Raw genomic sequence first — 57,671 nt, 5'->3', positions numbered from 1 at the left:
CTATGAATTTCATGACTACAAGAAGGCTGGTATTGATGAGAAGATGCTGAAGTCATGGATTCAATCACTCGGTTGGGAGGCCCTGCTGAACAAGCGAAGCACAAGCTGGCGTCAATTGGATGACGGGATAAAGTCCAATCTAGATGAGACTAAGGCGATGGAGATCATGTTGCAGAACCCCACGATAATTAAGCGTCCGCTGCTGGATGATGGGGAAAAACTCTACCTGGGATTTAAAGCAGATCACTATTCTCAAATATTCAGCTAGCAGGTTTGTCCACTTGTCGGAGTCAAAACATCACAGCAACAAGTTACCCGCTGATTGTAGATTGGATACTCAACCAGCCTCCCATCTGTTTAATCTTTCGAAAGCCACCACCCAAGCATGAAGACCTCTAAATAAATAGCATATAAATCAATTAGTTAAATATCCACTTTCTGGGCCTCTCCTACTCTGCAGCAATCCCTGTATAATGGCCCGTTTTTCGGTTTCCTGAGGTGTAGCATGATCAAAATCAATGAGAACTATAAGAAACTCCAGGCTTCCTACCTGTTCTCTGACATTGCAAAACGGGTCTCAGCCTTCCAGGAGGCGAACCCGGATAAAGAGATCATTCGACTGGGTATTGGTGACGTCACTCGAGCCTTGCCTGATGCTTGTGTAAAAGCCTTCCATGCAGCCGTCGATGAAATGGCAAGCGATGCCACTTTTCACGGCTATGGACCGGAACAGGGTTATGACTTCTTGCGTGAGGCAATTGCCAAAGGGGACTATCAGTCTCGTGGGTGTGACATTGTAGCTGACGAGGTATTCGTCAGTGATGGTGCAAAATGTGACTCAGGCAATTTTCAGGAGATCTTTGCCAACGACATCAATGTTGCTATTCCTGATCCTGTTTACCCTGTCTATGTCGACACCAATGTGATGGCTGGGCGGACTGGTGAAGCTGAAGATGGCCGCTATAGCGGACTTACCTATCTTGATGGTAACAAAGGCAACGGATTTATCCCTGAATTGCCAAGCCAACCAGTCGATCTGATCTATCTCTGCTTCCCCAACAATCCGACTGGGGCAACGGCTACCAAAGCGCAACTCAAGCAGTGGGTTGATTATGCCAAGCAGAATAAAGCCCTGATTCTATTCGATGCAGCCTATGAAGCCTTCGTTCAGGATCCCAGCCTGCCACGCTCTATTTTTGAAATCGAAGGCGCTCGGGAAGTCGCTGTGGAATTCCGTAGTTTCTCAAAGACTGCCGGCTTTACAGGTACACGGTGCGCTTACACCGTTGTTCCAAAGGATTGCACTGCCTATACGAACGATGGTGATCCAGTATCAATCCATGAGCTTTGGAACCGTCGTCATACAACCAAATTTAATAGCGTATCCTACCCTGTGCAGAAAGCTGCCGAAGCAGTTTACAGCGCCGAGGGCCAGGCACAAGTGCAGGAACTGGTCACCTACTACTTAAAAAATGCAAAATATATCCGTGAACAGATAGAAGCTTTGGGTTATGACTGCATTGGTGGTGAAAACTCCCCCTACATCTGGATCGATGCCAAAGGCGACTCCTGGGACCTTTTCGATACCCTGCTGAACAACGCTGGCGTGGTTTGCACTCCTGGCGCCGGATTTGGAAAATGCGGTGAAGGCTATATCCGTATCAGTGCCTTCAACAGCTTTGAAAATGTGCAGCAGGCCATGGAGAGAGTTAAAACATCTCTCTAGGGTCGATTGATTTGACTGAGGCTGATAGCGATGATCATCTTTTACTCCATCGCTATTAGCCTGAAGAACGTTCCGATTTGTATTAAGAGGTGCTCGGGTGCCAATATCAAAAGATTTTTCTGATCGTCTTGCGCAGAATTTAGAAAAGATTGTCGAACACTACGGCACCCCATTTCATCTCTATGATGAAAAAGGTATTCGTGAGACAGGCCGTGAGCTGATCGAAGCTTTTAAAAGCGTTGATCTGTTTCGCGAGTATTTTGCGGTCAAGGCACTACCCAATCCAACCATTCTGAATATCATGGGTGATATTGGATTTGGTTTTGATTGCAGCTCTATCGCTGAGCTTGTATTAAGCCGCCAGGCTGGGGGGCATGGTGAACAGATCATGTTCACCTCAAATAACACCAGTGAGAATGAGTTTAACGTTGCAGATACCGACGGGGGCTGCATCCTGAATCTGGATGATATCTCCCTCCTCGATAAGTTACCGCAGGTTCCTGAATTAATCTGTTTTCGATACAACCCGGGAGAGCGGAGAACCGGAAACAGCATCATTGGTAATCCTATAGAAGCGAAATATGGTGTAGCCCACGATCAACTGATTGATGCTTACCGTAAGGCTAAAGAACTTGGCGTAAAACGCTTTGGATTGCACACCATGCTGGCATCCAACGAGCTTAACCACGCCTATATGGTTGAAACGGCAAGAATGCTTCTGGATCGCATTAATTGGATTTCAAAAGAACTCGATATCAAATTCGATTTTATTAACATTGGCGGCGGACTCGGTATTCCTTATCGTCCTGAAGAGAAACCTTTGGATATTCGCAGCATGGGCCAGGAGATTGGTGAGCTGTTCAGCGTATTCAAAAACAACCATGGTTATGTGCCCAAACTCTATTTGGAGAGCGGTCGCTATATCACTGGCCCCCACGGTATTCTGGTAACCACTGCCATCAACCGCAAAGAGATTTACAGAACATACGTTGGCGTGGACTCATGCATGTCTGCCTTGATGCGCCCGGGGATGTATGGTGCTTATCACCATATATCGGTACTTAACAAAGAGGGTGAAGATGAGGTTGTGGACGTAGTCGGCTCTCTTTGTGAGAACAATGACAAATTTGCGATTCAACGTTCGCTACCGAAAATCGAGGATGGGGATATTATCTGCATTCACGATACTGGCGCTCATGGACAGGCTATGGGATTCAACTACAACGGAAAACTGAGGCCCAAAGAGTTACTGTTGCGCGAAGATGGCAGTGTTGAACTGATTCGTCGGGAAGAGACTTTGGATGATCTATTTGCGACTTTGGATTTCAGTGCTGATCAACTTTCATTGTAGCTTTTTTGGGTGTAACAACTTAGAGCACGAAAAAACTTGACCTAATTACCCCCCCTCACGCTGCTCTTAAAGCAGGGATGAAGAAGGGAATCTCAGGTTACTTATCTGGCAGGCAAGCCGATATCTACAATCTGCGTTTCTCCACCTGGGATATATAAGGTGGGGTTTAACCCCTCCCTGCGCGGTTTATTAGACATCTCGTGATGCAATGTAGATCACCGTCGGATCAACGGTGGTATACGGAAAACGCCTTACAAACTCGTATCTGGTGGTCTTGTTTTGATTGAGCTTGGTGCGGCAGGGCCGCACCCTACATTTGATGGTCTTGTTTTGGTTGAGTTTTGTGCGGTAGGACTGCACACCCTACACAACTTGGATTTATTCTGAATATTTCAAGCCATAGCCGAAAGAGGTGTTCAATCCAATCTGCCAGGGAACTCTTTGGGCGATACGGATTGTATCAAAGGCCCTTTTCACATAGTCCCAAATCCATCACCGGGTGGTATAAGGGTTGGGCGTAGATAATGCTCATCACTGTAGAACTCTCTAAGAGAGGCAAACTCTGTAATATTGTTGAGCAATAAATCCGTCAGCTTCGGATCAAAGTGACCGCCACGCTGCTGTTGAAAATATTCAATAATCTTTTCCTGCGACCAGGCCTCTTTATAGACCCTGGAATTCCCCAAAGCATCAAAAACATCAGCAATCGCAACTATCCGACCATATAGGTGGATATTTTCGCCGCTCAAACCTTGAGGATACCCTGTGCCATCCCATCTTTCATGATGCTGGTGAGCAATAATAGCAGCAAGTTTTAATAGTGGACGTTTTGCCCTGCTGAGTAGCTTATAACCAAATTGACAATGATCCTGCACAGTCAGCCACTCTTCATCAGAAAGTGGACCAGGCTTCTCTAAAATCTCAGATGATATCGCTATCTTACCGATATCATGCATCGCAGCGGCAAGTTGAAGTAAATCGCATTCCTCTTTATCCAGTCCAAGCTTCTCTCCTATTAAAGCAGTCAATTTACTCACACGGGCAACATGTCGACTAACCTCTTTTGAGCGACACTCTGCAAACTCACCTAGTGTATAGAGAACCTCCCTTTGGGTCAGCTCGATCTCCTGATTGAGAAATAGATTACCTAGGGCAATTGCTGCATTACTTACAAAGACTTCTATTAGGTTATGATCAACTTCATCAAATCCACCTAGACAACCTTCAATATATAACAAGCCATCTCGTCCCTCGGCGTTATTAAGCTCTATAAGACAGGCGTCTGAGTAAAAGAAACTCCCTTTTTCCGCAAATGCTATTTTGATACGCTCAAGTACCTGTTCGTCAACAACATCACACAAACTTTGATTGACCATTGAAGCATAATCACCGGTCCCTGCAATAATTCTTTGCTGCTCAATGCTAGAACCAGCGTCTTCTTTTAAAACACCGAAAGCGCGACTATAAAAGGTCTGGTCACCCAGATTCAGCAAGGCCTCTAATTGGGTAAGTACACCACTTACGAATGTCTCAAGAGAGTCGATGTTATACAAAGATCCAGAAGAACGGATAATTTTTTCCAATCCTCGTTTATTCTTCTCAATAACCTGTAAATCACGGTAATTTCGCAGTGCTGAAACTACCGATGAAAACAGTTTTAATGATGTAAGATCGGTCTTCTCACGGTAATCATTGATATCGTAGCGCAGAATCACTTCTCTTTCTGGAGCTTGCCCTGGCTGGCCTGTACGTAGAATGATCCGAATCAGTGAGTTCTTATACTGGTTTCGTATAACATCCACCAATTCCAACCCGGCAAGATCACTTTCCATCACCACATCTAGTAATACCAGCGCAGTATCCGGATAGTTTTTTAAATAAGCCTTAGCCTCCTGAGCTGAATAAGCATGGCCAAATTCTATACTTCGATCATCAAATACCAAATCCTCTAATGCCAATTCAGTTACTGCGTGTACATCTGGTTCATCATCGACAATCAGAACCCGCCAAGCAGCTCGTTCCTTTGAATGCTCCTCCCTCTCTTGCGCGAACACTATCTGTTTAGACTGACTACTCATCCTTGCTTTTGTCCTCCTGATGATCAAAAACCTTGGGGAATTCGATTATGAACCACACACCCTTGCCTGGCTTCGATTCAACACGAATAGTGCCTCCCAAGTGAGTTGTAACTGCATTGTACACTAAGTTCAACCCCAAACCTGACCCCCCTCCTTCTCTATTGGTGGTATAGAATGGTTCGAATATATAAGGCAGGTGATCTTCTGAAATTCCTGCTCCATCATCACTATATTTAATCCTGACCGTTGAATTTTCTATTGATGAAACCTCAATTCGCATTACGCCTGGTCGACCTTGATGTTCACTGAACCCGTGGATCAAGCTATTCATAACAAGATTGGTAATTATTTGAGATAGCACCCCAGGGCAGGTATTGAGATCAATGGGTGACTGGCACTCTATGACAAGCTGATGTTGCACATATTTCAAGCGTGGCTGCAGACTTTGCCTGATCTCTTGCAGATAATCACACAGATCAAAATGGCGCCGCTTTAAACTACTCTGATCTACCGCCACTTGCTTAAAACTTTTTACAAGATCGCCTGATCTTTGAAGGTTTGAGAGTAAAATATGACAGGCCATTTCCGCACGATTTAAAAAGTTTTCCAGGCCACTTTTTGTCATTTCACCTTTGTTGAATTGTCCTTGAATATCTCTAATACGATCGGCCAAGTGTGAAGCAGCGGTGATACTTGTCCCTACTGGCGTATTTATCTCATGAGCAACACCTGCAACCAATCCGGCAAGCGACGCCATTTTCTTAGATTCGATCAACTGTGCCTGGGTAGCCTTTAGATCGTGTAAAGAGTGATTTAACGCTGTGTTGCGGTGGGCAAGTTGTAAATTACTTTCTGACAACTTTCCAGTTTGCTCCTTCACTTCCACTTCCAGTTGGCGAGTCACTCTACGTATACCCAGATAGATTATTATTTCTAGAAGAATAAAAACTGCCAGCGCAAAAAGTATATTATTCTTCAAACCCGCCTTAAAACCTTCAATAATAGCTGCCGCCTCTCTCCACATCAGAATGTAGCCCACATGCGGTTTTTCAGGGTCTCGCCAACCTTGATAGTCATGAAAAGGAACTGCAATCATGGCCATTGGTTGCGCTTGATCTTTTACGAATATTCTATTTTGATCGAATAGTACCTGTTGCAATTTTTCATCAGCTAATAGACTCCTTGTCATTTTATCATCACTGCTAGCCTCAATATAATATCCAAACGCTGGTGCTCTCTTTCTATAAAGCTGCTCCAATGACTCTGTCCAGACCCTTCGTTGCAGATCCTCCTGCTTTATCAATACGGCATACTTAACCTGGGTATGACGTTCTAATAAGTTCAGCATCTGCGGGAAAGACATACCTGCTTCAACTGCGCCAATGTGAAGGCGCTTTCCTGATTCACGATCAATACCATATACAGGAGTTACCCCACGAATACCGGCATAAGGGCGACCTATTTCAAAGCCTCGAGTAGATTGCTGAAATTTGTTGGCATCAATGACTGTATGGCGAATACCATCCAAACGATCTCCATATTTTTGCCGCCGATGAACACGCAAAAAAGAGACTGCTCCCGGAGCAAGATGAAAATGTAACTGACGAACATTAAATTGCTTTGTCATTTCACTCCAACCCGGTTCAAGCAATTCATAGAGTTGTTGTCGTATTTGCTCTGATCCTACACCACCCGCGCCTCCACCTTCCATTTCAACCACTTGTTTGCCGGCCAGAAACAACTCTTGTACACGTTTGTCACTGGCAACAAAAAGAGCTATCTGTTGCAACATATCCATATTGCTGTCCAAAGCTATTTTGAATGCGCCACCAGCTTCTAATAATTCATCCTGTAGGCTCTCATACATAACATCCCGTGCGGATACATAGTTCAACCATACGAAGAAACTATCAGTCGCCAGTATGAACAGAGAGATTAAAAGAAAGAGTCGATTCGATTTCGTCATCATCTCTAAAAATGCATCCCGCCAGGAATTTTCTTCATGACACTAATTTCCAAATATCTAATATTACTTTTATTCCTTAACATCCACTTCCTCTGCAAAGGGCTGGGATAATCAGGTCCGTAGTGATCTGAAACACCACAAAATAAGAATCAAGTCACATTCCTTCATAACCAAGTCAAAAAACAGCTAAAGTTTTCAGCTAATCATTTCATTCGCCTATTGACAATTACCCTACATTATGTGTGTCAGTTCTCACATTAGTAGCAGGCTATCTGCTTATACTCAACCCTTAATAATTGATAACAAAGGGAGCTCCCCATGGAAATAGCCAGTTTTCTTACCGTATTGTTGTTCTGCGGTCTATTGTTTATGTTTAAAAAAGTACAATTCAATAGCACTGACAATTCTAGTAGCAATATTAAATTTGATGAATTAGAAGAACAGATTGAAACAGCATTAAGCTTGCCTCGCGAATCAGATGAAGCCTGGCAAAATGAGCCTGCAACTGAAGCAATACTCAACGAGCTAGCTGAAAAAGGAGTTCGTTTGAATCGCCCCCTCACAAAAGGTCAGGCGATGAATATCCTGGGTCTATTCTCTCCCCCTGATGGCCGGCAGGTGGATATCCTGAAACACTTTAATATCCCTTATACCTTCAAGATGAATCAGACTATGGCTCACTATGTGATTCGTGAAATATTCAGCGACCCTCTAAAGGTAGAGGAGTGGAATAATCGTCCACCCACCACAACAGTACGTCAAGCTCTTCTCTTCATGGAAGGTAAATTAGTCAATGATCTAAACCATATGCAGTGCCAATCCCGTTTAGATCAACTTGGTATGGAGTACCCAAAACTCTACCAGGAGTGGAAACAGATTGACCGTCTTTTCCTCGAGACCAACAGTCCGGAGATACGCTCAAAATTTCAAGTTCGCAAAATCACCTGGAAGCGTTTTTTCGAGAGCTATGAAGTCATGAAAGAGACAGGTATCAATCCTCGCGTGATGCAAGGGGAGCATATCATCGAACTCATCCTGCGCAATGATGATAAAATCTTAGCGCACAGCAATATCCGTGAGGCGATGCAACCCGCCTCAACCTGAAAACTTTTTTTGCATAAAATGAATGACAGGGAGGTCATTCAAAAAACTATCTAGTGAGAGTGCCTTTTTGGCCCACTAGGCGTAGACATCGATCCCCAATACTTCACTCACATAATCTCTCTCATGAGCCGCTTGTACTGATTGATAGCTCGTCACTGCCCGCTGACTGCGGGGATCGTCTCTGACTTGAGTCAATTGCCGTTCGGATTGTTGTCTCTGCAGATATTTCTCAGCCTGTTTAACATTTTCCACACTACGCAGTGTCGACTCACTGCCACTGACCTGGGAAGCCAACGGCAAAGCCTGAACAAGATGTGAGGCAGCATTTCTCTGCTGCTCAAGCGAGGCCGCGAGGTTGGGGATTGTTACTAGTGCGTGGGAAACTTGCATCAGCTTGATTCACCCAGCAGGTAAAGATGCGTACGAGTAAAAATCTGTGTCATATCAATATCTTGCTTATAGGATAGTGCGGTCAACTGAGGAATCCAGGTTCAACAACCTCAGGAAGCTGCCTCCACAGAGTAACCGGCATCAACCACAGCTTGAATCAGCACCGCTTGATCCGCAGCACCAGTCACCACTGCTCTCCCCTCTTCGAGCATCACCTGAGCCTCTTCAACCCCGTCCACAGCCTGCAGGGCTTTACTGACATTGCTCACACAATGGGGACAGGTCATACCTGAAACCTTCAGTGTTGTGGTCAATATAATCTCCTGTCTGAAACAAAAACTCTAATCAGCTCTCGGCCTGAAAAATCTCAGCCGATTGGCATTGGCGACCACTGTTACGGACGACATAGCCATAGCGGCACTGGCAAACATGGGGGGCAGCAGCCAGCCCGTGAGAGGATAGAGCAGCCCGGCAGCCATAGGGATGCCAATAATATTATAGACAAAAGCGCCGAAAAGATTCTGCTTGATATTCCTTAGAGTGGCCCTGGAAATAGTAATTGCAGTTGAGACGTTGAAGAGAGAGTCACCCACCAGGGTAATATCGGCATGTTCGATGGCCACATCTGTTCCGCTACCAATCGCAAATCCAGTATCAGCCTGGGCCAAAGCCGGTGCATCATTCACCCCATCTCCGACCATACCCACACGGTTTCCTTGCTGTTGCAGAGACCTCACTACATCCAGTTTCTGTTTCGGCAGTAACTCGCTATATACCTGCTCTATACCCAGTCGATCGGCTACAACCTGGGCGGTGCGGGCGTTGTCTCCAGTACATATAATAACTTCAACCCCATGATTACGAAGTGCTTTTATCGCCTGAGGGGTATCTTCCCGTAAAGGATCTCTGAGTATTATCAGCCCTTTTAACAACCCATCAACCACCACCCAGACGAGACTTCCTGCTTTCATTGCCTGCTCTTCTGCGGATTGCTGTAGTGACTGTGAGGGTGCGATCCCCAGTGATTGGAGATATTGCCCACCACCCAACTGCACTAAAGATTCAGCAACCTTTCCTTCAACACCCAGGCCTTCAAGATTCCGGAAATCCTCTACAGATGAGAGATCGATAGCTTCAGTTTTGGCATGATCGACGATCGCCTCTGCCAGCGGATGAGAGGAGACCGCCTCCACACTCGCAGCAAATACCAGTAACTCACGCTCAGTGAGTCCATCAACATAGACATGGGTGACCTTCGGAGAACCCTGGGTCAGGGTACCGGTTTTATCCACCACCAGATGAGTCAGCCTGCTGGCGGATTGTAATCCATCACTGTTTCTGATCAGCACATTCAACTGGGCTGCCCTGCTTGTACCCACCATGATGGCAATCGGTGTAGCCAGACCCAGAGCACAGGGGCAGGCAATCACCAACACAGCTATCCCTGCTGTCAACGCAAACGGCAAGGATGGTGCTGGCCCGAAAATCAGCCAAATAAAAAATGTAGTCAAGGCTATGAGCACAACAACCGGTACAAATACTGCGGAGACACGATCCACCAGACGACCTATCTCAGGCTTGCTCATTTGTGCCTGCCTGACCATGGCAATAATATGTGCCAGGGTTGTCTCATCACCCAAACGTGTTACTCGATAACGCAGTTGTCCGGAGCGATTGACGCTGCCACCAACCACCTGATCTCCAGGCTGTTTCTGCTGGGGCATGGACTCGCCGGTAAGCATCGCCTCATCAACACTTGAAGCCCCCGCCACCACCTCACCATCAATGGGGATCTTTTCACCGGGACGTACCTGTATGAGATCGCCAACGGACAACAGTGAGACTGGAATGGCAACCGATGCCTTATCCCGTACTACCTGGGCCAGCTTCGGAGCCAAACCCACCAGACTGCCTACCGCTTCACTGGTGGTACGTTTTGCGCGGGTCTCGAGCACATGGCCGAATTGAAGGAAAGCCAGAATCAATACTGAGGCATCAAAATAGAGCTTTTCACCCTGAATAACTCCCCCTTCAGGCTGCATTACGATAACCAGAGAAGAGAACCATGCAGTACCCGTACCCAGGGCGATCAGGCTATCCATATTGGCAGAGTAGTGCTTGAGTTGCTTCAAAGCCCCAAGATAGTAGTGACCACCACTGAAACGCATCACCAACAAACAGATGATGGCCACCGCCAACCAATAGCTTTGACCGCCAGCCGCCCGTAACGCTGGAGTTTGGCCAGTCATCTCCATCGCCATCAGACCAAGACCCACAACACCAGCCAGCAACGCCCTCTGCCAGGAACGTCTAATCTCATTGGCCGCAGCCAGTGCCTCCTGTGCATAGGGATCGTCGAACGGCTCCACTAATCTGGCCCGATAGCCTGTCTGCTGCAACTCGATCAGCAGATCAGCGGGATGCAATGAGGTGTTGAGGCGCCACAGGGGATCATCAAAATGATACTCTGCTTGGGTATCCCACATGGAAAACAGAGTCTGCAGCGCCTGCTGTTGATCATGCTGGGAGAGGCCCTGCTGATCAAATTCAAGCTGGAGCTCACTACTGTCTGGGTGTGATTCGATCAAATGGGCACCATACCCCTGATCAACCACCGCCTGTGCCACCGCTTGAGGTGATCCCCCCACCACCTGAGCCCGTCTTTCCACCAGATTGACCGCGGCTGACTCCACCCCAGGTACGGAACAGATGGCTCGCTCTACAGCCGCAACACAACTGGCGCAGCTCATATCCTCCACAGTCAGTTGATAGCCCTCTTCGGAAAGCTGGTCGTTGTTTTGAGATTCAACTTCACAACTGTCGGGATCGGTTTGCAGAATAGGAAGTTCAGCATCGAGTAGGGGCGTTGCTCCAAAACCCGCTTCCACAATGGCTGCAACTGACTCCGAGGCAGAGCCCCCGGTCACTGAGACCATCCCCGATTCAAGGTCGACTTCGACCTGACTTACCCCGGGTAGATTAGACACAGCTTTTTCAACTGAGGCGACACAGTGCATACAGGACATGCCATCTACCAACAGACGGTAGTTTGAAGCAACGCTATTGTTCACGACTTAGACTCGTAGTGATTATTTGAGATGGGAAGCGGCAATCAGAAATGGTTGAGGATTACCCTGGAGGCCATTTCATCTGCCGACCACCAAGCAGATGCAGATGAATGTGGAACACGGTCTGTCCCGCCTGTTCATTACAGTTTATAACGGTGCGATAACCCGCTTCGTCCAGACCCTCCTGCTTTGCAACTTTTGCAGCTGCCAGATAGAGTTTACCCATCAGTTCAGCATCTTCAGGCTTGAGATCATTCAGGGTTGAAATGTGCCTTTTGGGCACAATCAGAACATGACAGGGGGCTTGGGGGTTAATATCCCGAAAGGCCAGCACATCATCGTCTTCATAAACAGTCTGGGGTTCGATTTCACCACTGACAAACTTACAGAACAGGCAGTCACTCATATTGTCTCCTCAAAATTCCGATCGTCCGCGAAAAGCATGGGCCAGAGTTGCACCATCCACATATTCCAGTTCACCCCCCATAGGCACCCCCTGGGCAATACGGGTTGTTTTGATGCCATGCTGCAGAGCCATGTCATGGATATACTGGGCTGTAGCCTCTCCCTCAACTGTAGGATTGGTTGCCAGAATAATCTCTTTGACAGCAGCGGAGGCAAATCGCTCTTGTAATAGATCAAGTCCGATCTCTTTTGGCCCTATGCCATCCAGAGGAGAGAGGTGGCCACCTAACACAAAATAGCCCCCCTGGTAGTCAGCCGCCTGCTCGATCATCATCTGATCAGCCGGGCTCTCCACGATACAGAGCAGACTCTGATCGCGCCGGGGATTGGAACAGAGCTGACAATATTCATCTTCACTCAGTGTTCTGCATTGGCGGCAGTGGCCAATCTGCTCCATGGCATCTGCCAGCAGCCGCGATAGTGCTCGCCCCCCTTCCCTATCCCGTTCAAGCAGGTGATAGGCCATCCGTTGGGCACTTTTTGCCCCCACACCGGGCAGGCAACGTAGGGCAATCATCAACTGATCCAGCAATGAAGGACTAGGCATTAACCGACCTGTAGACTAAAACCACGGGCACAACCAGGCAACAGTAGTCTTGTATCATAAAGTCAGAAAGGCAGTTTCATGCCAGGGGGTAGCCCGAGACCCGCAGTCAATCCGGACATGCTCTCTTGCATCTTATGGCTGACCCGCTGCGCAGCATCGTTGACGGCTGCTGCAACCAGATCTTCGAGCATCTCCTTGTCGTCACCCATCAGACTGTCATCGATCTCTATACGGCGCACCTCGTGTTTGCCGTTCATGGTCACCTTCACCATGCCGCCACCAGATTCACCGGTCACCTCTTCCTGAGCAAGACGCTCCTGAGTCTCCTGCATTTCAGCCTGCATCTTTTGCGCCTGCTTCATTAAATTACCAATACCGCCTTTCATGCTGAACACCTCTTATTCAAATTAGACAGTCGTCGACGCAATTGCGCCTCACGAGTGCGAAAAACAAACTTAACAATTGACTTTAGCTCGCGCACTATACATATATATTACAACGAGTTATAGAATACTTATCACAACCTGAATTAGTAAATTCACCCAGCAGCGTCATCTACAGGTCGTACACTATCCGACATCAATTTTGCAGAAAAACGCTCCTCCATCTCCCGAACCATCGGATCGGATTCCATACTCGACTCAGCCTGCTGCTGGCGCTCTTCCTGCTGACGCGTATGGCGCATGGCCGGGGTCTCATTCTCAGGAACTGCCTCTGAAATCGAGAGCTGAACTGAATCACCCAAGCGTTTGCGAATACTCTCCAGAAAACGCATTTCCGATTGACCCACCCTGAGTTGTCTTCTTGAGGCATCCAGGGTAAGACTGAGGGTCTTGCCATCCCAACTGCCAAATGCGCAATTTTGTACCAACTGACGGGTAATCCCCCCAAGTTGCAGAGAAGCCGAAAATGCCTCCCAATCAGCTGGATCAGACAACTGAGCAACCGGTTTATCAGGCTCAACTACAGTTTGTACCGGCTTGGGCTTTGCTGACGCAGGGGATGCCGGGGCAACAGACCGAGGCTTAGATGGCTCTTGCGATGAGGGTGCAACAGAGCGGGGCCTGGGTTGAGCAGACCTGGCAGAGGCGCTACCTGCAGGTCGATTGATATCAGAACCACCATTCTCAGGTCGAAACGCCAGCATCCTCAACAATACCATTTCAAATCCACTGCGGGGATCAGGGGCCAGATTCAACTCTCTCTGCCCCATCAAACCAACCTGGTAGTAGAGTTGCACATCTTCAGGGGAGATCGCATCTGCAAAATAGTTTAGGCGTCCCAGATCATAACCGTCATCAGGCTGATACCCGGATACCAGCTGCAGTACGGCAATCTGATGCAGCATGGCAAGTAACTCCTGCAAGGCCTGACTGAAATCGACCGCCATCTCTGCCATCTCTGCGATGCGTTCCAGCAGTGCCGCTCCCTGCCCCTCTTGCAGAGCCTCCACAAGCCTGTCGATGCGATCAGTTCCGATTACACCTATCATCGACTTCACTGCTTCAGCCTGAACGACCCCACCACCAAATGCGATAGCCTGATCCAACAGACTCAGACCGTCGCGCATACTGCCATCTGCCCCTCTGGCCAGCAGCGCCAGAGACTCATCATCAAACGGAATCTTTTCCTCACCCAGGATATGTCTCAGCTGGCCTTCGATCTGCTCCCGGCTGAGGCGCTTCAGATTGAACTGCAGGCAACGCGAAAGCACTGTAACCGGGACTTTTTGTGGATCGGTTGTCGCCAGAATAAATTTCACATGCGGAGGAGGCTCCTCAAGAGTCTTCAGTAACGCATTGAAACTACTAGCAGAAAACATGTGAACTTCATCTATCAGATAAACTTTATATCGCCCCCGCACCGGTGCATAAGGGACATTTTCCAACAGCTCACGGGTCTGATCGACCTTGGTACGGGAGGCGGCGTCCACCTCCAACAGATCAACAAAGCGTCCCTCATCAATCTCACGGCAGGCATCACAGACACCACAGGGTATGGCGCTGATGCCTTTCTCACAATTCAGAGATTTGGCAAAGATTCTGGCTAAGGTGGTCTTACCCACACCCCGGGTACCAGTGAACAGGTAGGCATGGTGCAAACGCTCATGCTCCAGGGCATTGTTCAATGCCGTCACCACGTGCTGCTGTCCGACCAACTGGCCAAATAGTTGTGGTCTCCATTTGCGGGCAAGAACCTGGTATGACATAAAAAAACGCTCTGTAAGCTACCGATTAGATGGAGAGTTTAACCTGAATCCGGGGTGGATTCACAACCGATCAGAGTCCCGTGAAATTGAATGCTCAGGAAAGAAGGGACTAAAGAGTTAGCTCTTCCTAACGCTATGTTATGAAGAGCTGGGGTGAAATCCCACTGCGCCTAATCAGAATTTCCAGGCCTGGGATATTCCAAAGCACTCTATCTAAGCTCCGGGTATGCCGTTGATGGGCGAAACAAGATCGCCACATCCTTACCTGCTGATTAATACAACATGGAACAGCAAAGGCATGGACCAGCTGAGCAGACAATGCTATCACTGATACCCCGCCCCCAATCATCATCCGATGAACGCACCCTTATGCCTAGGGTATCTTCTCTTAATTCGTTGCAGAGGATTGCCACAACCAACATTTCTGATGCTGAACAATCAGCACTGCTGATTGCCTGTAGCTGCAAGCCGGTCAAGAGACTAAGTCGCCAATTTAATAATAAAGCTGCCCTGCAGAAACCGAATGGCGCAGTTTCATCAATGAACCCCACACGGAGGATATAGATCATGGACAATAAGCAAGACTCCCCAATAAGACTGGCTGCGATTGGCATGGATCAGAGACAGCGTAACGCTCTACGTATGTTATTTGATAGCAAATGCCATAACCGTTATGTCCTGATGGAAGAGGAGTCTTCAGAGATCTGCATACTTGACCTGGATGCCTTCGGTGGCGAGCGGCTATGGCAAGAGTTCCGTCAACGCAATCCTGAACGTCCTCTGATACTGGTCTCACTCAAACCTTGTAAATTGACAGACAGCCACACTCTGTTTGTGCAGAAGCCAATCCCGGTAGCTCAACTAATCAGTGCAATTAACCAGCATGCTCAAGCTCTCGATAGGGCAATAATTCCTGAAGATTGCGAACTACAACTGAAAGCGGATGATCAACCCCCAGCAAACCAACAGAAAACTCACGCGTCAACACCCAAGCTGGATACCCACAAGGTTGCCACTTTAATGACTAAAGCTCAGGAGAAGACCTTTATCGGAACTTCACCAGATATTGACCCGGATGATAACGCTCAGTTGGCGAAGATCTATTACAACCCGGAACACTACCTGCAGGGACATATGCAGCAGGCCCTGAATCATGCGAAGCGCTATAACAAAAATGTGGCCATAGAGGGGCCTTGGCCTGCAATTGACCTGATAATTGAACATCAGCGGGTACTGGTTGATGCCGGAGAACGTCAGTTACGTCCTTACTGCACAATGCCAGACGCAACCCTTGAAGTGGACCTGCAGATTAACGACCATATCAGACCGACTACCGGCAGACGTGAATACTCTCTATACGCTTTCGTCTGGCAGTTGGCCCTATGGGCATCGAGGGGACGCCTGCCAGCGGGCACCAGTCTGACCCAACCTATCTATTTACGCCGCTGGCCCAATTTCAGTCGCCTGGTTGTCACCCCATACGCATTAGCTATTACAGCACTTTGGACTAAACATCCTCGTTCACTGATCGACACCGCGGTCAGTCTGAACATCCCCCAGCGATATGTCTTCGCCTTTTACAGTGCTACCAACGCAGTTCAACTTGCAGGAGAGACCAGACGCGCTGTTGATACTTTTATTGCACCCCCTGGTGTAGAGCGATCGTCGAATCGAGGACTTTTCAGTCGTCTATTGAACACCTTAAGAGGACACAAGGACGAATCATGAGTGACTTCAAGATTATTTTTAGCGGCCCCGTCGGAGCAGGAAAGACCACTGCCATCACAACCATCAGTGATATCGCACCGGTTTCCACTGATGAATTGGCTACTGACATGACACGCTCACGAAAAAACGGTACCACTGTGGCGATGGATTACGGATTGATCAAATTGCAAGGCAATGAACAAATCCATCTCTACGGTACGCCAGGCCAAGAACGCTTCGATTTCATGTGGGAGATTTTGACCCAGGGAGGCATTGGACTGGTTTTACTGATTAGCAACCAGAGACCTGACCCGTTTCGGGATCTCCACTTCTTTCTGAATGCCTTCAAAGAATTCATTGCCCAGGGTAAAGTCGTTGTTGGGGTGACTCAAATGGATCTGGCCAACACGCCGATGATAGAAGACTACCACCTCCAGCTTGAAAACTCTGGCGTAAAGATACCGGTTTTTGATATCGATGCCCGTGACAAAAAAGATATCTCGATACTACTTGAGGCACTACTCTACAGTTTGGATCCTTGTTTGGATGAATGATATGCCATGACAGAGATGTTTAAGCTCTCCAATGCCTTGGTCACTATTCTTATTGAACTGGATAGTATGAATCGCTAATCAAGCTCTTTTGCACAATTATGAGAAGCGCTCTCTAAATCTGAAGGTTAAGAGAAGTTCGATAAGTAGGGTGCCGCCCTGCCGCACCATGCGGTGCGTGGATTCTGTTTTAAATTTACTCTGAATGTATCAACAAAATTGGCCTCTTACAGCATTCTTAGGCAGTGAGATGAAATATACGACTTCCACATCTCTAAATGAAATGTTGAGTGGCGCAATGCTCCACCATAGATAGTGGGCAATAGAATCAATTTGTCTCTTCTGTCATTCAGGCTACAGAAGTAGCCCGAATCGAATCAACCAATTCAGCAAACTCATCATCATCTGGTTTTTCTCCGCCGACACACCAGGCGTGAATAATCGGATCAGGAAAATCGAGTAGCTGTATGAAGTGCCTCTGCATACGGGGAGGCAATTCTGAATAGTGCTGATCGAGAAACGCCTCCAGCAACACATCCAGCTCCAGCATCCCTCGTCGACATTGCCAGCGTAAACGGTCTATGTTATCTAACTCACTATCCTCTATAACCACTAAAACTAACCTCTCAATACCCTACTAAATCGCATCTTTCAGCATGATCGCCTTAATATGACCGATTGCTTTGGTTGGATTAAGCCCTTTGGGGCAGGACTCAACACAATTCATGATGGTGTGGCAACGAAACAGTTTGTAAGGCCCTTCCAGATTATCCAATCTCTCATCACTGGCCTGATCACGACTGTCCGCTAGAAATCGACAGGCACTCAACAGGGCCTGAGGTCCAAGAAATTTGTCAGGATTCCACCAGAAAGAGGGGCAGGAGGTAGAGCAACAGCCGCACATGATACACTCATAGAGTCCATCCAGTTTGTCACGATCTTCGGGGGATTGAAGAATCTCTTGCTCTGGTAAAGGCTCTTTACGAATCAGCCAGGGATCAACCTGTTTGTATTGGGCATAGAACTGGCTCATGTCCACAACAAGATCACGGATTACCGGACGACCAGGGAAAGGTCTTACTTCAACAGGCTCTTTCAATTCACTCAATGGGGTAATACAGGCAAGTTTATTACTGCCATTGACGTTGACACCATCGGAGCCACATACCCCCTCACCGCAAGAGTGTCTGAAGGTGAATGATTCATCCTGCTCCTGAACCGCCAACAAAGCGTCCCGCAACATCATGCCTTGACGAGTTTCAATTTCGAACTCCTGCATATAGGGTTCATTGTCTTTTTCAGGGTTGTAGCGATATACGCTGACTTTCATATTAAAAACCTCATCTCTAAATATGTATTTTTGAGTTTTGTTTATCAGGTTGATTTGCAGAAACGCACAACCTCATCAACCAGATGGAACTCAATCAATACACACGCTCTTTTGGCGGAAAACTCTCTACAGTCAGGGGCTGTACTCTTACGCCCTTGTATTCCAACTTGTCTGCCTCTTTCCAATACAAGGTGTGCTTCATCCACTCACCATCTTCCCGATTCGGATAATCCGGGCGCGAATGGGCACCACGACTCTCTTTACGATGTAAGGCAGAGACTGCAATCGATAAGCCCACATCAATCAGATTTTCCAGTTCCAGGGCTTCTGTACGATTTGTATTGAAGGTATTGGAGTGATCAGTAAGACGAACGTCCTGTAGTTTTTCACGTATCGCCTTAATTTTTTCAACCCCTTCAGCCATCATCTCTTCCACTCTGAATACCCCGGCATGATCCTCCATGGTCTTGCGGAATTCCTTGCGTAGCTCGCTGACAGTAATCCCATCTCCTTTAAGGTTCCATCTTTCAAGACGATTAACAGCCTGATCAACATTGGCACTCTCTAACGGGCGATGAGAGCAGTTATCCTTCACATACTCAATAATGTTGTGTCCTGCCAATCGGCCAAATACAAGAATATCTAGCAATGAGTTTCCGCCTAAACGATTGGCGCCATGCACTGATGCGCAGGCACATTCACCTGCAGCATAGAGACCTGGCAGTGGATCACCCTCATCACTGGAGCTTGGCATCACACGGCCAAAGCGATCTGTCGGGATTCCTCCCATGACGTAATGCGCGGTGGGAAACACCGGTATCGCATCCTGTACCGGATCGACACCAGCAAAGATTTTAGAGCTCTCTCGGATACCAGGTAGACGTTTTGCAATTACATCCTCACCCAGATGATCAACCTTCAACATCACGTGATCACCATCCGGGCCACATCCTAGCCCATCTCTCACCTCAGTTACGATAGAGCGGGCTACCACATCCCGGCTCGCAAGATCTTTAGCGTTAGGGGCATACTTCTCCATAAACCGCTCGCCATTCTTGTTGATTAGATATCCGCCTTCACCGCGCACACCTTCTGTAATCAGCATGCCTTTACCGGCTATACCTGTTGGGTGAAATTGGAAAAACTCCATATCCATCAGAGGCAATCCGGCACGCAGCGCCATCGCCATACCATCGCCAGTATTAATATGCGCATTGCTGGTGGTACGAAATACCTGACCGCAGCCACCCGTGGCTAACAGTGTCGTTTTGGATTCGATCAGCAGAGGTTCACCGGTGGCGATATTGAGCACCAGAGCACCAAGAATCACACCCTCTTCATCCTTGATCAGGTCGACAGCAAAGTATTCATCATAAAAGTGGGTCTTGGCCCGAATATTCTGCTGATAGAGTGTATGCAGAATGGCATGACCGGTACGGTCTGCCGCAGCACAGGTTCGAGCTGCCTGATCCCCACCAAAATTCTGACTCTGGCCACCAAAGGCTCTCTGGTAGATCTTGCCATTGGGCAGTCTTGAGAAGGGTACGCCGTTATGCTCAAGTTCGTACACCGTCGGAATCGCTTCACGACACATATACTCAATCGCATCCTGGTCACCCAGATAGTCGGATCCTTTCACTGTGTCGAACATATGCCAATGCCAGTTATCAGGCAACACATTGGCTAAGGCCGCATTAACACCACCCTGGGCAGCCACTGTATGAGAGCGGGTTGGAAAGACTTTGGATACAACCGCCACCTTCAGATTGGCATTCGCGAGTTGTAAAGCTGCATTCAGACCGGCTCCGCCGGCTCCCAGAATGAGCGTATCGAATCGTTGTTTTTCAAGTGCCATGTATGGTTAACCTTTTCTGTTCAAGCGACATGCGCAAGAATAATGACCTGCAGCACCCAGAGTGCGCAGCCGGTAAGTACAAAGCCGATCAGGGTCAGCAAGGAGACGCGAATTGCAGTTGGATGCACATAATCAATCAACACATCACGAATACCGACCCAGGCGTGTATCAATAACGAGGCAAAAAAGAGCAGCAGCCCAAAACCTACCAGTGGCTGAGCCACCCAGCTCTGCCAGGCAAGATGATCTGATGGTGCGTGAAAGATTAAATGCTGAAGCAAATAGAGGAAAAACAGCATCAGATAGATGGCGCTGGCACGTTGCAGAAACCAAGCCCTCAAACCACTCGCACGACGACTCATAGCAGACCCCCCATAAGTATCAGTGCCAATACCGGGGCTGCCAGAGTCACTCCCCAGGCCGTTTGACGATAGAATGGTTTATCAACGCCAATATCGATATCAATCAGCAGATAACGTATACCCGCCAGCAGATGGTGCATCAGTGCCCACAACATTAAAAACAGAACAAGCTTAACCAAGCCCAAACTGAAAAAAGCTTTTACGGTTGCAAAACCATCTGCACTTGAGAGGGAGAGATCAAATAGATAAATAAGCAGTGGAATGGAGAGCACCATTACCACACCTGTAGCACGATGAATAATCGACATGATGCCTGCCATAGGCAGTCGTATTTTAACGAGATTAAGAAAGACAGGTCTTGGTTTCGTGTCTAGCATAGTGGTGTATTCCAAAATTAAATTCAAAATAAACGATGGGGAACTAAAACGCTGTACCCGTCAACGAATCAAACAAGCCTAAAAGTAGCAAGTTATTAACTGTATATTAATGAAGCAGCTGATTTTTATGAGTGACATATATCGATCTCTTATCACTGCTGGCCATTAACGCTCTCTTCCTCAGGAAGAGAAATAGGATGGGGAGATTCTAAAGCTGATGCTTTTTAATTAAAGGAATCTCTCATCCTGCCCCTCTCCCGATAGAAGAAAGGATGTTGGATTTTTAAATTGTGCGCCGCACAATACATTGACAAAATATGCCAACCCAGAACAATTAGTTACCTCAATATTCAATATTCATCCAAGCTCACGATACCTCATCAACCACTTTTCATCATGCAGCTGGCACGCACCGAAGCCAGCGCAGTCATATTCAAAAGGCCGCGCACAGTGATACTTGGCGTCACAATGTGAGCCGATTTAGCGGTGCCAATCAATATCGGCCCAATCGCTATCCCTTCGCCTAAAACCTTGAGCATATTGAAGGAGATATTGGCCGCATCCTGATTGGGCATTACCAACAGATTGGCGCTGTCTTTGAGGCGCGAATTGGGGAAGCGACTTGCTCGAATCTCTTCTGACAGCGCCAGATCAGCATGCATTTCCCCTTCAATTTCAAGGTCAGGCATTCGTTCCCGAACCAATTCCAGGGTGTGCTGCATCTTGCGTGCAGAGGTCGACTCATGACTTCCAAAATTGGAGTGTGAAAGCAGCGCCACCTTAGGCTCGACACCGAACCACAACACCTCTTCTGCACATAGAGTGACGATTTCGGCTAGCTCTTCTGCAGTAGGATCCTCCTGCACATAGGTATCTGCCATAAATAGTGTTCCTGTGTGCAGCACCAGTGCATTCATGGAAGACAATTTATTCACCCCGCTCTCTCTACCGATGATCTCCTCGATATGCCTGAGATGTTTCTGATAACGTCCAACTATGCCACAGATCATTGCATCCACTTCACCCAATGAGAGCATCACTGCAGCCAATACAGTGGGATTTCTTTGCAGATACTTACGGGCCTCCTTTGGTGAAAAGCCTCGTCTCTCGACATGCTTAAAAAATAGTTGTGCATGACGCTCGAAATTGGGGTTCTCCAGCAGCTCAACCACTTCGAAATCATCATTCTCTACTAAGCGCAAGCCTAAAGCCTTGATCCCAGCAAGAATTACATTCCGACGTCCAATCAGTACCGGCCTGGCAATGCCTTGATCCACCGCCTGTTGCGCCACTTCCAGAATCCGCTCCTCCTCTCCCTCTGCATAGACCACCCGTCTGATATCTGAACGAGCCCGTTCAAACATAGGACGCATCGTCATGCTGGTGCGGAATACACGATTCTGCAATCGAGCACGATAGGATTCCAGGTCACTGATCGGCCTCAACGCCACACCAGACTCCATAGCTGCCTCAGCAACCGCGAAGGGCACAGAGACCATCAGGCGAGGATCGAAGGGCTTGGGTATCAGATAATCAGGACCAAATTGAAGGGACTGCCCACCATAGGCGGAACGAACAACATCAGATGACTCAACCTGGGCCATCTCAGCAATCGCCTTTACACAGGCCATCTTCATTGCACTGTTGATCTCAGTCGCCCCTACATCAAGAGCACCTCTGAACAGAAAGGGAAAACAGAGTACGTTATTAACCTGATTTGGATAGTCAGTACGGCCAGTGGCCAGAATGGCATCTGGCCGCACCGCCTTTGCTTCATCCGGTAGAATTTCAGGATTTGGATTGGCCAGGGCCATAATCAGCGGATTCGCAGCCATCTTCGGCAGCCAATCTGCTTTTAATACCCCAGCTGCCGAGAGGCCGAGAAAAACATCTGCTCCATCCAAAGCCTCCTCCAATGTGCGCATTGATGTATCGACAGCGTAGACCTCCTTATAAGGATCCATCTCTTCAGTACGACCCTCATAGACCACGCCCGCAATGTCGGTAACGATAATATTTTCCCGCTTCAACCCCAGATCAACCAGCAGACCGAGGCAGGCTAAAGCTGCAGCACCGCCACCGGCGGTGACCAGCTTTACCTCACCAATCTCCTTACCAACCACTTTCAGACCGTTGAGTATTGCCGCACAAACAACAATAGCCGTACCGTGTTGATCGTCATGAAAGACCGGGATATTCATCCGCTCTTTGAGTGCTTTCTCGATAATAAAACACTCTGGTGCTTTGATATCCTCAAGATTGATGCCACCGAAACTGGGCTCCAGACGAGCCACGGTCTCTATGAATTGATGCGGATCTTTTTCGTCAATCTCGATATCGAATACATCGATATCAGCAAACTCCTTGAACAGAACTGCCTTACCCTCCATAACAGGCTTGGAGGCCAGGCTACCGATAGCCCCCAAACCGAGTACCGCGGTTCCGTTGGTAATCACTGCCACCAGGTTACCTCTGGCAGTATAGTCAGCCGCTTTGTTAGGGTCAGACGCTATCTCTTCACATGCAGCAGCAACGCCGGGAGAGTAAGCCAATGCAAGATCCCTTTGATTGGCCATCGGTTTAGTCGATTTGATTTCAAGCTTGCCGGGTTTGGGAGACCGATGATATTCAAGTGCGGCCTTTCTCAACTCTTCAGACATAAAAATAGTTTTCCTGGGTTATCGATTACAGTTCGGCACCACCATTACAGGAAGGTGACTGACTTGAGTGACGTGGCGAACTGTTGACCCTAACAGACCGCTGCGAATAAAACCTTTACTGCAACTGCCAATCACAATTATATCGGCATTATGCTTTTCCGCCTCTTGCGGAATGCGATCTGCAGGATGACCGGATGTAACCAGAATCTCCCTTACCATAGAGTTCTTTTTTTCACAAAGCGCCATCTCTTCATGACAAAACTTTTCCAGCCGCTCTTTCATTTTTTTAAGGACCTTCTTCATACCCTCATGTTCAAGCTTTTCCAGTTTTTTTCCTGGTAGATAGGTGGAAAGCACTGCTTCACCTGTGCTTCCCAATGGTTCCAGAACATGCAACATAATGATCTCTGCATTGTAGCTCTGAGCCAGGCTGATAGCCTGCCTGAAAACCGGACGCATGTGTCGCCCCATATCGGTGGCATAAAGTATGGTTTTGATTTCAGGAATTGAACTCATTTAGTTATGCCTCACTTATAACCTTTCATCTGATCGATAAAATCAGGAAGGAACAGGGAAATCTGGGGTATATAGGTAATCAACATCAGGAATATCAGCAACAGACCCAACCATGGAAGTGCCGCACGAATGACCCAACCAATAGAGTTACCTGTAATACCCGCCGTAACAAACAGATTCAGCCCCACAGGTGGTGTCAGCATGCCTATCTCCATATTTACAACCATAATGATACCAAGATGAATAGGATCTATACCCAGCTGAGTGGCGATAGGAAACAGAATAGGCGCCATGATCAACAATACTGCAGAGGGTTCCATAAAGTTACCGGCTGCAAGCAATAGCAGATTCATCACAATCAGAAACATCCAGGGATCCAACCCCCAACCTACAATAGTATCCGCAATTGCATGTGGAATACGCTCTGTGGTCAACACATGGGCAAACAACATTGCATTGGCAATAATGAACAGCAGCATAATACTGACTTTTGCAGCATCCAGTACGGTATGCCTGACCTCTTCATCGATAAAAGCTTTTGGCAACGCTACCACTGATTGTGTCAGATTGCGCATCACCATGCCTGCACCATGTTCGCCATCATAGCGCCAGGGTTTGCCTTTCAAAGGCCCCATGTCCCGATAACCGAATACTGAGACAAGGAAAGCATATACAGCAGATACCGCTGCCGCCTCAGTCGGACTGGCGATACCACCATAAATCGAACCCAACACGATCACAATCAGCATCAGACCACCAGAGGCGATAAAACCTGATTTCAACAGCGACTTTATACCCGGCCACGGCTGAGAAGGTAGATTCATGATCCGTGCAGCCACGTAAATCGCTACCATCAACAACAATCCCATCATCAACCCTGGGATGAAGCCCGCCATAAACATCTTTGCTGCAGAGACCTCAGTTGCAGCTGAATAGACCAGCATAACAATTGAAGGTGGAATCAAAATACCCAAAGTACCTGCATTTGCGATAACCCCGGCGGCAAAGGACTCTGGATAGCCTGATCTCACCATCCCCGCTATCACGATAGTACCAATTGCAGCCACAGTCGCTGGTGATGAGCCAGATACCGCAGCAAACAGCATACAGGCCATAACTGATGCCATTGCCAATCCACCACGGATATGACCAACACAATCTACTGCGAAATTGATTAAACGTTTTGCCACGCCACCGGTTGATAGAAATGCTGATGATAGGATAAAGAATGGAATCGCTAACAGGGTGTAGTGTTCAGATAGTGCTTCGATCAGTTTCAGGGCAACTGAAGCCAGCGAGTCGCTGGAAAAAAACAGTATTGTGGCGATGCTCGACATACCCAAAGCCACCGCGATCGGCATACCGATCAGCATACAAATGAATAGCAGAAGAAATAGGGTTGCTGTCGCCATTACTTGACTCCCCCATTCAGATTTTGCCCTTCAGCGGCAAGTTCCTCCGCCAAGCGCATGCTCTCTTCCGCTTCATTGGTATGTGAGAATCCGATTGACTCACCTCTGATCACACGCCATAACAACTGCAGTAACCGCACAGAGAAAAATACAAAGCCGATAATAAGAATACTGTGGGCGACCCAAGTTTCTACCGGGATATCCTCAAGCTCGATGCCGATCTTTTTCATCTTCGACAGATAGATCCAGGAACCATATAAAAACAAGCTACAGTAGACCAGGCTGAGCACGACTGCGACAAGAGATAGAAAACGATGGATTGAATCGGGTAGTGTTTTGACGAAGGCATCCACACCAATGTGAGCACCAACCTTCAGACCGTATGAGATACCGAAGAGTACAAACCAGGCAGATAGATGCAGGGTGAGTTCCTGAGCCCAAAGTAGACCTGTATTGAATACAAAACGTAGCACCACTTCAAGAAAAACCAATAGGGTCATTGCAACCAGCAGTAGAGAGATAATCCCCTCTTCCGCTTTATTCAGTATTTGCTTAAGCATTAAGATTCTCCTCTGACCTCCGCAGTGCCATATCTTTTGGCAATCTTGGAAATCCCTATCCTGCCCGGACTTGTAATTGTTATCCTAGAATTCTTGTAGTGTAAATGGGATCACCCAATGGGTGAGTATAAATACCATTAATTGATGTGGCATATCACTACCTTACGTCAAATTTCAGCGGTCAACTGCGGAATCTAGGATTATTAGTTGCCGAATTCAATCGGGGCTAGAACCCGATTGAATTCAGTAGGTTTATGTAATGTCTCAAATTGCAAGTAGATCTGTCGGCTTACAAGACCGATCCCCATTCACACAGCCTAACCATCCCTATTATTTTGCACTCAGATAAGGTCATTCAACTACTGAGCCCTTACCCCTCGGTTGGCAAACTGATACCTTTTTTGGCCGACAAACAACAAGTGACATCACACAAGTGTAGTCGAGGGTTACATATTGTTTGAATTATAAGCTGCGTCAATCAGCTCCTTACCGATCTCATCCTCAAACTCTTTCCAGACAGGCTTCATTACTTCAACCCACTGGGCGCGCTCTTCGGCACTGAGTGAAATGAGAGTACTTCGTCCAGAGTCAATAATCTTCTGACGGTCATCCACACCCTTCTGCTCGGCAACCGAGTTACCAAATACAATGGCTTCATCCAGCGCTTTTTTGACTTCAACACGAATATCATCCGGCAGATCCATCCAGAATTCGGTAGAGGTTACCACCATATAGTCGAGCAGACCGTGGTTGGACTCAGTAATATAGGGTTGCACTTCAAAGAATTTTTTGGAATAGATGTTGGACCAGGTATTCTCCTGACCATCGATGGCCCTGGTCTGTAACAGGGTAAATACCTCTGAGAACGGTTTTTTAAGCGGTGTGGCCTTAACTGCCTTGAATTGTGCTGCCAATACATCAGAAGTCATAATACGGAATTTCTGCCCTGAGGCATCTGCCGGAACATGAATGGGTTTACTGGAAGAGAGCTGTTTCATACCGTTGTGGATATAGCCCAAACCGGTTAAACCCTTTTTCTTAATAGAGCTTAATAATTTTTGGCCAGCTTCACTTTTTTGAAAGCGTTCGACCGCCTGCATATCTTTAAACAGAAAAGGTAGATCATAAAGCTGAAGTGAACGGGTAAAGCTCTCAAATTTCGACAAAGCAGGTGCTGCTAACTGCACATCACCCAGCAGCATGGCTTGCAGAACCTTGTTATCACCAAACAACTGGGAGTTGGGATAGACCTCAACAACCACTTTGCCAGCAAGACGCTCTGCAACCAGATCCTTGAATTTATTGGCCATCTGGCCCTTTGGTGTATTTTCAGCCACCACATGTGAAAATTTGATCACAATAGGTGCGGCTGACAGGGGAGCTGCCACTAGTGTAGCTAGCAGCGCGAATAGGATACAGGCTCTTCTCATAATGATCCTCCAGAATGGAATCTTAAATTATTTTGGATAACCCGAAAGCAACGGATTGGGGTGAAGGAGAGCAATAAAGGGGCCAACTGTGGTGAAAGTGGAGAATACCAGGGTAATAAAGGGGTGAATCAGAGCGCGTTATCGAACGAGCGTACATAAATCGGCGGATTTCCGCCCATTTCTACTATCTGTAGTGGGGAGATTTCACACATTAAGAAGAGTAAGAAATGCCCTACCCACAGAGGCAGGTAACTGGCACTACTCAATAAACGGGATTAGCGGTCGACGGTGTCCTTCCATGAGACATCCCAGGGGCTATTGAGCCATCGACTCGCTCGATCGGAAAATCCACCGGTGTCTGGTGACTCAGGCACAGCGGTGATCTCGATACTCTCTTCAGCCGCAACATCATCAACACCAACAATCTCTTCAGATTCAGCTACAAAACTGAGTTTATTCAAAGAGGCCCCAGACGAAAGCAGTTTCTGATCCTTTTCAAGATTGGAGATAACCCCCTTAAGGATCTCTTTCATTCCATCCGGATAGACTGGATTGGCTAACATACCCTCGACATCTGCCTTCATCTCGTCGATCTTCTGTGCTGCTTTATCTCGTTGCTGCTTCTCCTGATTATCAAGCTCAACAAGCTGTTTTTTTATCACTTCAGGTGAGACAGGGACCGGCGAACCAGGGGTTGGCACACCTCTTTTACGAAGTAAAACCCGCATCGAGACAGCGGTCTGGGCAGTTCGTTTGAACTCATCGAGAAGATCGAGGGGGCTAGACTCCTGATCATCACTTGAGAGAGAGATGAATTCGATATTTTCGTCCTGAGAATAATCCAAGCCAGAGTAGTGGAGTATCTTTTCCAGCTGACTCTTAATAAGGGTTTCCAGGTTGTTGAAATAGACCTGAATCTGTTTGACAGGCAAATTGCGTAGACTTTCGCTCAAGGAGCTGAAGAGATTCAGTGCACTCTCTGGAAGATCCTTGGAAGGAACACCCAGCACCAATACAGAACTGAGACTCTCCTGCATGCCCTCTATTGCATTAGTGATTTCGACAATCTGTTGAAGTATTCTGCGCTTACCTTCCAGCTTGGCGATATCGTTCTGCATATTGTCAGTTAGTGGATCGTTTAAAGGCATTGCTACTCCTTACGGTTTTTTACCTGCAGAACAGTACTAGGCTTGGTTCGGAAAACCATCAATTTTGACGCGAATTTTGAAATCCAAGGCTTAGCGTTGTTGCGGGCCTCTCTCTATAGGAATGTAGCGGCAAAAAAGCACGCTGCTTGAATAAAATTAATTCCCAAGCTAGCTGATTTATGAGCACTATTAAATGTACTCAGTGTTTAATTTCACAGTTGATGAGTCATGCTTTTGCAGGTGTTGTTACTTAACGGCTGGCACTAGTGTGGTGGTGTAGGGTGTAGGGTGTAGGGTGTAGCCCTGCCGCACCATCAGGTTGCGGGTTTCTCAATAACCCCGCTACCAGCAAGTGTTTAGTTTATCCTGGTTTCCGCAGTTGGCCGCTGACATCTGCTGTAAAGTTACTGAAGTTTATGCCCACCCATTGGTGAACTCATTTACGCTACATCAATTTGTGAAAGATGTCGGTTAGCCTGCTCGTCAGGTGGTTTCGGTTGGGCATGGTGCGGCAGGGCCGCACCCTACTTCGCTTGAATTATATGGGCACCTCTATTAATTGCTTGTGTCCATATGTCAGATAGGTGTGGCATGAGCAGAAGTGCGGTGATCTCTGAAAAAGACCTTTTTAAATCAGGCCGCTCATTTTTTAGTTGCACGAATAATCCGTGCCAGATCGTGAGCAAATGCCTGTGCGACCTGGCTCCTGCCTAGCTCATTGAGGTGGCCACCATCGGAGGTATAGCTACCGATCAGAGCGTAGTATTCTTCTCCATCCATGCTGAATGATTCCCGACGACCGTTGGCATAGGTCGATTGACTTCGTGCAATATCGACTACATGAGTATCACTGTAATTATCGAGTAGCAGACGATTAAACTGATTGCGCTTACGATTATCCAGCTTGCTATTGTTTGCTCTGCCAAGCATCTCTCTGATCCAGACACCAAGCCCGCCAGGACTATGTCTGAGAGGTGTTGTGGTGTGAATAAAGGTGATCTCTGGGTGTCTCTGAATCAGTCCATCCATGGTGTTTTTATACGCTGAGAATAGCTCAGACACATCAGATTCGCGGTTGATGTCGATATAACAGAACTTTAACAATGCATAATCGATCTTGTTTGAGAGTTCCTGATCGATTATCCGCTCAAAGTCTTCACATTTTGTCAGTGGCTTTTGGTTTTGACCAATCGGTGTATGTACCAGACAGCCAGACTGACGCTCAGCAAGATAACTTTCAAGATCGAGAATTGGGAGATCCTGTTGTGATTGCCGGGCAAGTTCCTCTAAGCCGGTAATAATATTTTCACCTACAGACTGATGGCCAAAAAATATGCTTGCACGCTTCAGCGTTTCCATATCCGCTTTAAATTGCTGTGACATACCAGGTTCCCATTGCTTTGAATCCGTCTGGCAAGCAGCCAACAGAGAGAGGCTGATTGTGATACAGAGGGTGATTAATATTCTCATTATTTATTGCACAACTTTACAAAACACCTTTACAAAATTTTGTAAGCCTCCAGTAGAAGCTTTTCCGTTGTTTCCCAGTCTATACACTCATCTGTTACTGAAACCCCATACTTCAAATCAGATGGATGCTCGGTGATATCCTGCCGTCCGGCATTTAGATGACTCTCCAGCATCGCCCCGAGTATCATTGCATGCCCCTCACCAGTAGATCTTGAGTGAGCAATCTGCTTGATCAGATCGTGCCATACGATCACCTGGCGCTCATAGTTTTTTCTGCTGTTGGCATGAGAGCAATCAACCATCAATCTAGGTGCCAGACCAGCCTTACGAAGAGAATCAGCGACATAGAGTACATCTGCACTATCGTAGTTTTCGCCCCGGCTTCCACCACGCAGTATCAGGTGGGTATCCTCATTACCTGTAGTAGCGATGATAGATGACTCTCCCGACTCATTGATGCCCAGAAAGGTATGGGGATTCGCCGCAGACAGCATCGCATCTATGGCAACTTTGGTATTGCCATCGGTTGAATTTTTAAAACCAACAGGTGTTGAAAGACCTGAAGCCATCTGTCGGTGGGTCTGACTCTCAGTGGTTCTTGCACCAATCGCCACCCAACCCAATAGATCACCAATATACTGGGGCGTGAAAGGTTCCAGAATTTCACTCGCTGTTCCTAGCCCAAGCTGATTGATATCCAGCAGCAGCTGTCTGGCAAGTTTCAAACCCCGGCTCATATCGAATGAACCATTCATCTCAGGATCATTGATCAATCCCTTCCATCCGATCGTGGTTCGAGGCTTTTCAAAATAGACACGCATTAACACCAGCATCTTGTCATTGAGACTTTCAGCCAGCGGTTTCAGGCGTTGTGCATACTCCATTGCTGAATCGGGGTCATGAATTGAGCAAGGCCCGACAATCACCAGGGGGCGATCATCCTCCCCAACCAGAATATGATGAATAGCCTCCCGCACCCTGACGACATGATCGTATATCTCGTCACTGACCGGCATCGCCTGCAGAAGCTCTGATGGCCGGATCAGTGGCTGGGCACTGGCTACTCGTAAATTCGAAACTCTTTTTAATAATGCAGGTTGGTCTTGGTTCATAATGAACAACTCTCTCGTGAATTTGCTCAACACTATTCATTCGTGATTGGTGGGGCATCGCCCCACCCGACAAAATTGTTAGCGTTTAGGATATGGCCATACCTCACCAATCCACAGATAGCTGAATCGTGCGGCCATCCTGTGCACCTTTAATAAGTCCATCAGCCCGATAGTGTAGATAGGCCTCAATAGCAGTATAACCGTTATCTAAAGACTGCCCCGCATCATCATGATCAGGATCCATGCCGTTAACTACTTCCCAGTCATCCGCCATACCGTCCATATCCCTGTCCTTTTGCATGCTCTTATCTCTCAATCCCTGAAGAAACCACTCATCATCGGGATTTTGCGGTGCCCCCCTTCTCCAACCACCCGTTCCGGTGATAACCTCGCTGATCGTACGGCGGGTCACCCTGTCCCGAGGAAAAGCACCCGCCAACGCCAATACCTTCAGATAGGCCTTGGTTGCCTCTTCAGTTTCAACCTCTGCCACAGGAAACTCTCTCTGCGCCAACTCTCCCTCGCGACTGAAGCCAATTTTAAAAGAGGAGAAAAAGCCCACATCTCCTGGACGATCGACTCGACCATAGCCTGCCAAGTGGTTTCCATGCAGATAGTATTTGCCATGATCACTGAAATGATAGAGCGTTACCCGATCGGCACTCGGCCCCCGCTTGTAATAGTTGCCAACGATATTAATACCCGCGGCAGGCTTATGGCCGTCATGCCCCAGGCCCTCTTTAAAGTCGTAGATGACATTGTTACGAAAATCTGCAGGTTTCTCTTTTACATATGGGGAGAGTGAAGGATTTCTTCTCGAGTTATGAGCAAACAGATTGTGATGTATGGAGATATTGCCGCTATTCGGATAGGCGCTGAGCAAGGCGAAATTATGCGCTACATCTTTACTGTGCCCAGCTGGGTCTGACTCTTCCAGTGTACACCACTGTACTGTGACTTCTGATGAATGAATGATATCGAGCAGTTCATCATTTCCCCAGGCCAGGGAGAGATGGTCGAGGATAATCCGCTCAGACTTTGGAAGTTGAATCACATCTCCAGTATGTCCTCTTACCGGCTTTTGGCGTATACGTAAGAAGCGGATAATAAGATCATGTAGCCGCTCACCATTTTGCGGGGCTGCAACGATCCGTCCAACCAGCGTGATGCCCGGGCTTGGGGCACTCTCCCCGGCAATGGTGATATTGGAGTGTTGAATACGCAAATCTCCACGAATCACACCAGCAACATCGAATACCACAATTCTCGGACCTTCAGCTGCCGCTGCAGCCTGCAGACTGCCGGGGCCTTGAGCATTCAGGTTAGTCACTCTGATAACCCGGCCACCTCGTCCACCCACTGAGACAGCACCAAATCCCTCTGCACCTGGAAATGCGGCAACGGGGTTATCAAAAGCTGCACTGACCGTTACATTAACCAGCCATAGCCCAACCATCCCTAAAAGGTAGAACAGCACCCTCAACCGTTGACCAACTATCGAGTGAGGCATCTCCATATCGTCTCCTTGGTAACTCATTTAGCAATCTCTGCAACTGTTGCACTCAATAGCTGTGCCAGATCACGAGGGTCTAATTCAATCTCAAGTCCCCGTTTCCCTGCGCTCACATAGATAGTTGAAAAACCTTCGGCTGAGGCGTCTATCACCGATGGTAATTGTCGTTTTTGTCCTAATGGACTGACGCCACCCAGAACATAACCACTGCTTCGCTGCACTGCTCGCGCATCAGCCATGGTCGCCTTTTTGACCTTCAAAACTTTTGCCAGAAGTTTGAGATCCAGTTTCGATGAGACGGGCACTACAGCTACCGCCAATCCCTTCCCTTCCAGGGAGACCACCAGTGTTTTAAAAACCAGATCAGCAGGCAGACCAAGTTTTTCCACCGCCTCCATACCAAAGGATTCATGCTTCGGGTCATGTTCATAACTATGGGTGGTGTAGGAAATGCCAGCCCGCTTAGCCACCTCAATAGCTGGTGTCATCAATCATCTCCCGTGGTATAGGCAACAACCTGGTGAGTGATATACATAATCAATAGGACAGCAGCACCGAAAAGATAGAGACCGGTATGTATCTCAATCTGGGCTACCACCCCCAGTTTTACAGTTACGATCATAACTGCCACCACCATCACATCCAACATCGCCCAGCGACCGAAATCATGCATCCATTTAAGCCAGCGAGAGAAATGGGGCGATCCAATCTGGCGACTGTGCAACAACAGAAATAGAAACGCTATCTTAAACAATGGCAATAAAACACTGAACAAGCCCACTACGATGAACAGAAACCAGTGCTCCCGCTTAAACAGTTCCACAACACCGGAAATAACAGAAAAGGAGTTGGCAATAAACAGAAATTTAGTCAGAGTCAACATCGGCAGCCAGAGACCGAAAATCAATAATCCGCCGGATAACACCAACAGTACCTTCAGGCGCCTGGCAACCTCTAACGGTATCTGAATCTCTTGGTTTTTTGCTTCAACCTGCATCTTGCAACCGGCCTGGCATCATCACAGTAAAACAGATCATCGATATGCAGTAGTTGCAATCATCAGAGGTAAACAGTTCAGCTGGATAGCCATAAATTATCTTCAATCAGCGCGGCAGTCATTTTCATAATGAGTAGTGATCGCCTATATCCTTACTGGAAAATCTTGCCATTGTGTCTGATCCACCCGCCTTCATGCCGACCCTGTGGATCATGGTGAGTCCAGTGGACTACCCCACCCTTCTCATTCCACTCATAGACACCATGGATCTCTACCCGGTCTCCCACTTTAATACCTTCCAGACGAGGCGCCAAATCGATATTGTGTGCGACTAAAAGTGTACGCCCCGAGTCAACACGAACAATAAAACGTTGATGACGACTACCTTTGCGGTCATCGGGTAACAGCTTTTTCACCTTACCCGCAAGGGTAAGCTGCAGATCCTGAGCCCGAGTCTTAAAAGCCAACTCGATCTGTTCCTGAGTAACGGCTTTAGCAGACTCAGAAACAGGGGGAGTGACTACATCGTCTGGGGACCATAACCCCAGATAGCCTGCAGCGACCAAAAGCAGCAGGGCTAAAATTTTCTTCAATAGAGACACGCTGAATATTTACCCATTGGTCGTTTACCCTCCAGCAGAAGGTCTATTAATTGACCCGTTGGCCAGTGATATAACGACCACCATCAAAGGCACTAAAGAACTCCTTCAATAGAGGGTTTTCAATCGGTTCAATCACAGGATCGTGAGTCAGATTGCGCTCGGCCACATAAGTCTCATCGCTTGAGCCATGCACCAGTACCCGATACCAGGGCATATCTTTCGGGGGTTTTGACCTGGCCACTTGCTCATACCATTCATCGGAAAGCATGAACACAGGATCAATATCAACTACCACGCCGCGATAGTTAAAAAGACGATGGTGAACCAGATCACCCACTCCAAACTTTGCATGGCCGGTCTGGATTTCAGAGTTTGACAAGAGCGACTCCCAATTGATGAGGTTTCACCTCATATTACCTATAAAAGTGAGCTTGAGCCATTGTTGGCTTTTTACTGACCGAGTGGTACTAATCAGACCATAAGTATGCGCCAACTCCGTCACTCTGCAGCGATCCTTATTACTTCACAAACTGATTCTCTGATGCTTTATGGCCGCTATTAAGCGAGGCCCACTCTTGATATCATCGCGCATTGCTTTTTTTGGGGGGGACACTTCTAACATGAAACTGGCCAATTTTTATACAACAGAAGACGATCGAGTCTCCTTTTCGCGGCATCAAGCGAGTCATTTTGCAAAAGATATTGCTAATGATTTCAATCCAATACATGACGCCGACGCAAAAATGTTCTGCGTCCCCGGAGACTTGCTGTTTGCAGTTGCTGTTGACCATTTTGGCTTGAGCCAAAAGATGTGCTTCCACTTTTTCGGCATGGTCACCGATCAAAAGCTGATCTTTTCCGACAGTGGTGATTCCAAAATAGACATCATTGACGATGAAGGAAAAAAATTCCTAGGCATTCAGAGAGATGGAGAAATCAGTCGTGATGCTTCCTTGATCAGTAACCTTACTCAGGGCTATGTTGCCTTTTCAGGTAAGACCTTCCCGCACCTGCTGGTTCCTTTGATGGCGCAGCAGAATGTCATGATCAATCCTGGCAGACCCCTGGTTATGTACCAGAGCATGGAGTTCACTCTTGAACACCTCAATGAGATGCACGAGCCATTTTTGGAATCCACCAACTCCAGCCTGGAAGTGCAAGGTAAAAAGGCCATTGCTAAACTCGATTTTCATATCATGGAGCAAGGTCAGGAGGTGGGTCATGGCACCAAGTACATGGCGCTGCGTGGCCTGCAAACCTACCAGGAGGAAGGCATGCAGCGTGTAGTGGATAGCTACAACAGCTATAAAGAGGCTTACTCTTAAGGGCACCTCTATTAACCAGGCCGCAAGAAGGGCCTAGGGCCTGTTACTTGTAATGGCTCTTGTCCAGACCATATTTTTGCATCTTGTCGTAAAGGGTTTTGCGGGGAATACCAAGCGCTTCCATGGTATTTTTCAAACTGCCCTTCTGTATTTCGAGCTGCTGTTTGATCAGACTCTTCTCGAAACAGTCAACCTGTTGAGGCAGTGTAATAGCGGACTCATTGCCCACCTCCTGCATCAGAATCGTTAGATCGTATCCAACATTCTCCCCCAGCAATACATAGCGATCGGCAATATTACACAGCTCACGTACATTGCCCGGCCAGGGGTGGGTCAACAACACCCGAATCTGCTCACTGTTGGGTGGCGGTACTTCACGCCGATATCTGGCGCCTGCCATCAACAGAAAGTGTTGAAACAGTAGGGGTATATCTTCGCGACGATCGCGCAGAGGGGGAATCTCCAGAGTCACCACATTCAATCGATAGTAGAGATCCTCACGAAACTCACTGCGTTCCCCGGCGGCCTTGAGGTCAATTTTTGTAGCCGCCACCACTCGCAGATCAAGAGGAACCAGTGTGTTTGAACCCAGCCGTTCTATCGCCCGCTCCTGCAATACCCGTAACAGATGCACCTGAACCGGAGTTGGCATACTTTCAATCTCATCGAGAAAAAGTGTGCCGTGATTGGCATGTTCAAAACGTCCGACACGTCGCCCCTTGGCACCGGTAAATGCACCAGGTTCATGTCCAAACAACTCACTTTCGATCAGATTGTCGGGCACTGCGCCACAATTGACTGCGACGAAATTGAACTCCCGTCGGCGACTCTGTTCGTGTAGAGAGCGAGAGACCAACTCCTTACCTGTGCCTGTCTCTCCCAAGAGCAGAACATCCGCATCAGTATCAGCAATCTGGGCAATGGTTGAGCGCAAGCGCTGCATGGCCGGTGATCGCCCTATGATGCGTGGGCCTGGGACATTGTTTTGAGTATCCAGTTCATGACGCAGGGATCGATTCTCCAAGGTCAGTGCCCGCTTCTCCAGTGCCCGTTTAACCGTTTCGATTAGCAACTCTGCAGCAAAGGGTTTTTCGATAAAGTCATATGCCCCATCACGAATCGCTTTTACTGCCATCGCAATATCACCGTGACCGGATATCAAGATCACCGGCAAGTCACGATCTATCTCCTGAGCCTTGAGCAGAAACTCAATACCATCCATTCCCGGCATCTTGATATCGCACACCACTACCCCGGGCCAGTCATAGGAGAGTAGTGGCAATGCCCTGTCGGCACGCTCCAAAGCATTAACATCATAGCCAGCCAACTGAAGTGTCTGCGTGTTGGCAATGCGTATGTGTTTCTCATCATCAATAAAAATGACAGGGGGCTTGCTCGACATGTTTCGGTTTAATCCTCTGGTTCGGTAAAACCATCTGCTCTTTTTTCTGCCAGGGGTAGCTGTAAAGTAAACAGAGCGCCAGCCCGATGACTGTTCCGGGCTGAGAGTGTACCACCCATACTTTCGATAATGTGATGAGAGATAGAGAGTCCCAAACCCAATCCACTCTCCTTGGTTGTGAAGAAGGGGTCGAAAATTCTTGCCAGATGATCTGCTGCTATCCCTGGGCCATTATCCAATATTTCGATCTGCAAACTGCCATCCTGCCTCACCATCTCAATCGATACCCAGCGGTTATCCTGGTTTTCCATTGCATTGGTCGCATTACCGATCAGATTCACCAGTACCTGCTCCAAACGTACTGGATCAGCCATTACCATAGGGTCCTGTCCGGTGAGTTTAATCTGTATCTCCGTGCCACTTTTGCGCAGCTGAGGCTGCAGAATACGCTTACTTGCCTCTATCACATTATGCAGTGAAACCGGCCGCCTCGATCCATCTGTTTTGCGGGCAAACAGCTTCAGCTGAGAACTGATTTGAGTCATGGTTTCGATCAGTTCTGAAATCTGCTCAAGATTCCAGCTCACATCGGCACAGCGCTCCTGTTCAAGTAGCTTGCGGGCATTATCTGTATAGGTGCGGATTGCCGCCAAAGGCTGATTCACTTCATGGCTGATACTGGCAGACATCTGGCCGAGCATCGCAAGCTTGGCCGCTTGAATCAACTCATCACGGGTCTCTCTTAATGCCTCTTCAGTACGCCTTCGTTCCTCGATCTCCTGGTGCAGATCAACAGTTCGTTCCTGAACTCTCTGTTCCAGTCGATCACGGGCCTCCCGCAAAGAGTGGTTGGCCTCCGCCTCATAGGCTGCACGTTCCCTGTTTCTTCTGTATCGCAGCTGCATCAAAACCCCGATAAGCAATAGCACAGTGAAGGCAAAACTGGTGGCACCAATAGCATGCAAGACCGCCTGGTTGACCTTTTTCAGTGGGATCAGCAAGTGCACCTGCCAACCCGCATCCGCCATCGATTGCTTCAACATCAGATAAGATGTAGCCCGTTTGCCCTCTCCTTTTATATCAATTCTCTGTGTGGCATTTTCCAACTGCTCCTGGCGAATTACCTCCATTGGTTTCACCTCAGCACCTGAATAGCGTCGACTCTCATGGATGCGTTCTCTTTCACTATCTGAAAGGGGTAAGAGGCTTCGAAAACGCCATCTGGGACGGGTTGTGATAAAAATAACACCCACTGGATCGGTGACAATCACTTCCGTTTCACGCCCCTGCCACTGCTTCTCTATATTACTCAGATCAATTTTGATCACTACAGTACCCAGAATGCCGCCGTCATGACGTACTGGATAGGCAAAATAGTAGCCCCGCCTGCCAGATGTGGTTCCCAGGGCATAGTATCGTCCGAGCTGTCCCTGCATCGCCTGTTTAAAATAGGGCCGATAGCTGAAGTTGCGACCTACGAAGGGTTTCTCAGACTGCCAATTGCTGGCAGCAATCGTTAACCCTTCCTGATCCATCAAGTAGGTGTCAGAGGCACTTGTTATATTATTTATCGTCTCCAGGTAGCGATTCAGAGCATTAATTCGCTCCCTATCCCCTGGACGTTTGAGCAACTCCACCAAACGCGCATTGGTGGAGAGCAACTCTGGCAGGAATTCATACTTTTCCAGCTGAGCCTGCAGATAGTTGACATAGATATTGAGCTGACGCTCCCCAGAGAGCGAGGTCTCATGTTGCGCGCGAGCCCGCACGAAATTGCTGACCTGCCAAAGCAAAATCAGGTAGATTATCGCTACCAGCAGAATGGTGATCCACTTTCTGCTCGGCATACGATTCCATCTTGTAAAGGGTTTGAACGGAATTTCCACAACAGATAACCATAGCCTACAGAGGTCTATAGTGCCTGAAACTCATGATAGCTTCACTGGGTATGGGAATTGGGTGGCAGCGGGTATCAGCCACACCCCGGCACACGATTCCACTGCTGCCGCTGCTCCCTTCCGGGCCTGACGGGGTTCACAGCTTCTCGTTGCGGGGGGACCGATACCAACCGCCATAAAAGGTGAGACGGGGGATTATACCGATAATTGATAACCATAAAAGGGTTAATATGAGCTACTGCGCTTTCAGACAGGCAGAATCGGTAAACCCGGCATCTTTGAGCAGAGGGCTTAATCCTGCAAAAACATTTTTCAACAGAATCGATTGAGCCTGGTCATTGGGATGAATGCCATCGTTTTGCATCAAAGAGAGATCCAGTGCCACCCCTTGCAGAAAGAACGGCACCAGGGGAACCGATTCCGCTTTGGAGACGTCATAGTAGACTTGATGGAAAGCTTTGGTGAATTCAGGGCCATAATTGGCAGGCAGACGCACGCCCAACAACAGCACCGCTGCCCCGGCCTGCTTGGATAGTCTGACCATCTGCTGCAGATTGTCGTGCATCTCCCGACTCGCGATGCCCCGCAGACCATCGTTACCCCCGAGCTCAATAATCACAATGATCGGCTGATGTTTTTTTAACAATGCGGGCAGACGACTGCGACCACCCTGGCTGGTGTCACCACTGACACTGGCATTGATCACTTGAAAAGGGCCACAATGGACATTCAGCTGTTGCGTCAGAAGGTTCACCCAACGGGACTCTGTAGTCACCCCATAACCGGCACTGAGACTATCACCGACAACCATCAGGGTAGTCTCTGCCGAACATAAAAGCGGCAGACCAGTCAGTAATAAGTGTAACCATATCCGTAGGACTTTTTTCATGTTGCAAACATCTCCCAACCCTCATCCTGTGACCGCCAAGGGACTGATGAAGTTCGTCGAAACTTCCCAAGGCAGGCTAGATATTCTGCAACAGATCGACCTGGAAGTCGCTTCCGGTGAAGCAGTGGCCATCCTTGGCGCATCAGGCTCAGGCAAATCGACACTGCTAGGTCTGCTGGCGGGACTGGATGAAGCTTCAGGTGGAGATGTCTCACTCTTTGGCACCCCCCTGGGTGGTCTTGACGAGGATGGACGCGCCGCCCTGCGCGCAGGTCAGGTTGGCTTTGTATTTCAATCTTTTCAGCTTCTCAGTGGCATGACTGCCTTGGAAAACGTCATGCTTCCGCTTGAGCTTGCCGGACAGGGATCAGCAGAGCAGGCCGCAAAAGAGGCCTTGTCACGAGCCGGTCTTGCTGAACGCCTCACCCACTACCCTTCACAACTATCAGGTGGTGAACAGCAGCGTGTAGCCCTGGCCCGGGCTTTTGCCCCAAGCCCAAAAGTATTGTTTGCCGATGAACCCACTGCCAACCTGGATGCCCATACCGGGGAGAAGGTGGCTGAACTGCTGTTTGAACTTCAGCATCAGAGTGACACGGTACTGATCCTGGTTACCCATGATGAGATGCTGGCACAACGTTGTGATCGACGACTCTATCTGCGAGAGGGCCGTCTGGAGAGCGAGCGATGAATCCCATCCACCTGGCATTGAAACTGTTGCGCAGAGATTGGCGCGCCGGGGAGTTGCGGCTGCTGGCCTCCGCCCTGGTGATCGCTGTCGCTTCCGTTACAGCAGTCGGTTTCTTCACCGATCGCATCGAGCGTGCCATGGCACAACAGGCGACAGAGGTTCTGGCTGCAGATCTGAGAATAGAGAGCAACAAACCCGTTGATGATGCGCTCAGGATTGAAGCAGAAACGCATCAGCTGCAGCTGGCAACCACCCTGACCTTTCCAAGCGTGGTTCTGAATAACGGCAATACCCAGCTGGTACAGGTGAAATCGGTTTCGGAAAACTACCCCCTGCGGGGAAAACTGCAGGTCCGGGATCAGGTTAATGGCGAGACCCGCTACGCCAATGGTCTACCCAATACAGGAGAAGCCTGGCTTGAAGAGCGTCTGCTCCCCCTGTTGGCGTTGCAGATTGGTGACCACTTCAAGCTGGGAAAACTTGAGTTCACAGTGACCCGCATCATCACCTATGAGCCCGACAGATCCGCCAACCTTTTTCAGTTGGCGCCCAGGGTAATGATCAATCAGCAGGATGTGGCCGAAACCGGATTGCTGGGACCAGCCAGTCGTGTCCGACACAACCTGTTGGTTGCCGGCACCCCAAGCCAACTCAGTGCATACCGGGAGTGGGTGGATGCCCAAAATATCTCCGGTATTCAGCTGCAGGATATCCGCGCCGCCCGCCCAGAACTGAGATCGGCCCTCGACCAGGGTGGCCGCTTCCTGCGGCTGGCTGCAGCCACCGCGATTCTGCTCTGTGTGGTTGCGGTGGCCCTCTCCAGTCGACGCTTCGTCGAGCGACAAGCCGATACCAGCGCCCTGCTGAGGTGTCTGGGAGCCAAGCGACGGCAGGTTCTGCTGATCTTTGTGATCCGCCTGCTAGGGCTGGGTTTGATTGCCAGTCTTGTCGGTAGCCTGTTGGGACTAGCGGCGCAAAGTGTGCTGGTGGCGCTGGTCGGACACTGGTTCACTCAACAGATACCAGCGCCCTCTGCCTGGCCTCTCCTATCCGGGCTTGCCACGGGCGTGTTGGTATTGATCGGCTTCTCACTACCCACCGTGACCCGATTGGCGGAAGTGCCACCGCTGAGGGTCTTCAGACGTCACCTGGGAGCCCCACCGATCAGTTATCTGTTCTTCATTTCTGCTGCATTTGTCGCCTTGGCCATCCTGTTGGTCTGGCAGATCGGTGACGATCAACTGGCTTTTAAACTGATAGGCGGGCTGCTGGCAGGGCTGCTGCTGTTACTGCTGATTTCGAGAGCGCTGGTCACCCTGCTCACCCCGCTACGAAACCGAACCGCAGGATCCTGGCGCTATGGCCTGGCCAGCCTCTCCCGCAACCCCACCACCACCAGCGTCCAGCTCAGTGGCTTTGGACTGGGGATGACAGTACTGCTGGTGCTAGCCCTGGTGAGGATCGACCTACTGAGCAACTGGCGTGAAGCGCTGCCGGAAAACAGCCCCAACCAGTTTCTGATCAATATACAACCAGATCAGGTGGATGGGGTCGATGATCAACTACATAGCAGTGGCATCTCCTCAGCTGGACTCTACCCGATGATGAGGGGGCGACTGATCAGCATCGATGGCAAACCTGTCTCCGCTGATGACTATCCAACTCCAAGAGCCCAACGTCTGGCCACCCGGGATTTCAATCTCAGTCAGGCCACCCGTATGCAGAGCGACAACAAGATTGTTTCAGGCAGTTGGTGGACGGAAGCAGACTGGGGTGAATCCTGGTTCTCTGTCGAGGAAGGCATTGCCAAAACCCTCGGCATACCAATCGGCGCAACCCTGGTATTCGAGGTCGCCGGCCAACAGGTCACCGGTAAGGTTAACAATCTCAGGTCAGTGAAATGGGACTCCTTCAACGTCAACTTTTTTGTGGTGGGTACGCCAGGACTGATGCGGGACCTGCCGGCGACCTATATCACCAGTTTCTATCTACCGGATGAGAAGCGCCAGCTGCTGCATGAGCTGATTCAAAACTATCCAAGTATCACCGCACTTGATGTCACCGCATTGATGAAGCAGGTGCGGGCTATCATGGATAGGGGCTCAATGGCGGTTGAATCAGTATTTCTCTTTACCCTGGCGGCGGGTCTGATTGTTCTTTACGCAGGTATACAGGCGAGCCATGAACAACGGGTACAGGAGACCGCCATCCTGCGTACTCTTGGGCTCAGCCGCAAGCAGCTGATCCTATCCATAACGCTGGAATTCGCCCTATTGGGAGGCCTTGCAGGATTGATCTCTGCCGGACTCGCCAGTGCCATTGGTTACAGCCTCTCCACCGGTGTATTCAATCTACCCTGGCACTTTAACCCCCTGCTTTGGTTTGTTGCAGTAATCGGTGGCGCCATTGGAATCAGCATTGCTGGCACGCTGGCCAGTTGGTCTCTTTTCAATACACCACCCATTCTTGTTTTACGAAGGGCATGAAATTGTACACTGGAGTGGCATATTGTGAATACCTTTGGTAATGGTAACGATTGGGTGGTATTAACGAAGAAATCTCCTGCTGCCGCACCCATGCTGTTGTGGCGAAAATAGATTGTGAGCAAACCTGCCAAATTTACTCCGGACTTTCTGCCCTACGCGGGACGTCAAGTATCGCCAGTCGTCCCTTACCGGAAACACTAGATTATATGAAAGTAAGGCTGGATAGATGATTGAAGGGAAAGAAGCTCTATTGCTCGACATGAATAGTACATTCATGTTTGGTGAAGACAGATTTGGACCGGATGAAGATTTTTCAGAATATTACAGATCAATCGGTGGTAAATTAGCTGATGATGTTGTGAATGGAGTTATTCGAAAAACCTATGCCTATCTGGATGAAAAGTATCCATCCGTAGAATATAGAGATAGATTCCCATCTCTAGAGTTCGCTATTGAAGTGAGTGCTGGTGTAGATATTTCAATTTCAGAAAAAGAAATATTAATAAAAACATTCTCTTTTCATGAACACGGTGAAATTCCCCAAAACTATGTGACTGCATTAAGGGCATTGAAGGAGAAATTTACACTAGCTCTTGTTATAGATATTTGGGCACCGAAAGCCATGTGGGTCCAAACATTTAGAAGCCTTGGTTTATGGGAGCTATTTTCGGCACATTCATTTTCATCAGATCACGGAATAGTTAAACCGTCGCCACGACCATTTGAGATGGTAGTAAGGGAGTTGGGGCTACCTAAAAAAAAGTGCTTGGTCATCGGAGACTCCATCAGGCGTGACTTAGCAGGTTCCCAGGCGGCATCGCTGGACTGTGTTTTGGTTGGTGGGGCTGAAAGTGATCTGGCTTTTGGTTCGTATTCCAACCTTTTAGAGTTTCAGAAAAATGTGTAGCCACACAGCTCAACAATACCAGAACAGGCATCATTCGCCGGAAATGGATAGAAATATTCTCCTAAAAAGTAAAAAATATAGATCCATACCTAGAGCTGAAATCTATGCGTTAACTCTTTAAGCGTTCCACCAAGGTCAGTAAGTCTAGATACTGAGTCAGTCACTTTTTGCGTAACCTCTTCAGCATCGGCAGATAAAACAACAATATTATTTACATTGCTGCTGATCATTTCTGCGACAACTGATTGTTCTTCAGCCGCTGTTGCAATATGGGCATTCATATCAGTAATTGTTGCTACAGACTCATTAATTGTAGCTAATGCCTGTTCAGCACTATTTGCATGTTCCACAGTTAATCTTGAACTTACCTGACTAGCTTCTACTGCCTTAACTGCTGCAGTTGCACCGCTTTGCAGTTTTTCAGTCATTTGTTGAATCTCTTCTGTTGATTTCTGTGTTCTGCTCGCCAAAGTCCTTACTTCATCGGCAACAACTGCAAATCCACGTCCTTTTTCTCCAGCTCTAGCAGCTTCGATTGCCGCATTCAGAGCGAGTAGATTTGTCTGTTCGGCTATACTCTGAATAACCCCAAGCACAGAACCGATATTATGGCTCTCCTGTTGTAAAACTGAGATTACATCTCCAGCATTTTTAACATTCTCAGCCAAGGTATTTATAGAAGAGATAGTCTGCTGGACGACTAACTTACCATTTTCCGTTGCTGAACTGGCTTCGCTTGTTGCCAGTGCAGCCTCGGATGCATTATGTGCTACCTCTTGGATGGTCGAAGCCATCTCAGAAGCTGCAGTTGCCACTTGATCAGTTTCCTGTCTTTGAGCGGCAACTTGTTGACTACCTAGTTCTGCTACGCTTGTTAGCTGCTGAGTTGCATTACTAATTTCATCCGTCGAGTGAGTAATGGATCCCATAACCTGCTGTAGTTGTGAAACCATGCTGCATAGACCTTGAACTAATTGAGCTGTCTCATCTTTGGTTTTAGAATCAGGGATATGGCACTTAAGATTACCAGCAGCGATGGCCGTCATGGAATCCACAACTTCATCTATTGGACGGAATAGATATTTAAAGTACCAAAACAGCCCTACAGCCAAGCCAATTACTACCAACATCACAGATCCAATAGAAATTGAATTGATTTTAGACTGTGCATTGTAGATTTTAGTTTGATTGCTTGATGTCAGTAATCCAGCGATAACATCTCCAGATGATGTACTCACTGGTGCAAGAATATTTTCATAGACACGGTCATTAGACTTTACGACATCCATACCTCCCTGAGTCAGGTCATATTCAGGTATCGCAATCGTCTTCTGCTCATTTTCACTGCCTACGTACTGCAACTGATTCTCTTGGTCAGTAATGAAGGCATCAGACAAGTCGCCAATCTGAAAATCATCCAGGACACGTTGAATGTCTCTGCTGTAAACTACAACAGCTTTAATCTTACCCCGTATATAGAGCGGAAACGCAAGCACAGCCTGTAGTTGGCCATCATCATCCCGTGATACTCCCGTAAGCGTTTTCTGGTTCTGAGATACCTGATTAACAATTTGCTTGCCAGTCTTGCCTTGAAAATTATTAGGTGCTGAAGCGAGGTAGTTACCCTCGAGGTCTAACACCTGTAGTCGTTCAAGGGTTCCATCACTGGAGAAAAGGTTGTGTGTTGTGTTGATTTGCTCATTAAGTTTGGTTAAATCTCCAGACTTTATGGCTTTTTGACTGACCCTGTCTCTGGTTATTGCCTTAGTAAATGCAGACATCTCTGAGGTATGACGTGCTACGATCTGATTCCAAAGCACTTGCTTTGAATTCAGGGAGAACTGAACATATCGGCCAACCTCTGTCTGATGTGAATAATTACTGGCTATGACGAGTACCGCCGAGACCAAAATTATGGCTATCAACGTTACGACAGTTATCCGTAAACGAATTGTCATCATTTTCCCCAACAAACTACATATCCATTTTACTAAGAACTAATGGATCTCTGATAATTTGTAATAAACATCTCTAAGTGAGAATTCTTTTTAACATATCCTTGATGTTATATTCAGACAGCATAACAAGCTACGAGTTGATCGTAGCTCGATATACTTCCACCAGATCCTTCAATCATCACTCAATAGGAAAACCTTCATTTTTCCAGGCAGGAAATCCACCTCGAAAATAGTTCACATTTGTATAGCCCCATTTGAGTGCCTTGGCACATGCCTTAGCACTTCGAGGGCAGCGCACACCACTGCAGTAGAAGACCAACGCCTCGCTTTTTTCAGCTTCTGCCTCAAGCGCTTGTTGCGTAAAAGCAGACTTCATCTCCAGCCATAACGCACCAGGAATACGTCCTGAGTTCCACATGTTTTCTTTACGAAGATCGATAAACAGTGCTTCTTGATCGAACAGTTTCTTAGCTTGCTTAGCATCGACAGTTGTTGCGCCAGTTACACTTTCAGGCGTTGCATCGACCAACTCTTCAGCACTAGCAAACGACCAAAACATAACAATCAATAGAAAAAACAAACTACTAGATAATTTGTACATCATTACCACCCTTTTTAAAAAATAGACATAACACCAGTATTTTTAATAAAGCTCTTTTTATACGTGTTAATTTTAGCGACAATTTGAGGTAAGTCTTTAATAATCTTTGCAAAATTAGTAGTTAGTAATGAAATGAAATAACTATGGCGACATCTTACAATTACGAACTGGCACACACCTTCAAATAGCTAAGTTACAGCTTGATATGTGTGTTTTACATCTTTCGTACAAATTCGTCAGCTACAACACTACTGAATTCATTAGTAATTATCTTTCGGATTGATAATTATCAATGGCTGTTTTTGTTCTTGAATCGCTACCATCTTTAATAGGCATATCCTACTATTATGGATTTATCAGTAGCCGATTTAATGCAAGCCCATCCAAAAGTTCAAACTTGCAATATTTTCAATACAGAAAGTTTCTATATTGTTGCACTTTAGATCAATGGATCATGGGATGGATCGTATGATGCTTGAAGCAGTTCAATATTCTGCTTCAGCTAACAACTTGCAGCTTCACGCTTCAGGTCACGCAGAGGGTAAAAGCTATTAATAGAGGCGCCCTAAAAATAAAACTAAAGTCAGCCATAGCTTAATTAACTCCGACATAACATCAGTTAAGCAAGACTTCACACAGCTTACCCCCTATAATCGTGGTACGCATCCTGAACAATCAAATGAATTGAGTCATACCATGGAAGCCTCGCCATTTATCGCCTTTTCCCTGCTGCTTTTGGTTATTATCGCCGTAGCTGCACTCTTCATGGCTGGCAGAACAAGCAATTCCGCCAACTGTGATGATCCTGATAAACCAGGTAAAAAGCAGGAAGATCATAAGTTTTTTTAGCCATATTGTAATAAATCACTAACTAAATTGCCGGTATTACCCAGCGATAGTTCCGTGCACGTTTTTCCGGGTCCAAAGCATTTAGAGGGAACACATACGCCCCTTTTGAAACGTAACGCTGGTAAGGACCAAGACTGAATCTTGGGTAGAGAGAGGTCTCCCTTAAGTCTTCTGACATATGCTCCAGCTGTTCCATGAAATAGTCTCTGACCAGATTGTGCTTAACACGCTTCAGTACTTGCGAAACAGCGGCAAAGGCAGCGAAGGTTTCAGATCTCAGACGAAACTGGTCATTTCCGAGTTTCTCCTTGATTAAAAAGCTTTTTCCGATCCCGCCAGAGGGTTCCCATGGTAAGGTGAAGGGGTGTATCACACGCAAGTGATCATCCCAAACTGTCCCGCTTAAAACCGGGGATTCACTTAACAGACTTGATGAAAGAAAACTGTTTTCTCCCTCAACGAACTGGGCATGTTCTGTGAATTGTTTGAGATCACCTTCATCCAGCCATAGCATCAGAGCACTATCTTTAACTCGTTCCTGCAGTTTTTGTAACTGCACCTCGGTAATCTTATCTTCTGCTGGTATCTCAATGTCAGTTACGTCAACACCAATGGATTGCATCAAGTTTCGGACATGTTGTGCTATAAAACCTCCATCCCTGTCGTCACGATAAACCTGTACCAATTGTTTGCTGTCAGGCAATTCATGTTTCAAATAACTACCCAACACTCTGGCCTCAAGATAGAGACCCTCCGAATAGTGAAAAGTGTAGTAATTTTTAACATCTGGCTGAGGCAGCTCAGTATGGGGAAACAGGCAGGGAATCTGGATTGATTCGCAAAACTTCTCCACCCTCTGCCAAGGCCCTTTGACAGCCCCTCCGACGATCAGAAATACAGGTTGCTGTTGATAATAATCCTCCAACTGAGCTTGCCAACTTTGAGGCTCACCACTGATCTCCCACAGATGCCAGTTCCATCGCCTGAAGCTCTTACTGTTCCAGTTATTCTGTCGATCTGAAAATAGCGCACGCTTCTCTTTGCCTTGGATGGCACGATTTTCACTCTCAGCATATCTCTTTGCGGTCTCAATCAGGGCTTTTCGTTTTTTCTCAGGAAGATCCTTGTGCACGATTGTTGCGAAATGGATCTGTTTTTCTTCAACGCCCGGTGAAACACTACTGTCCAGACTTTGTAAATAGGCCATTAAAGCCTTGAGATCACTATCATTAAGATGATATCTGGGCATACTCTGGGTCAATGGCTGCCCCATAACATCGATACCTCGACTCAATACCCTATCCAATGATGCCTGGTTGTAGGCCCAGCGCTTGATACGTCGCACTACTGGCTTAGTCACAACCTTTAATTGATTCCTGAAAAGGTAGTCTCCTGTGACGGGCGGCACCAATTCCCCCCCCTCCATACCACCCAGGGCACTTCTTCTGTGGCAACGAACGCATGCGACATTGCCATCCGGTGGCGAATTCGGCACAACACCAGCCAGGGATGAACCATCGGTCAGCACTCCTTGATGGTAGATACGTTCACCCAATTCCCGCAGCTGTTGACTCTCTTTGTTGTCTGGTTGTGCTGCATGGAGTATCCCCTGCTGAAATAAGAGCAGGAGCGTAAAAACAAATCCAAACACTGTTTTTAAAATCGAGTATTTCATATCCTGACTGCTCATTTCGCACAAATAGCAAAAGGGGCCCGTAAGGGCCCCATATCCACGCCTTTAGTTAAAGATTACAAAGGTTGACCCGTGACAACCGGTGAGTCCATATGACCAGGCGTTCCTGTACCGTCAATCTGAAACAGTTCGCTGGGACAATCATTGCCCGCTTCACCAACACAGAATGGCAGCATCATTTCGTTGTCTTCATGCTCAAGAATATGGCAGTGCCAGACATAGAGTCCCGGAATATCAAACTTGGCAATCACCTTGGTCACTTCACCTGGATATGCGATTACCGTGTCCTTCCAGCCGCTCTCATTGGCTGTTACACAAGGTGCTGCACAGTCGATATTGCCGTCACCACCACGGTCGATTGGCGTACCATCCATAGTGGCCCGTTCCAGAATCTGGAACTGCACCAGATGGAGATGGATCGGATGGGCATCTTCGGTAAAGTTGTTGATCTCCCAGGTCTCAGTTGCGTTCAAGCCTGGATTGATCCAGATAGGATCAGACCACAGTAAGGGCTGGAACTGCTGGGTTGTCTGATCGAATGCACCCAGTGTTGCGGCCATAGGTGCTACAGGTTCCAGCTGTCCATTGTCACCTAAGGTCTCTACCAGACTTGACTCCTCCTCATGCAGTGACAGCTTACGAACCGTTCCTGAGGCCAGAGTAGTGCGCGCAGGAAGTACAAGACTCTCTACCGGAGTACTTGGATCAAGATCATCTGTACCCGCCACCAGATTGAACTTCATAACCTGAGCAGTACTGTTGGCATCCGGCGCATCCGGCGCTTCAATCGGGAAGCCACCAAAGGGTGAATCTGGTGCAGTGTTACCCATCAGTACATATGCAGTACCCTGAGGTATACGTGAAAAGTCCACAATCACATCCATACGCTCAGCTGGTCCCATCAACAGAGCTTCATCGGCTGCATCCGCTGGAGACTTGTTTCCAGGAATAGTACCGTTGCCTGGCAGTGCTGTTTTAAACCCGGTAGAGATCTCAACCACCTGAGGCAATAAACCACCATCACCACCAATCTGATAGAAGGGTACCTCGCCCAAGAGATCACCAGCAGCATTGTAGGCCTTCATATCTAAATTGAGGAAACGGGAGTTACAACCGTTTAGCAGACGGAAGCGATAACGTTTCGGTACCACATCTAAATAGGGCCAGGTCTGACCGTTCACTACCATGGTTTCGAAGAAGGCTTCTGGATTCCACTTTGGTGCGATATCTGAGTCCAGGTTCACACCATCTGCGGAATCGGGCATCACCAGACCATCGTAACCGTCAAATCGTGCCCGTGTCTCAGGATAGAAGAGTGAGCCATCCTGATTAAAGGAGCGATCCTGGATCACAATTGGGATCTCTTTGAAATTTCTGCTCGGCTTGAGCTTGCTGCTGGTTGGCGCAGGTCCAGGCAGGCCGAGGGCATCCTCAACATTATCCCTTAACAGATAGAAACCCGCAGGACCAGCATAGACATTGGCGCGGGTCATACCCAGAGTATGATCATGAAACCAAAGGGTAGATGCATCCTGGTCGTTGGGATACTGATAATCAGCAAATCCCCTAGCGCCATTATTCGCAGTTACCCTGGGACCAGCCAAGCCGGTTGCGGTGGTTATATCTCCGAACAGATGCCCTTTGGTGGCATAGCCAGCAGGAATATTGCTGGCATTTGGCAGCCACCAGGCTTCCGGATAGCCATCACTCTCAGGGCCCACATGCGCGCCATGCAGGTGAGCAACCATCGGTACAGGACCAGCATAATCATCACCACTCTGACCGCGGCAATCGGTACGCAGAGGACCATTGCCCAGGGTTAGCAGATCAGGACGGCAATTCTGTGAGGGATTGGCCCAATGCAGTGTCTGATCGATTGGCAATAAATGCGGTAGATAGTTGCCATTGGCATCGACCAGATCATTGATCCAACGAACCCGGATGGGTCTGTCCTTTTTCGTTTCTATGGTGAAGGCGGGATAAAAGAAGGTACCACCTTGGGCAACAGTTTTGGCAGATCCGTCTGCATTTTTATCCCGTTTATTGCCATAGCTCCAGACGGTTGTAGCACCATAAGGATTGCCACTGGCATCAGTCTGCGGCAGGATCTGCTGATCAAACTGCCTGACAGCGATCTTGTATCTGACAATGTCTTTCTTTTTAGTTCCACCATTTGCTTTCGGAATCCAGGTTTTGACCTTACCGGATTTTGGCATTACTGGTGGTACAACCAAAGGAGTTACATATTTAGGAACACTCGCCCCGTCAATAGTACCCTGATAGATATGTCCTGCTTGAGTCGATGTGACCACCACTGAAAGGCTGGCCAACATCATGGCCGCGACAGACGGCTTGATTTGAAATGGTTTCATCCCCTATTCCCCCTAGATTTAAACTCTATTCGTGTAGCCATCAATTTTTTTTAGCGACAGCCGACACTCCCCTCCGAAATTCCCAACCCCACAACAATTAAACACCGCTTGGAAATCTATTAAGAATCTTAAGGAAACTTAAATAAATAAAAAGGGAAAAAAAGCCCAAGTAGTAGGACTTCTTTAGGAAATAAAGTCATACCCTACCCAGTAAACTGGGTAGAAGACCCTAATTATGACAACAGCATGACAATGACAGACCAACATCATCGCTGACTGATGGGAGGGATAACCTCTTTAAGAGGTTTGGATACTGGAGAGTAGAGATCAGATAGTCGATATCCAGATGATCACTTACCGCGCATAGGAACTTCGAGGATTCTCTAGTTGACTGATGTAACCCAGATTGCGTCTGAAATCCAAGACCTCAGGGTGACAGGCAGTAGAAGCAAGAAAGATGGAGAAAATCTCAGGATAGATGCTCTGTTCGCCGTCACTCTCACCTGAAAGGTGGAGTACGAGTTCAGTCTCAACCTCGTCAATATCGTCGCGGAAGGTAGGATTGATCTGAGAAATTTTGGAAGCACCCAGCAGACAGTAGGCTATCGCCCAAGTTACCGGAGTGATGACATGGTGTGAAACAAGTGCTGGGGGTTGCCCATACTTTTTTGAAACGATAGTGACATGCCTATGGATTGAGGCCAGAACCTTTTTCAGATCATGGGGATCGAGGTCATCCAGACCCAGATGGTATTCAGAGAGCGCAATTTTTAACTGCTTCCTTTCGTGGTTTTTTTCGAATAAATATTTCAACATAACGTTAACCTTTTCCTTAAAGTATTATGTCTGGGATCAGGTTAAACGCAGATCGCAACGCCATCGGCACTGTTCGATCACCAATTGATTTAAATTGTCCTGATACAGCCATCATCCAGCACACTCGAAAAAATAGTGAGCGGAGTCTGTTAACACAGAGTCATTTAAATCCTAGCGAACAATCCTTAATTCAGCATTAAAAAGTGTGTAAAAATCATTAAACCTTCAATTTTCACTCATCAATTATAGTAAGTGATACCCATTAATAGTTGTAATTACAAACAGTTAGAATGCTTTTTCATTAGTAAATATTTTTTTAATTTTCGAGCAAAACCCTCAATAGAACCCCACGCAATTACACAAAAACCTGCAGATTGACGAATAAGTCTATTTCCAGAAAATAATTATGGTTTATATGAGTAGTTAAATTGTTAATCTAGCGTTGCAAAAAAAGAACATAACAATAAAGAACCCTGCTTCTTAACTTCCTACCCAGGCCGGCCTAGTCGATGCACATGGTATCTACCATTTGCTAAGGATCGGACAGGAACAATTGTCAGCAAGTTAAAAAAGTTGAGGTTCTGCCACCGGAGATAATCTCCGGCATAACCACAAAACTGGAGGAAATCAGTGCTGAATCTACTTAAATGTAAGTGCCTGCTTGGCTTTTTATGGACCAGTGCAATCGCAGCAGGTCTATTAACTTTTATCTTCTTCTCATTCATCGACCCGTCAGCGATCTCTGCAGTTATGAACCTGACGAGCGATGGGCAAACCAGTAGTTTAAAGATCTATCTGGGGGTCTTTGTCTTTTTTTGGTTCACCCTCAACACCTCGACATACCTCGCCTTCTATTTTGGTCAACTGCTCAAGAAGATGGAATTGGAAGAGAAAGAGATCGAAAATAGAGGTCCGGTTTCCCACATTGAAACAGGATCACATGTAAATCATTAACCAGGCGACTAAATATGTCGTCTTCAGGGTTTCAAGCATGCCCTTGCTGCAAGCAGGTACGCTTAGGCTGAAGATGATATTTTTAGTTTTATTGCCGGGTTAATACAAATGAATCCGCCCTATAGGCCTCTACTCGGGCATATTGGGCGGATCAAGATCCTCTATCGGTTGCTCATCCTGTAGATTGTTCTGCCACTCCTTCAGCATGGCCACATGCCAACCCTCCTCTTCCGCCATCTCCTCAGCCAACTTGCGTACTGCATCACTGGGGGAGTGCTCGGCAATCTGCTGATAGAATTCCCGGCCCCTGATTTCGTTATAGAGTGCAATCTCCATAGCCTGGGTAACAGTCATCATATAGTTAGCTTCTTCCATACAGAAAGATTCAGGTGAAGAGGGGCAGCGCCATTTAAAATCCCAAGGTTTTAGCTTGGGCAGTTCCATCCCCTGGGTTCGCTCAAAAACCTCTTTCGCATGCTGACGACTATAGCCAGCCAGCTTACGAAACAGTTCTGCCACCTGCAGATTGTTATGGATCTCCATACTATCGGCCAATTCATCGTAGTGGTCATAGGAGGCCTCCTCCAACTCCAGGGCATGTACCAGAAACTCCTCGATATTGGTAATAGGTTCTACTGATTCATCATTCATAGACAAAACTCCTTCTCCAACTCTGCGACCTCGCACTCTTTGACATTCTCCGGCTGCCAAACCGAAAATGGACTGGCGTAGATCACACCAGTTGCAAGACCATTATCTGCCTGGATGATCTGTGCCGCCTTGATACGATCATCAGTTGGTATGTCGTTTATAAATGGGTGTACCTGCTCCTTCCACTCCTTCTGTTCAGGACGAAAGGTGACACAACCGCTAAGAACCTGGACAAAGGCGAATCCCGGATACTCAATCGATTCCACCAGGGTGCGGGTTAAATCAGAAGGATGACCAGCGAATGCCCGTGCAATAAAGCCCGCACCAGCTGCCAATGCAATAGCTGCAGGATTAAAACTGGGTATACCCGTTCCGTGGGGCGTCATTTTGCTCTTTTCCCAATTCGGTCTGGTGGTGGGTGATGCTTGACCTTTGGTCATTCCATAGACTTCATTGTCCATAACAATATAGGTCATATCCATATTTCTTCGGCAGGCATGCAGAAAGTGGTTGCCTCCAATTGAGAATCCATCGCCATCACCCCCAGCGGCGATCACCGTCAGGTCGGGGCGAGCTGCTTTCAATCCAGAAGCAGCTGCTAACGCTCGGCCATGGATACCATGAAAACCGAAACTGTCGATATATGCAGGTAGTCTGGAAGAGCAGCCGATACCAGAAACCACGGCCACATTCTCTTTAACCAGCCCCAGATGCGCCATCGCCTTGGTCAAAGAAGCCAAAACAGAAAAGTGACCACATCCTGGACACCATACCGGCTTGATATCCGATTTATAATCTTTTGCTTTCAGTGAAGGTACCGGCATAACTGCCCTCCTAATTACGGAAAAGACGATTGACGCGCTAATCAATCTTACCTGGCAGGTAACCCTTTAATTGGATAAGCTGCTTCTCTTTTATAATTTGACACCATCGGCATTCCTGACCAATGTTGCCAATATAGCTGATCTGCTGTGTTTTAGAACGCTATTCAGTAAATGTTATTGATTGCTGCACAATTCAGCAGCATATACCAATATTCGCTCTCCCCCCATGCCATAAATCAAGCCTTCCTCGAGAGTGGCATAGGGGTTATCCCTGATACCACCTATATTGTCTGATGTCATAATATCGCATAGGATTCTGACTGAGTTCGGCAACAACTCTATGCCGAGCCTATCATAGTTTTCTAACTGACTGTTTTTATTAGGGATAGATAACTTACATGGATTGTACATTGATCCCCTTGACTAAATCCTCCTCGCATCGGGCTGCCAAGAGTATTGGTAATGGTTCTGCATGTGCATCTGGTCTATTCAATGTCTCAGACGAACCCGGTTATCGAAACAATCAACAACTGAACAATGATCAGACTGTAAGCGTCTATCGGTCATTACGTCCCCATTCAGAGATCACCCCGGAAGCCTGCAACCCATATCCGGCAAACATCAGCTGTCGTCTCTATATGACTTAGTGAATAAGAACCATCATTTTGAAACCCACACTATTCAGCGAGGTTTATCGTGAATACATTCAACACACATGAAACTGAGAATGGCTCTGGAAAAGTCAATTATTCACAGGCTGCCTATAAGGATCACGAAAGCCTGTTCAATGAACTGACCGAGTTCGAACTCCACAGTGCTGTGAAAAAAAAATCAACTACTGCATCGAAACTTGCCCGAAATGCACCAAAGCAACATAGAGGTGAGATGGAAAATCTTTTTAATATCTCCCTCTATATACATCAACGATTCGAGCAGATTCATAAACTGCCACAGCAGGATATACACGGCGCGGTCACGATATTTTTGTACGGAATATGGTCGATCTTCAATCAGGGTGCATCAATACCAGGGAAACAGTTCAAAAATCTGATTGAGAGTACAACTGAAGTTATGTATGCACGCACTGAATTTCTCAAAGAGTATGAAAATACGTCAAAGAAGAATCGCGATGCACTCTATGAAACCTTTGCAATGGTTGGCAACTGGTTATTGATGATCCAGCACCACCTTACTTCTCAACCTGATGAAACCGCACTCAACAATATCAAAATCATGGTTAGAGAAATAATAACCCGCAGCTTAAAGATCGAACCTGAATCGATTGCAATATCTCAAGAGGGTGAACTGATTATTTCCTCTCAAAACTATAAAGAACAGTAAAGGACGCCCCATGAAAACCAGGTTAATAATCTCACGTCTTATATTGGCCTCTATTCTTTCAACCACATCAACAATGATTAACAGTGCACCATCTGAGAATGGCGCCGGCACATCATCATTCATGATTGAAGGATTCGACAAACTGTTTGAACAGTCATCTCAAACCACCAATGGTGTGTCCATACAAGCTGAAGATGATCCGGGTAAAGCTTTTGTCCGGGAGTTAAGCAGTATCACAGAACAAGAGTTGCAGGCCGCCGGAAACAACCAATCTGCTACCGCCACAGAACTCGCGAGTAATTTTCCTGAACAGAGCCGGGATAATATGCAGCGGATATTCAACATTGCGCTTTATGTTCAAAAGCGTATTGAAAAAGCAGCAAAAGTTCCTGAAGGTGACATCGCCACTGCCACAGCTTCATTTCTCTACGGTATCTGGTCTGCTTATAACGAAGGCGCTGAGATTCCAGAAGAGAATCTTCTCGAATTGCATAAACAAGTAGGTGAACTGATATCGGCAAACGAAGCATTAAGCAAAGGTATTCAAAACGCAAATCTCTCCCAACGACAGAAACTCTACGAATATCTCTCTATGACTGGCAACTGGATGGTGATGTTTCAAGATACTTTCAGTAAAAAACCTGATCAGAATACTATTAATAACATTAAAGGTTTAGCCAAAGAACTATTACAGGCAAGCTTTAAAATAGATGTTGAAAAGCTACATATCAGCCAAGAGGGTAAGCTCTCTTTACTGTAATCTTCCTCTATCTAAAAAACAGCTCAAGATTAACCATCAAATGGCCCTACCCTTCAATGAATAATTTGTCGGATAAGGAACCCTTGTACTCACTCTTAAGAATTAGCCATTCAATATCACTCACGGCTGATCCATTAACGCTCCTTCTCTTCAGAAAAGCTAAAAAGCCCCTCCCCCCTTGATGGGAGGTTACGCGGTAGGGTGCGGCCCTGCCGCACCATCACCACCGCAAAAAAACACACCTTTGGTGCAACAGGCCCGCACCCTTCCATGAGGTCTTGATTGTCAAACCAGGTCTAACCAGGTCTAACCAGGATCATCCTCTGTCATGACTGTCATTCCGGTTCTCCTATACTTCTCTCGCTCCCACGCTGCAGAGTGGAAATGAATAGGGCAGCCCGTAGCCTGGATGAAGTGCAACAGAATCCGGGAGAGCACTGCACCAATCATCCCGGATTCCGTTGCACTTCATCCAGGCTACCTTGCTGTAGGGTGCGGCCCTGCCGCACCATCACCACCGCAAACAAATACCACCTTTGGTACAACAGGCCCGCACCCTTCCATGAGGTCTTGATTGTCAAACCAGGTCTAACCAGGATCATCTTCTCTCACGACTGTCATTCCGGTTCTCCTATACTTCTCTCGGTCCCACGCTGCAGAGTGGAAAGAATACGGTAGCCCGTAGCCTGGATGAAGTGCAACAGAATCCGGGAGAGCACTGCACCAATCATCCCGGATTCTGTTGCAC

The 57,671-nt window shown here is 47.5% G+C and carries 52 protein-coding genes and 1 other RNA gene (1 of these 53 running past the window's edge); 15 read left to right on the top strand and 38 right to left on the bottom strand.

The features are described from left to right. The 3 genes from AC4IE7_RS17790 to AC4IE7_RS17780 form a co-directional block, all read left to right on the top strand. Positions 1–268: the 3' portion of an ArsC family reductase gene (locus tag AC4IE7_RS17790; RefSeq protein ID WP_490778209.1), read on the top strand. It extends 77 nt beyond the left edge of the window; 268 of the gene's 345 nt are visible here — the last part of the coding sequence; its start codon lies off the left edge, out of view; its stop codon occupies positions 266–268. A 237-nt stretch (positions 269–505) separates the two neighbouring features. After that, a complete protein-coding gene (locus AC4IE7_RS17785) occupies positions 506–1,726 on the top strand; it encodes an LL-diaminopimelate aminotransferase (RefSeq protein ID WP_490778208.1) in 1,221 nt (406 codons plus the stop codon). A 97-nt stretch (positions 1,727–1,823) separates the two neighbouring features. After that, positions 1,824–3,077: a diaminopimelate decarboxylase gene (locus AC4IE7_RS17780; protein WP_490778207.1), complete on the top strand. Its 1,254-nt coding sequence runs from the start codon at positions 1,824–1,826 to the stop codon at positions 3,075–3,077. Between the two features lie 473 nt (positions 3,078–3,550). On the opposite strand, the gene AC4IE7_RS17775 is transcribed toward AC4IE7_RS17780, so the two are convergent. Both AC4IE7_RS17775 and AC4IE7_RS17770 read right to left on the bottom strand, forming a co-directional pair. Next, positions 3,551–5,155 carry a DUF3369 domain-containing protein gene (locus AC4IE7_RS17775; RefSeq protein WP_490778206.1) on the bottom strand — a complete coding sequence of 535 codons (1,605 nt, stop codon included), beginning with the start codon at positions 5,153–5,155 and terminating at the stop codon, positions 3,551–3,553. Further along, the gene (locus AC4IE7_RS17770) at positions 5,148–7,124 is read right to left on the bottom strand and encodes an ATP-binding protein (RefSeq protein ID WP_490778205.1); all 1,977 of its coding nucleotides are present in this window, start codon (positions 7,122–7,124) and stop codon (positions 5,148–5,150) included. The genes AC4IE7_RS17775 and AC4IE7_RS17770 overlap by 8 nt, the downstream gene beginning before the upstream one ends. 315 nt (positions 7,125–7,439) lie before the next feature. Between AC4IE7_RS17770 and AC4IE7_RS17765 the strand changes: the two genes are divergently transcribed. Beyond that, on the top strand, positions 7,440–8,225 hold the full coding sequence (locus AC4IE7_RS17765) for a hypothetical protein (protein WP_490778204.1): 786 nt from the start codon (positions 7,440–7,442) through the stop codon (positions 8,223–8,225). A gap of 75 nt (positions 8,226–8,300) precedes the next feature. Here the strand turns inward: AC4IE7_RS17765 and AC4IE7_RS17760 are convergent, their stop codons facing one another. The 7 genes from AC4IE7_RS17760 to dnaX form a co-directional block, all read right to left on the bottom strand. Beyond that, a complete protein-coding gene (locus AC4IE7_RS17760; protein ID WP_490778203.1) occupies positions 8,301–8,615 on the bottom strand; it encodes a hypothetical protein in 315 nt (104 codons plus the stop codon). A 110-nt stretch (positions 8,616–8,725) separates the two neighbouring features. Next, positions 8,726–8,929, bottom strand: coding sequence for a CopZ family metallochaperone (locus AC4IE7_RS17755; protein ID WP_490778202.1), 204 nt, complete (start codon positions 8,927–8,929; stop codon positions 8,726–8,728). A 27-nt stretch (positions 8,930–8,956) separates the two neighbouring features. Next, positions 8,957–11,686 carry a heavy metal translocating P-type ATPase gene (locus AC4IE7_RS17750; protein ID WP_490778201.1) on the bottom strand — a complete coding sequence of 910 codons (2,730 nt, stop codon included), beginning with the start codon at positions 11,684–11,686 and terminating at the stop codon, positions 8,957–8,959. Between the two features lie 58 nt (positions 11,687–11,744). Next, positions 11,745–12,089 carry a histidine triad nucleotide-binding protein gene (locus AC4IE7_RS17745; RefSeq protein ID WP_490778200.1) on the bottom strand — a complete coding sequence of 115 codons (345 nt, stop codon included), beginning with the start codon at positions 12,087–12,089 and terminating at the stop codon, positions 11,745–11,747. A 9-nt stretch (positions 12,090–12,098) separates the two neighbouring features. Further along, positions 12,099–12,695 (bottom strand): recombination mediator RecR, encoded by a 597-nt coding sequence (gene recR, locus AC4IE7_RS17740; RefSeq protein WP_490778199.1) that lies wholly within the window; start codon positions 12,693–12,695, stop codon positions 12,099–12,101. Positions 12,696–12,757: 62 nt separating this feature from the next. Continuing rightward, the gene (locus AC4IE7_RS17735; protein WP_490778198.1) at positions 12,758–13,081 is read right to left on the bottom strand and encodes a YbaB/EbfC family nucleoid-associated protein; all 324 of its coding nucleotides are present in this window, start codon (positions 13,079–13,081) and stop codon (positions 12,758–12,760) included. 152 nt (positions 13,082–13,233) lie between these two features. After that, positions 13,234–14,904 (bottom strand): DNA polymerase III subunit gamma/tau, encoded by a 1,671-nt coding sequence (gene dnaX / locus AC4IE7_RS17730; RefSeq protein WP_490778197.1) that lies wholly within the window; start codon positions 14,902–14,904, stop codon positions 13,234–13,236. Between the two features lie 567 nt (positions 14,905–15,471). Here dnaX and AC4IE7_RS17725 point away from each other — a divergent pair. Together AC4IE7_RS17725 and AC4IE7_RS17720 are read left to right on the top strand one after the other, a co-directional pair. Beyond that, positions 15,472–16,632, top strand: coding sequence for a hypothetical protein (locus tag AC4IE7_RS17725; RefSeq protein ID WP_490778196.1), 1,161 nt, complete (start codon positions 15,472–15,474; stop codon positions 16,630–16,632). Further along, positions 16,629–17,165: a GTP-binding protein gene (locus tag AC4IE7_RS17720; protein ID WP_490778195.1), complete on the top strand. Its 537-nt coding sequence runs from the start codon at positions 16,629–16,631 to the stop codon at positions 17,163–17,165. The genes AC4IE7_RS17725 and AC4IE7_RS17720 overlap by 4 nt, the downstream gene beginning before the upstream one ends. 346 nt (positions 17,166–17,511) lie before the next feature. Here the strand turns inward: AC4IE7_RS17720 and AC4IE7_RS17715 are convergent, their stop codons facing one another. The 18 genes from AC4IE7_RS17715 to hspQ all read right to left on the bottom strand — a co-directional run bounded on the left by AC4IE7_RS17715 (position 17,512) and on the right by hspQ (position 34,885). Continuing rightward, the gene (locus tag AC4IE7_RS17715) at positions 17,512–17,775 is read right to left on the bottom strand and encodes an FAD assembly factor SdhE (protein ID WP_490778194.1); all 264 of its coding nucleotides are present in this window, start codon (positions 17,773–17,775) and stop codon (positions 17,512–17,514) included. Positions 17,776–17,799: 24 nt separating this feature from the next. Beyond that, complete coding sequence (locus AC4IE7_RS17710) at positions 17,800–18,492, bottom strand: succinate dehydrogenase iron-sulfur subunit (RefSeq protein ID WP_490778193.1); 693 nt, start codon at positions 18,490–18,492, stop codon at positions 17,800–17,802. 94 nt (positions 18,493–18,586) lie between these two features. Beyond that, complete coding sequence (gene sdhA, locus AC4IE7_RS17705; RefSeq protein ID WP_490778192.1) at positions 18,587–20,347, bottom strand: succinate dehydrogenase flavoprotein subunit; 1,761 nt, start codon at positions 20,345–20,347, stop codon at positions 18,587–18,589. A 20-nt stretch (positions 20,348–20,367) separates the two neighbouring features. Further along, the gene (gene sdhD, locus AC4IE7_RS17700; RefSeq protein WP_490778191.1) at positions 20,368–20,709 is read right to left on the bottom strand and encodes a succinate dehydrogenase, hydrophobic membrane anchor protein; all 342 of its coding nucleotides are present in this window, start codon (positions 20,707–20,709) and stop codon (positions 20,368–20,370) included. Then, entirely contained in the window at positions 20,706–21,086 is a 381-nt protein-coding gene (gene sdhC, locus AC4IE7_RS17695) for a succinate dehydrogenase, cytochrome b556 subunit (protein ID WP_490778190.1), read from the bottom strand. Before sdhC ends, sdhD begins: the two co-directional genes overlap by 4 nt. Positions 21,087–21,466: 380 nt before the next feature. Further along, the gene (locus AC4IE7_RS17690; protein WP_490778189.1) at positions 21,467–23,746 is read right to left on the bottom strand and encodes an NADP-dependent malic enzyme; all 2,280 of its coding nucleotides are present in this window, start codon (positions 23,744–23,746) and stop codon (positions 21,467–21,469) included. Between the two features lie 18 nt (positions 23,747–23,764). Further along, complete coding sequence (locus tag AC4IE7_RS17685) at positions 23,765–24,262, bottom strand: universal stress protein (RefSeq protein WP_490778188.1); 498 nt, start codon at positions 24,260–24,262, stop codon at positions 23,765–23,767. Positions 24,263–24,273: 11 nt separating this feature from the next. Further along, positions 24,274–25,674, bottom strand: coding sequence for a TRAP transporter large permease (locus AC4IE7_RS17680; protein ID WP_490778187.1), 1,401 nt, complete (start codon positions 25,672–25,674; stop codon positions 24,274–24,276). After that, the gene (locus tag AC4IE7_RS17675; protein WP_490778186.1) at positions 25,674–26,234 is read right to left on the bottom strand and encodes a TRAP transporter small permease; all 561 of its coding nucleotides are present in this window, start codon (positions 26,232–26,234) and stop codon (positions 25,674–25,676) included. Before AC4IE7_RS17675 ends, AC4IE7_RS17680 begins: the two co-directional genes overlap by 1 nt. 446 nt (positions 26,235–26,680) lie before the next feature. Beyond that, positions 26,681–27,664, bottom strand: a complete 984-nt coding sequence (locus AC4IE7_RS17670) for a TRAP transporter substrate-binding protein (RefSeq protein ID WP_490778185.1) — start codon at positions 27,662–27,664, stop codon at positions 26,681–26,683. A gap of 275 nt (positions 27,665–27,939) precedes the next feature. Next, the gene (locus tag AC4IE7_RS17665) at positions 27,940–28,812 is read right to left on the bottom strand and encodes a hypothetical protein (protein ID WP_490778184.1); all 873 of its coding nucleotides are present in this window, start codon (positions 28,810–28,812) and stop codon (positions 27,940–27,942) included. 642 nt (positions 28,813–29,454) lie between these two features. After that, complete coding sequence (locus AC4IE7_RS17660) at positions 29,455–30,195, bottom strand: hypothetical protein (RefSeq protein ID WP_490778183.1); 741 nt, start codon at positions 30,193–30,195, stop codon at positions 29,455–29,457. Between the two features lie 116 nt (positions 30,196–30,311). Beyond that, entirely contained in the window at positions 30,312–31,394 is a 1,083-nt protein-coding gene (locus AC4IE7_RS17655; protein WP_490778182.1) for a 3-deoxy-7-phosphoheptulonate synthase, read from the bottom strand. A gap of 103 nt (positions 31,395–31,497) precedes the next feature. Beyond that, complete coding sequence (locus AC4IE7_RS17650) at positions 31,498–32,931, bottom strand: pectate lyase family protein (protein ID WP_490778181.1); 1,434 nt, start codon at positions 32,929–32,931, stop codon at positions 31,498–31,500. Next, the gene (gene ybaK, locus AC4IE7_RS17645) at positions 32,928–33,395 is read right to left on the bottom strand and encodes a Cys-tRNA(Pro) deacylase (protein ID WP_490778180.1); all 468 of its coding nucleotides are present in this window, start codon (positions 33,393–33,395) and stop codon (positions 32,928–32,930) included. Before ybaK ends, AC4IE7_RS17650 begins: the two co-directional genes overlap by 4 nt. Beyond that, entirely contained in the window at positions 33,395–33,904 is a 510-nt protein-coding gene (locus AC4IE7_RS17640; RefSeq protein ID WP_490778179.1) for a paraquat-inducible protein A, read from the bottom strand. The genes ybaK and AC4IE7_RS17640 overlap by 1 nt, the downstream gene beginning before the upstream one ends. A 152-nt stretch (positions 33,905–34,056) precedes the next feature. Continuing rightward, positions 34,057–34,497 (bottom strand): DUF3465 domain-containing protein, encoded by a 441-nt coding sequence (locus AC4IE7_RS17635; RefSeq protein WP_490778178.1) that lies wholly within the window; start codon positions 34,495–34,497, stop codon positions 34,057–34,059. 55 nt (positions 34,498–34,552) lie between these two features. Further along, positions 34,553–34,885: a heat shock protein HspQ gene (gene hspQ / locus AC4IE7_RS17630; protein WP_490778177.1), complete on the bottom strand. Its 333-nt coding sequence runs from the start codon at positions 34,883–34,885 to the stop codon at positions 34,553–34,555. Between the two features lie 241 nt (positions 34,886–35,126). On the opposite strand from hspQ, the gene AC4IE7_RS17625 reads away from it, so the two are divergent. Further along, a complete protein-coding gene (locus tag AC4IE7_RS17625) occupies positions 35,127–35,831 on the top strand; it encodes a DUF3581 family protein (protein ID WP_490778176.1) in 705 nt (234 codons plus the stop codon). Positions 35,832–35,874: 43 nt separating this feature from the next. Here AC4IE7_RS17625 and AC4IE7_RS17620 read toward each other — a convergent pair whose 3' ends face one another. The 4 genes from AC4IE7_RS17620 to AC4IE7_RS17605 all read right to left on the bottom strand — a co-directional run bounded on the left by AC4IE7_RS17620 (position 35,875) and on the right by AC4IE7_RS17605 (position 40,020). Further along, on the bottom strand, positions 35,875–37,233 hold the full coding sequence (locus AC4IE7_RS17620) for a sigma-54-dependent transcriptional regulator (RefSeq protein WP_490778175.1): 1,359 nt from the start codon (positions 37,231–37,233) through the stop codon (positions 35,875–35,877). An 8-nt stretch (positions 37,234–37,241) separates the two neighbouring features. Further along, positions 37,242–39,080, bottom strand: a complete 1,839-nt coding sequence (locus AC4IE7_RS17615) for a sensor histidine kinase (RefSeq protein WP_490778174.1) — start codon at positions 39,078–39,080, stop codon at positions 37,242–37,244. 120 nt (positions 39,081–39,200) lie between these two features. Continuing rightward, positions 39,201–39,297: signal recognition particle sRNA small type (gene ffs, locus AC4IE7_RS17610), an RNA gene on the bottom strand. A 69-nt stretch (positions 39,298–39,366) separates the two neighbouring features. Further along, complete coding sequence (locus tag AC4IE7_RS17605) at positions 39,367–40,020, bottom strand: arylesterase (RefSeq protein WP_490778173.1); 654 nt, start codon at positions 40,018–40,020, stop codon at positions 39,367–39,369. Between AC4IE7_RS17605 and AC4IE7_RS17600 the strand changes: the two genes are divergently transcribed. The 3 genes from AC4IE7_RS17600 (at position 40,019) to AC4IE7_RS17590 (ending at position 44,104) form a co-directional block, all read left to right on the top strand. Further along, entirely contained in the window at positions 40,019–40,711 is a 693-nt protein-coding gene (locus AC4IE7_RS17600; RefSeq protein ID WP_490778172.1) for an ABC transporter ATP-binding protein, read from the top strand. The two genes, AC4IE7_RS17605 and AC4IE7_RS17600, sit on opposite strands and share 2 nt — an antisense overlap. Beyond that, the gene (locus tag AC4IE7_RS17595) at positions 40,708–43,197 is read left to right on the top strand and encodes an ABC transporter permease (protein ID WP_490778171.1); all 2,490 of its coding nucleotides are present in this window, start codon (positions 40,708–40,710) and stop codon (positions 43,195–43,197) included. The genes AC4IE7_RS17600 and AC4IE7_RS17595 overlap by 4 nt, the downstream gene beginning before the upstream one ends. Before the next feature lie 226 nt (positions 43,198–43,423). Further along, positions 43,424–44,104, top strand: coding sequence for an HAD family hydrolase (locus AC4IE7_RS17590; protein WP_490778170.1), 681 nt, complete (start codon positions 43,424–43,426; stop codon positions 44,102–44,104). Positions 44,105–44,193: 89 nt separating this feature from the next. On the opposite strand, the gene AC4IE7_RS17585 is transcribed toward AC4IE7_RS17590, so the two are convergent. Continuing rightward, complete coding sequence (locus tag AC4IE7_RS17585; RefSeq protein ID WP_490778169.1) at positions 44,194–46,065, bottom strand: methyl-accepting chemotaxis protein; 1,872 nt, start codon at positions 46,063–46,065, stop codon at positions 44,194–44,196. A 175-nt stretch (positions 46,066–46,240) separates the two neighbouring features. Next, positions 46,241–46,666 carry a rhodanese-like domain-containing protein gene (locus AC4IE7_RS17580; RefSeq protein WP_490778168.1) on the bottom strand — a complete coding sequence of 142 codons (426 nt, stop codon included), beginning with the start codon at positions 46,664–46,666 and terminating at the stop codon, positions 46,241–46,243. A 693-nt stretch (positions 46,667–47,359) separates the two neighbouring features. Here AC4IE7_RS17580 and AC4IE7_RS17575 point away from each other — a divergent pair. Continuing rightward, positions 47,360–47,512, top strand: a complete 153-nt coding sequence (locus tag AC4IE7_RS17575; RefSeq protein ID WP_490778167.1) for a single-stranded DNA-binding protein — start codon at positions 47,360–47,362, stop codon at positions 47,510–47,512. 22 nt (positions 47,513–47,534) lie between these two features. Here the strand turns inward: AC4IE7_RS17575 and AC4IE7_RS17570 are convergent, their stop codons facing one another. From AC4IE7_RS17570 to AC4IE7_RS17560, 3 genes are all read right to left on the bottom strand, one after another. Then, positions 47,535–49,187 (bottom strand): ABC transporter substrate-binding protein, encoded by a 1,653-nt coding sequence (locus tag AC4IE7_RS17570; protein ID WP_490778166.1) that lies wholly within the window; start codon positions 49,185–49,187, stop codon positions 47,535–47,537. Between the two features lie 74 nt (positions 49,188–49,261). Continuing rightward, positions 49,262–51,577 carry a multicopper oxidase family protein gene (locus tag AC4IE7_RS17565; RefSeq protein ID WP_490778165.1) on the bottom strand — a complete coding sequence of 772 codons (2,316 nt, stop codon included), beginning with the start codon at positions 51,575–51,577 and terminating at the stop codon, positions 49,262–49,264. Positions 51,578–51,931: 354 nt separating this feature from the next. After that, positions 51,932–52,393: a hypothetical protein gene (locus AC4IE7_RS17560; RefSeq protein ID WP_490778164.1), complete on the bottom strand. Its 462-nt coding sequence runs from the start codon at positions 52,391–52,393 to the stop codon at positions 51,932–51,934. Between the two features lie 630 nt (positions 52,394–53,023). On the opposite strand from AC4IE7_RS17560, the gene AC4IE7_RS17555 reads away from it, so the two are divergent. Continuing rightward, positions 53,024–53,347: a hypothetical protein gene (locus AC4IE7_RS17555; RefSeq protein WP_490778163.1), complete on the top strand. Its 324-nt coding sequence runs from the start codon at positions 53,024–53,026 to the stop codon at positions 53,345–53,347. A gap of 129 nt (positions 53,348–53,476) precedes the next feature. Here the strand turns inward: AC4IE7_RS17555 and AC4IE7_RS17550 are convergent, their stop codons facing one another. Further along, the gene (locus AC4IE7_RS17550; protein WP_490778162.1) at positions 53,477–53,998 is read right to left on the bottom strand and encodes a ferritin-like domain-containing protein; all 522 of its coding nucleotides are present in this window, start codon (positions 53,996–53,998) and stop codon (positions 53,477–53,479) included. Then, entirely contained in the window at positions 53,995–54,822 is an 828-nt protein-coding gene (locus AC4IE7_RS17545; protein ID WP_490778161.1) for a 2-oxoacid:ferredoxin oxidoreductase subunit beta, read from the bottom strand. Before AC4IE7_RS17545 ends, AC4IE7_RS17550 begins: the two co-directional genes overlap by 4 nt. 398 nt (positions 54,823–55,220) lie before the next feature. Here AC4IE7_RS17545 and AC4IE7_RS17540 point away from each other — a divergent pair, with 398 nt between their 5' ends. Genes AC4IE7_RS17540 through AC4IE7_RS17530 form a run of 3 tightly spaced genes read left to right on the top strand, consistent with a single transcriptional unit; the run spans position 55,221 to position 56,923 of the window. After that, entirely contained in the window at positions 55,221–55,469 is a 249-nt protein-coding gene (locus AC4IE7_RS17540; RefSeq protein WP_490778160.1) for a hypothetical protein, read from the top strand. Between the two features lie 49 nt (positions 55,470–55,518). After that, the gene (locus AC4IE7_RS17535; protein WP_490778159.1) at positions 55,519–56,163 is read left to right on the top strand and encodes a DUF6683 family protein; all 645 of its coding nucleotides are present in this window, start codon (positions 55,519–55,521) and stop codon (positions 56,161–56,163) included. 10 nt (positions 56,164–56,173) lie between these two features. Further along, positions 56,174–56,923, top strand: coding sequence for a DUF6683 family protein (locus tag AC4IE7_RS17530; protein WP_490778158.1), 750 nt, complete (start codon positions 56,174–56,176; stop codon positions 56,921–56,923). Positions 56,924–57,671 lie beyond the last annotated feature (748 nt).

Source organism: Candidatus Thiodiazotropha sp. AKAK3 (assembly GCF_058244645.1).
The sequence above is the reverse complement of the archived record's forward strand: the minus strand, read 5'-3'. Positions and strand labels throughout refer to the sequence as shown.

Coding starts and splice junctions, on each gene's coding strand:
- AC4IE7_RS17785 (WP_490778208.1), top strand. CDS start 506: ATGATCAAAATCAATGAGAACTATAAGAAACTCCAGGCTTCCTACCTG.
- AC4IE7_RS17775 (WP_490778206.1), bottom strand. CDS start 5,155: ATGAGTAGTCAGTCTAAACAGATAGTGTTCGCGCAAGAGAGGGAGGAG.
- AC4IE7_RS17770 (WP_490778205.1), bottom strand. CDS start 7,124: ATGATGACGAAATCGAATCGACTCTTTCTTTTAATCTCTCTGTTCATA.
- AC4IE7_RS17765 (WP_490778204.1), top strand. CDS start 7,440: ATGGAAATAGCCAGTTTTCTTACCGTATTGTTGTTCTGCGGTCTATTG.
- AC4IE7_RS17760 (WP_490778203.1), bottom strand. CDS start 8,615: ATGCAAGTTTCCCACGCACTAGTAACAATCCCCAACCTCGCGGCCTCG.
- AC4IE7_RS17745 (WP_490778200.1), bottom strand. CDS start 12,089: ATGAGTGACTGCCTGTTCTGTAAGTTTGTCAGTGGTGAAATCGAACCC.
- recR (WP_490778199.1), bottom strand. CDS start 12,695: ATGCCTAGTCCTTCATTGCTGGATCAGTTGATGATTGCCCTACGTTGC.
- AC4IE7_RS17735 (WP_490778198.1), bottom strand. CDS start 13,081: ATGAAAGGCGGTATTGGTAATTTAATGAAGCAGGCGCAAAAGATGCAG.
- dnaX (WP_490778197.1), bottom strand. CDS start 14,904: ATGTCATACCAGGTTCTTGCCCGCAAATGGAGACCACAACTATTTGGC.
- AC4IE7_RS17725 (WP_490778196.1), top strand. CDS start 15,472: ATGGACAATAAGCAAGACTCCCCAATAAGACTGGCTGCGATTGGCATG.
- AC4IE7_RS17720 (WP_490778195.1), top strand. CDS start 16,629: ATGAGTGACTTCAAGATTATTTTTAGCGGCCCCGTCGGAGCAGGAAAG.
- AC4IE7_RS17710 (WP_490778193.1), bottom strand. CDS start 18,492: ATGAAAGTCAGCGTATATCGCTACAACCCTGAAAAAGACAATGAACCC.
- sdhA (WP_490778192.1), bottom strand. CDS start 20,347: ATGGCACTTGAAAAACAACGATTCGATACGCTCATTCTGGGAGCCGGC.
- sdhD (WP_490778191.1), bottom strand. CDS start 20,709: ATGAGTCGTCGTGCGAGTGGTTTGAGGGCTTGGTTTCTGCAACGTGCC.
- sdhC (WP_490778190.1), bottom strand. CDS start 21,086: ATGCTAGACACGAAACCAAGACCTGTCTTTCTTAATCTCGTTAAAATA.
- AC4IE7_RS17690 (WP_490778189.1), bottom strand. CDS start 23,746: ATGTCTGAAGAGTTGAGAAAGGCCGCACTTGAATATCATCGGTCTCCC.
- AC4IE7_RS17685 (WP_490778188.1), bottom strand. CDS start 24,262: ATGAGTTCAATTCCTGAAATCAAAACCATACTTTATGCCACCGATATG.
- AC4IE7_RS17680 (WP_490778187.1), bottom strand. CDS start 25,674: ATGGCGACAGCAACCCTATTTCTTCTGCTATTCATTTGTATGCTGATC.
- AC4IE7_RS17675 (WP_490778186.1), bottom strand. CDS start 26,234: ATGCTTAAGCAAATACTGAATAAAGCGGAAGAGGGGATTATCTCTCTA.
- AC4IE7_RS17670 (WP_490778185.1), bottom strand. CDS start 27,664: ATGAGAAGAGCCTGTATCCTATTCGCGCTGCTAGCTACACTAGTGGCA.
- AC4IE7_RS17665 (WP_490778184.1), bottom strand. CDS start 28,812: ATGCCTTTAAACGATCCACTAACTGACAATATGCAGAACGATATCGCC.
- AC4IE7_RS17660 (WP_490778183.1), bottom strand. CDS start 30,195: ATGTCACAGCAATTTAAAGCGGATATGGAAACGCTGAAGCGTGCAAGC.
- AC4IE7_RS17655 (WP_490778182.1), bottom strand. CDS start 31,394: ATGAACCAAGACCAACCTGCATTATTAAAAAGAGTTTCGAATTTACGA.
- AC4IE7_RS17650 (WP_490778181.1), bottom strand. CDS start 32,931: ATGAGTTACCAAGGAGACGATATGGAGATGCCTCACTCGATAGTTGGT.
- ybaK (WP_490778180.1), bottom strand. CDS start 33,395: ATGACACCAGCTATTGAGGTGGCTAAGCGGGCTGGCATTTCCTACACC.
- AC4IE7_RS17640 (WP_490778179.1), bottom strand. CDS start 33,904: ATGCAGGTTGAAGCAAAAAACCAAGAGATTCAGATACCGTTAGAGGTT.
- AC4IE7_RS17625 (WP_490778176.1), top strand. CDS start 35,127: ATGAAACTGGCCAATTTTTATACAACAGAAGACGATCGAGTCTCCTTT.
- AC4IE7_RS17620 (WP_490778175.1), bottom strand. CDS start 37,233: ATGTCGAGCAAGCCCCCTGTCATTTTTATTGATGATGAGAAACACATA.
- AC4IE7_RS17615 (WP_490778174.1), bottom strand. CDS start 39,080: ATGCCGAGCAGAAAGTGGATCACCATTCTGCTGGTAGCGATAATCTAC.
- AC4IE7_RS17600 (WP_490778172.1), top strand. CDS start 40,019: ATGTTGCAAACATCTCCCAACCCTCATCCTGTGACCGCCAAGGGACTG.
- AC4IE7_RS17605 (WP_490778173.1), bottom strand. CDS start 40,020: ATGAAAAAAGTCCTACGGATATGGTTACACTTATTACTGACTGGTCTG.
- AC4IE7_RS17595 (WP_490778171.1), top strand. CDS start 40,708: ATGAATCCCATCCACCTGGCATTGAAACTGTTGCGCAGAGATTGGCGC.
- AC4IE7_RS17590 (WP_490778170.1), top strand. CDS start 43,424: ATGATTGAAGGGAAAGAAGCTCTATTGCTCGACATGAATAGTACATTC.
- AC4IE7_RS17585 (WP_490778169.1), bottom strand. CDS start 46,065: ATGATGACAATTCGTTTACGGATAACTGTCGTAACGTTGATAGCCATA.
- AC4IE7_RS17580 (WP_490778168.1), bottom strand. CDS start 46,666: ATGATGTACAAATTATCTAGTAGTTTGTTTTTTCTATTGATTGTTATG.
- AC4IE7_RS17575 (WP_490778167.1), top strand. CDS start 47,360: ATGGAAGCCTCGCCATTTATCGCCTTTTCCCTGCTGCTTTTGGTTATT.
- AC4IE7_RS17570 (WP_490778166.1), bottom strand. CDS start 49,187: ATGAAATACTCGATTTTAAAAACAGTGTTTGGATTTGTTTTTACGCTC.
- AC4IE7_RS17565 (WP_490778165.1), bottom strand. CDS start 51,577: ATGAAACCATTTCAAATCAAGCCGTCTGTCGCGGCCATGATGTTGGCC.
- AC4IE7_RS17560 (WP_490778164.1), bottom strand. CDS start 52,393: ATGTTGAAATATTTATTCGAAAAAAACCACGAAAGGAAGCAGTTAAAA.
- AC4IE7_RS17550 (WP_490778162.1), bottom strand. CDS start 53,998: ATGAATGATGAATCAGTAGAACCTATTACCAATATCGAGGAGTTTCTG.
- AC4IE7_RS17545 (WP_490778161.1), bottom strand. CDS start 54,822: ATGCCGGTACCTTCACTGAAAGCAAAAGATTATAAATCGGATATCAAG.
- AC4IE7_RS17540 (WP_490778160.1), top strand. CDS start 55,221: ATGGATTGTACATTGATCCCCTTGACTAAATCCTCCTCGCATCGGGCT.
- AC4IE7_RS17530 (WP_490778158.1), top strand. CDS start 56,174: ATGAAAACCAGGTTAATAATCTCACGTCTTATATTGGCCTCTATTCTT.